Source organism: Reichenbachiella ulvae (assembly GCF_025833875.1).
Lineage (GTDB): Bacteria > Bacteroidota > Bacteroidia > Cytophagales > Cyclobacteriaceae > Reichenbachiella > Reichenbachiella ulvae.
This window is the reverse complement of the sequence record NZ_JAOYOD010000001.1, coordinates 3,229,603-3,287,273: the sequence shown is the minus strand read 5'-3', so window position 1 is coordinate 3,287,273 and position 57,671 is coordinate 3,229,603. Positions and strand designations below refer to the sequence as shown.

Sequence of the window (57,671 nt, the reverse complement as noted above, 5' to 3'; positions counted from 1 at the left end):
AGCCTTCGATCATTTACCACCAGATTTATGAAACAGTAGTAGATACTGCCCAACAAGTGAAAAGGGATCCTTAGGGATCCTTTTTTTGTTTTACTCTAGTTTGTATCAACTGACTTTTAGTGGCAAGGAAATAGTGAAGGTGCTTCCTTGACTTTCCACCGAATCCAAACTGAGTCCTCCCTGATGCTCTTCTATAATCGAAATCGTGATTGCCATCCCCAAACCGGTACCTTCTCCAGGTCCCTTGGTTGTGAAAAATGGCTCTCCAACTCTAGTCATATGCTCTTCGCTCATCCCGACACCCGTATCTGTAATCTTGATTTGGCAGCTTTCATCATTTACTGTTGTGATGATAGCAATCTTCCCATTACCTACTATGGCCTGTTGGGCATTGGCAAGAATATTCAAAAAGGCCTGATGCAATTTCCCTTCATTCCCTGTTACGATCAGTTGTTCACTACAAAAGTCCCTTTCTATTTCGATGTTGTTTTTCATCGTACCATGCAAAATGAGCAGGCAATCTTCTAAGATGCGATGAATATCGCAGGTTTCAATAGTAGAGTCGGTTTGTCTACTGAATTTGCCGAGGCCTTTTACAATGGCATTGGCACGTTTGACTCCTTCATTGATGATCTTGACAAATTTGGCCAGATTTTTATCCTTCTTCTCCAGTTCAGATACAATTGGGAGCAACCCGTCCACACCTCCTTTGATAAAATTGAGGGGATTGTTGATTTCGTGAGCCACACCAGCCGATAGCACACCAAGTGTCGCCATTTTTTCGTTTTGAATCAGTTTGGTTTGGGCTTGTTTTAACTGATCTAGTGCATCTGCTAGCTCTTCTGTTTTTTTGACCAATGTAGTATTGCTTTTTTCTAAATCGGCATTGACAGACTGCAGAATGAGGCGTTTTTGATAGATCTGGTACTGATAGTAGAATATGATTCCCATGAAAAGAATCAGAAGCGTAATAAACCAGAGTTGTTTCCAAACTGGTGGTAAAACTGTGAATTCAATCTGCGCAGGAGTAGGATCTACATTTCCTTCCTTTCGCATCGCACGTACCTTGAAGGTGTGCTTCCCATCAGTCAAACTCAAGAAAGTATGGCTGGTCTCATGACTATAAGGAGACCATTTCTGATCGTCGAGCTGATAGGAAAATAGGAGCGATTCAGTTTTGGTAGTGTTAAAGAAATCCTTTCCTGACCAAAAAATGGCAGTGTTACCAAAATGGTCCACAGACTCCGTATAACTATCGATCCAGGTTTCGGGCGATATTGTATCGCCTTCATATTTATAGGATTGAAAATTTTGAATCACTTTCTTACTTAGGGGGCTCTGGTCATATACCCTTCTTTTCCATTCACGGGGAGAAACGCTGATCCAAAGCTGGTCATCTATATTAAAAATGGCGCCTCCTTCGTAGCTTAGTGTCAATTCTTGAGGGAAGATGTCATTGATCCATAAGGTGCCATTGAAATGACTGTAGCCCTTGTCTGTTGCAATCCAAATCTTCTTGCCCTCTTCATCACTGGCAATACCGATGATATTGTTGCTCGTAAGGTCGCCATCAGAAGTGTAATTCGTCCATTGATTTTCTTTGAGGATGTAAAGACCATGATGTCTGGATCCTACGTACAAGGTGCCATTTTGATCATTGTAGACTTCATTCACATAGTCATCAAGGGCTTCTATACTATCCAATCTGTGCCAGATGTCTCCTTCCCAATAGTCCAGATAAGATCCTCCAAGCCAAATTCTACCATCCTTGCTTTGGGCGAGACCATAAGCGTTTTGTTTGGCAAGTCCGGAAGCGGTAGTGTGAGGTATATGATGTGTGAATTTTCTGTTTTCTATGTCATATGGGTTTTTGATTTGAATCACTCCTCCTAATTGTTTGCGATCATCATGGACGTCAGATGTTGCCCCTAACCATATCTCTCCTTCTTTTGATTCGTAAAATGCGCGATAATCCACTCCCCAGGACAGAGCTGGCATGATGATCATTTCCCAATTTCCGTCTTTTAGATAGCTAGCGGCTGCTGTTTGATCCTGACTACCGACCAGCCAAATGATATCATCTTTTGCAGCGTATAGGGATACAGGGTCCTCAATTTGATTAGCAGTTTTATCCAGTATGATCCACTTTCCATTTTTCTTTTTGATAATATTCCCATCTATGTCCAAAAACCATGAGGTACCATCACTAGTTTGGCATTGGAAATTGAGTCCTAAGTAGCCTACCCACTTGTCCTGAGACATATCCACTTTGTATACATTGGATTTACTCCCGAATATCCAGAGGTCATTGTAATTGCCCACATGTAGGTCGATATGGGTTTGCTTGATTCCTAAGTCCTCAGAGTTGTAGTTCACCCATTGGCCACTGGTATCCATTGTGTATATTTTTCCTACACCGGTGATCCAGATTTTCCCATCGGGTGTTTCTTCAATATTTTCTGCATAAAAGTTGGTGTTGAGTTTGCTGCCAAAATCTATGCGTTCCCAGACCCCATTGGAGTAAGCAAGAGCAGCGACTCTATTAGAATGGTTGATTACCCAAATCACACCGTTTGAAGCCTGGAAGATGGTTTGCTGGTCTCCAAGTCTGATACCATAGAAATGACTCAACATTTCCACAGAGGTGAGGGAACCGCTCAGGATGTCTTTTTCGGTGACTTGAAGAATTTCCCCTTTTTCTTCCTGTCTTCTATAATCTATCGCTACCCAAAGTACACCCGGACTTAATTCATGGGTATCTGTACTCCCGGAGTATTCGCCTTCGGTTAGGTAGATTTCAGGGATTTGGACATATTGAAATACCTCGTTGTATGCCTCATATTCCTCCCATTTTTTTTGACTCGTTAGTAGGTAGGGGCGTTCGTTTTGTTTGACTAGAATGACTCCTAGCTGAGAAGAAATGATCAGGTTGCCACTCGAAAGTTGCTTGAAGGATTTGGTAAAAAGTCGGATTTCGGAAGGCATCTGAAAAACGAATTGCCATTGTCCATCTACCAGTTTGATGAGTCCGTTCTGACCAACAGCATAAACGGTTTCATTCTTAGTGATGAGTATTTTGTCTGCAGGTTTAAAAACACCATCATTCTCTCCAAATACCTTCCAGTTGTAACCATCGTATGAGGCGATCCCTGAATCTAAACCAAACCAATATAATTCAGATTGTGGAAAAGAAGTAATGCACCTGACGCCCTGATTCTCAAGTTCTGGAAAAAGGGCAAACCGTCTGGATTCGGTCAGTGGGTCGGCCATACTTGGTGTATAAGTACGCTGTCCATAAGTCAGCAAGGGACTCAAAACCCAAAGAATCCAGAAGTAGGGTTTGAGGCATTTAGTCATATCGATCATAGCACAGATACAATATCTCTCATTCTACTTGAATTTACAATAGTTTGATGTTTGATAACTTATATTGATATTGAAATATGTTTTAAAATCAACCAGAAAGATCTTTTTCAGTAAAATGCCCATGACCAATCCAAAAGTCGATTTCTTTTTTGATAAGGAAACCCAATGGCAGGATGCTTACATAGAGCTCCGTAGAATAGTCCTTGATTGTCAACCAACAGATTCTACAGAGGACTGGCGTGAGGAGCTCAAGTGGGGACACCCTTGCTATACCTTCAAAGGCAAGAATGTAGTTCTCATTCATGGTTTCAAGGAGTATTGTGCATTGCTGTTTCACAAGGGCGTACTGCTTAATGATCCGGAAGGTATTTTGGTGCAGCAGACAGAAAATGTGCAGGCGGCGCGTCAGATACGGTTTAGCTCTCTAGATGATGTCATGGAACTGGAATCAGTGCTAAAATCCTACATAAAGAATGCCATTGAAATAGAAGATAAAGGCTTGCAGGTGGAATTGAAGAAGAAGTCTGAGTATAAAATGCCTGAGGAATTTGAACAAGTTTTAAATGAGGATGCTGAGCTCAAGGCGGCTTTTGAGGCATTGACTCCAGGTCGGCAGAGAGCTTATTTACTTCATTTTTCTCAACCTAAACAATCCAAAACAAGGGTATCCAGAATCGAAAAATGCATTCCTGCAATGATGGAAGGCAAGGGCCTGAATGATCGTTAATTCATAGAATTGATTAATGAGTATTAGTTTGCAAAATTGGGTGAACAAATCCCCTGTGCATTCGGTATAAAAACCCCTGCTGAAAATCTGCCCAAAATGGTCGTTGAGCGAAGTTTTTTTTTGCTTCCTTGTAAATTGTGGAATTTTAAAATCTATAATTTCAAATTTATGCCTCTGATTATTGCCCTGATAGGGATTGCTATTTTACTCTTACTCATCATTGCCTTTCGCCTCAATGCTTTTATTGCCTTTGTGATCGTTTCGCTCATTGTAGGTTTAGGTCAAGGCATGCCTCTGGATGAGGTCGCATCCTCCATCCAAAATGGTATTGGAAATACCCTTGGATTTTTGATTATTATTTTGGGATTTGGTGCCATGCTGGGCAAGCTGGTTGCTGACAGTGGAGCTGCTCAGCGGATCACGACCTCCCTAGTCAAGCTCTTCGGGATTCAAAAGGTGCAATGGGCACTGGTACTTACTGGATTCATCGTTGGGATCCCAATGTTTTATTCGGTAGGCTTCGTTATTCTTGTGCCATTGGTTTTTGCTGTTGCTCAGACTACCCGTTTGCCACTGTTGTATGTTGGACTGCCGATGCTGGCGTCATTGTCTGTGACGCATGGTTATCTGCCTCCGCACCCGGCTCCCTCAGCGATTGCGATTATGTTCGAAGCTGATTTGGGATTGACTTTGATTTATGGAGTGGTAGCAGCAATACCTGCAATTGTTTTGGCAGGGCCACTTTTTTCGCGTACGCTGAAGCATATCAACCCGACCCCTCCAAAAGATATTTTCGATTTGACTCCTGTGCCTGAGCACCAATTACCTAGTTTGTTGACTAGTATTGTTACGGCCTTGTTCCCCTTGATTTTAATTGGATCCTCTGCCGTAGTAGGGTTGATGACCGAGGAGGGAAGTACCCTGCACACTTTGTCAACCTATTGGGGTAATCCGCTGTTGGCCATGTTGCTCTCTGTCCTTTTGGCGATTTATACGCTGGGATTGAAAAGAGGGAAGAAGATGGACGAGGTGATGAAATCTATTGTACAGGCAGTGTCGGGTATTACTATGATATTGTTGATTATTGGTGGAGCAGGAGCGCTGAAACAAGTGTTGATTGACAGTGGTGTCAGTGAGTATATCGGAGACATGCTGAAAGGTTCTTCCTTATCGCCTTTGCTACTGGCCTGGTCGATCGCAGCGGCGATTCGAGTTTGTGTGGGTTCTGCGACAGTAGCAGGCTTGACTACCGCAGGTATTATTCTTCCAGTCTTAGGTACTGCCGGAGTGTCCGGTGAGTTGATGGTACTCGCGATAGGGTCTGGTAGCTTGATGTTCTCTCATGTGAATGATAGCGGTTTCTGGATGTTCAAAGAATATTTTAACTTAAGCCTGAAAGAAACCCTCTCTACCTGGACTGTAATGGAAACAATCGTGTCGGTGACGGGTTTGATCAGCGTATTGATTTTACAAACATTCATATAAATGAATCTAAAAGATAGAATTGAAGAATTAGGATTGGAATTGCCACCGGCTCCACCACCAGGAGGGGTTTATGTTCCGTTGGTTGTGACAGGCAATATGCTCTATGTCTCTGGCCATGGACCTGTGTTGCCCGATGCTTCCCTGATCAAAGGAAAAGTCGGTAGTGCATTGGATAAAGATGCTGCTAAGGCTGCTGCTCGACAGGTAGGGTTGACCATGCTGTCGACATTGATCAAGCACTTGGATCCCAAATACAAAATCAAGCGAACCATTAAAGTTCTGGGAATGGTCAATAGCGAAATGGATTTTTTCGATCAGCCCTATGTGATGAATGGTTTTTCAGAACTGATGGCAGAAGTGTTCGGAAAGGAAAATGGTTTGGGAGCACGAAGCGCAGTAGGCATGATCCTACCAGGAAATATTCCTGTGGAGGTAGAAGCCATTTTTGAGATAGAAGAATAGTTATGGAATGGTTTGAGGTAGCAAATATCGATTCCATTCCTTCTCCCTCACTTCTGGTCTATCCCGATCGCATCAGAGAAAACATTCGTCGGATGATTGATATCGCCGGTGGTACCGAGAGATTGAGGCCCCATGTGAAAACCCATAAGATGGCGGAGGTAGTTCAACTCCAGATGGAGCAGGGGATCAATCAGTTCAAATGTGCGACTCTTCATGAAGCAGAGATGTGTGCTCGAGCGGGTGTGAAAGATTTGCTAATCGCCTATCAATTGCTGGGGCCGAATCTGGATCGTTATTTTGACTTGATCCAAAAATTTCCTGATACTCGATTTTCCAGTATTGTAGACGCTGAACAGGCATTGGAAGATCTATCAGTAATGGCCACAAGTAGGCAAATCAAGGCTGAGGTTTATCTGGATATCAACAGTGGCATGAATCGAACAGGTGTCATGCCAGGAGAAGCTGCAGTCCATCTGTATAAGAAAATGTCAGAGTCTCCTTTTATCAAGTCTAGAGGATTTCATGTTTATGATGGACATATACATGATCGGGATTTAGAAGATCGTGTACGTCACGCAGTGGAGGAGTTTGCCGCAGTAGAGGTCATGGAGGAGCGATTGAAAAAAGAAGGTTTTGAGGTTCCTGAGATTGTGGCAGGAGGTACACCTACCTTTCCTGTTCATGCGAGATTCGAAGGGCGCATTTTGAGCCCAGGGACCCCATTGCTTTGGGATGAGGGTTATGCTTCCTCTTTCCCGGATTTAGAATTTTTGCCTGCAGCACTTTTGTTGACTCGGGTGGTAAGTAGACCGAAGCAGGGGGTGATATGTCTCGACCTTGGACACAAAGCGGTCGCCTCTGGAATGGTACATCCGCGTGCGCAATTTTTGGGCCTTCCTGCATATGAGCCTGTGATGCATAGCGAGGAGCATCTAGCGCTGAAAGAGCCCTCTTCTTCGCTAAATATTGGGGAGGAGCTTTTGGCCATCCCTACTCATATATGTCCTACAGTGGCTCTACACAGTCAAGCTTACATAATCGAAAATCACAGAATGACTACTCAATGGCAGATAGCTAGAGCAAGAAACTGAATAAGAAATATGAAAAAACAACCTTTGATATTTGATGCGCATCTGGATCTATCCATGAATGCAATGGAATGGAATCGAGACCTGAGATGTACCGTAGAGGAGATTCGTGAGAGTGAAAAGGGATTGACTGATAAACCCGATAGAGGAAATGGAACTGTTTCTTTTCCTGCCATGCGCAAGGGCAATATTGGCATCTGTGTCGCTACACAAATTGCCCGCTATGTCAAGCGTTCAAGTAATTTGCCTGGTTGGAATTCCCCTGAGCAAGCCTATGCACAGACGCAAGCTCAATTGGCATGGTACAAAGCCATGGAGGAGGACGGTCACATGCTTCAGATCAAAGATTGGGAAGGGCTGGAACGTCATTTGAAGAACTGGGAGAATTCACCTGAAGATACGCCGATTGGATATATTCTGAGTTTAGAGGGAGCTGATTCTATCGTTACTTTGGATCATCTCGAGCGAGCCTATGAGCAGGGGTTGAGAGCCATCGGGCCGGCTCACTATGGCCCGGGTACCTACGCTTTCGGAACGGAATCGAGTGGAGGCTTGGGAGAGAAAGGTCGTGCCTTATTAAAGGAAGTAGAGCGTCTGGGGATCATCTTAGATGCTACTCATCTCTGCGATGAGAGTTTTTGGGAGGCGATGGATCACTACAGTGGACCTGTTTGGGCCAGCCACAACAATTGCCGTTCGCTGGTGCCTCACCATCGTCAGTTTGATGATCGTCAGTTAAAGGAGCTGATTAGTAGAGGGGCAGTCATCGGGGCTGTGCTAGATGCCTGGATGATGGTGCCTGATTGGGTAAGAGGAGAGTCTAGTCCAGCGGCCAGAGAGGTGTCTTTGGAGACGATGGCAGACCATATTGATCACATCTGCCAGTTGGCTGGTAATGCCGAGCATGCAGCCATAGGTTCGGATCTGGATGGAGGGTTTGGAACGGAACAAGGGCCTATGGATCTGGATACAATAGCAGACTTACAGACCTTGCCAGGAATACTGTCAAGCAGAGGATATTCTGAGACGGATATTCAAAATATTCTGAGTCAGAATTGGATTCGTTTCCTTAAAAAGACCTGGAGTTGATCAAGCCTTGAGTGAAAGATCGTTGAGGATATTCATGTAGTAGTTGTAAAAATCGTAGGGCAGTATGTGCTGCTCTTCGTCCTTATTCATCTTTAGCAAATAGGCAATGTGACCGAGTCGTGCCCAATCTTGAATTAGACCTTTGTCTTTGCTTTTTCTTACTTTCTCCTCCAGCGCAAAATATTCTTTCAACGAACGATTTTGAAGGGCATTGCCATGAAAGGATTCCAGGGTCAAGCCATGGGTGCTGCCCATTACAGGGGCTTTGATGTTGTATACTGTGGTGTCTCCAGTCTCTGAGACTTGTTCTTTCAGGGATATGAGATCGGCCTTTTTGGTTGCTTTTTTTACGATACTTTCTATCCCTCCCAATCGTCTCATTTCTTCCAGTCCGAATTGCAGAAAATGCGTGTTTCGATCATTCTCAGAGAATAGACTGGCACCTTCGTCATTGTCGAGCAAGAAGACCTTTTGACTCTTGTCAGAGGTAGTGTGAAAGACTCTTTTTTGTTTGTCCTTCCAGAGGTACCATTCAATTGTCCCAGCAAATAAGGATTGAAATTGAAGGTCTAACAGTGTTTCTGTGATTTCGTTACAATACAAATTTTCTGTATTGTAGAAAGACTCTGGCTTTGTACCAAAAAGCTTTTCAAGCCTTTTGGTATGATGCTGAATTTCCTCTTTGAAATGGGTGGTGGAGTAAATGGATGATAATCCATGGTTGGCGGTCCCACCCAGCAAGGAAAGACTTCCTTGCTTGATGGCCTCCTTTAGTTTCGTTAGTATCCTGCTGGCATGTTTCTCCAGCATATCCAAAAAGGGCAATGAAAAGTAGACCGATATGGGTAGCTTATCTTTTTTGCAAAGGGCTACCAAATCGTCGAGTTCATTTTCCAGATACCCCTGGTAATCGATCATGAAATTTTCATCTGACTGATCGATGTTGAAATAGGCTTTTCCCTGACCAATGTCAAAGAGGCTAAAAGGCTCAAGGCTATGAGCAAAATCGAAGGTCAGTATGATCGAAAGTTTCTTGGTCATGCGCTTACCGTGTCAATGATACTCAAAATTTTCTGGTTTGTCTTTTCCCAGCTGAGATCATTTAGCAAGGCGTAGTTTTCACTGGCAATGTGATGAGCTACTTTTTCATTTTTTAAAAGCGAAACAATGTTTTTGGCAAATTTATCCGAATCATCAAAATGAGCTGTCAATGCACTTTTGAGTACCTCAGAGGCTCCTGAGTTTTCGGAGATCACCATTGGGATTTTTGCAGCTGCTGCCTCCATGGCTGTAAGACCAAAAGGTTCTGAAACAGAGGGCATGCAATATATGTCCGCCATGGCATAGGTTTTTAGCAAATCGGGCTCATTCAAAAATCCAGTAATGTGAAATTTGTTGGCTACAGTGGAGTGGGCTCCAGCCTCGATCAGCGATTTGTAAAGATCGCCTTCTCCAGCCATGATGAATCGGCTATCTGGATAAAGGGCATTTACTTTTTCAGCTATTTCGAGAAATTTGGTTGGGCCTTTCTGTCCTGTCAGCCTTCCGACGAAGAGTACGATCTTCTCTTTGAATGGACTTTCGTGATCTGGATATTCTTTCAGTCTGCAGCCATTGTGAACTACCGAGATTTTGGAATCATCTATTCCATAAACGGTTTGGATGATTCCTTTAGAATAGTGACTTACACAGATGATCTGATCCGCTTGTTCGAAAGCTTCTTTCTCGAGATCGAAAACCCATGAACCTGAATTGCCACAGTTGCGATCAAAGTCCAAAGAATGCACATGAAGGATCAAAGGCTTGTCCAGTTTGGACTTGATGTCAATCGCTGCTCTAAAGTTGATCCAGTCGTGAGCATAGATCACATCAAAGTTGACTTTGTCTGCTGCAGCTTCTATCTGTTTCGAAAAATCGATGAGCTGATCGTGCAAAGGATGATTCACCTGGCTTTCGGTGGTACTGTCTCCCCATCCATTGGAGTAGGGAGAAATAGCGCTTTGGACATTGATTTTGGATAGCTCTGATAATACTTTGAAATCTGAGAAATCGTCGAGGTTTACTTTTTGCTTAGAAAGCGACAAATGATTCTCTATGGCTTCCATCACTTCCATTTCATCCGGCTGAATGATGGTTAGTTCAGTTTGCTCGTTGAGAAAATTGGCGATTTCTTTAGCAGCTATTCCCAGACCGCTGTTTCTAGATACGGGCTCGCCCGGCCCAAGCATGAGGATTCTTTTCTTGGCCATAAATTAGGAGGTTGAAAGATTTGGTTTTGAGGGTAGAGCGAGTAAGCTCTACCTTTCGTTTTACTATAAAGAAATTAAGCAATTGGATTCGTTTGAGACTTGATTGTCTACATAACCATCCGCTTCCTCCTCGTTGATCCACTCATTGCCATCTACTAAATATCGAAATTCATATTTCTGGTCCTTTGGAAGCTCTAATACCAACTTGAAATCACCACTTTTTAGTTTTTTAAATGGGTGAGCGTCTAAACTCCAGTCGTTGAAACTACCTGACAAGGATACATTTTCAGCACCTTTAGCTACCTTTTTGTCTACAGTCCAGGTGACTTTACATACATCTTTTGATTTTAGAAATTGCTTTTTGATACTCATGATTAGTCGAGGGTTTAGTTAATCAATATTTCAGTGAATTTGGTTTCTGTTTTTAGTGTAAGTACATGTTCTTCTGTTTTCAGATCCTGGATTCTTTCTACTCCATCGATCATGATTGAGCCAGGTTTGTTTTCCAGTCCGTGGAACCTGAGTTGGTACTTTTTGTATTCGGTTTTGAAATCTCCTTCTATATGTTGAATGATCTTCCATTTGTTTAGCCCTGAAGGCGTAGAAGTAAATGTCTTGGTAGAGCAGTCTCCATCTAGATAATCCAAACCATCTCCCGCATCTTCGTATAGTTGCGAGATGGTCTCTACGAAGGGTTTGTAGAAATTGAGAGTAAGCTCCTGAATTTTAAACTCTCCTACATACTGCATAGTAGGCTGCATTGGGATAACCGCTCCAGCTCGTACGAAAATTGGCATCTGGTTAAGTGGAGTCGCCACTTTGATCTCTCTTTGTCCTTCTTCCAATTTGTCTGTCCAGTAGTTGTACCAATGACTTTTGGGTAAGTACATCAATCTGGAATCCTTTCCTTCTTCAGATACTGGACATACTATTATATGGTCTCCCAGCATAAACTCTTCTTCTCGGAAGAAAGTCTCAGGGTCCACATGTGCTTCCATGTGCAAAGACCGAAGCATCGGAATGCCCGTAGTGCTGTGCTGCCAAAATGTGCTATATATATAGGGGAGCAGTCGGTACCTAAGTTCGATGAACTCCTTAACTATTTCTAGATATTTTTGATCAAACACCCATGGTTCTTTGTCTCCATGATCCCCAGAGGAGTGCGTCCTGAAAAATGGGTGGAATACCGCCATCTGAATCCATCGAGTGTACAACTCTCCATTCGGTGAGCCAATGAATCCCCCTACATCAGACCCTACAAAAGAAACACCGGATGCACTGAGTCGCTGGCACTGAATGTTAGCGATTTTGAGTTGTTCCCAACTGGCTGAGTTATCTCCTGTCCATACGCTGGCATAGCGTTGCACACCGGCATATGCGGATCGCGTGATGGTAAAGGCTCTTTTGTTTCTGAGATATTTTTGCTGTCCCTCACAAGTAGACTGAGCCATCAACGATCCATAGACATTGTGTGCTTTGCGGTGACTGCATGGATGTCCATCATAGTCGAAGCGTACGTCGTTAGGGAAGGTGCCGTCTTCGAAAGTAGCAGGCTCGTTCATGTCATTCCAAACGCCATCTACTCCATCTGCAACGAGACCTTCGAAAAGCGTGCCCCACCATTTGCGGGTGCGTTTGCGAGTGAAGTCAGGGAAGTGACAAGCGCCTGGCCATACGCTGGCCTTGAGCAGTGCCCCATCCTGTCGTGTGCAGAAGTGGTTTCCCTTCCGCCCTTGGTCATAGACTTTATAACCCTTGTCTATTTTAATTCCCGGATCGATGATAACGACGGTTTTGAAGCCATCTTTTTTCATGTCAGCTATCATCTTTTCCGGTTTAGGGAATTTTTTCTTGTCCCAGGTAAAGCACCTGAACCCATCCATGTAGTCGATATCCAAATGAATCACATCACATGGGATTTTTCTGCTACGGAATTCTTCACCCAATTTGCGAACCACAGATTCAGGGTAGTAACTCCATTTACTCTGATGGTAGCCCAGTGCCCATTTTGGCGGGAGTTTGGGTGTGCCAGTCAGCATGGTATATTTTTTAGCTACATCGACCAGTTTAGGTCCATAGATGAAGTAGTAGCGCATTTCGCCTCCCTGTGCCCAAAAACTGCAGACATTGGACCTCTCTCTCCCAAAATCGAAGAAGCTACGAAATGTATTGTCCATGAATAAACCATAGCCTACATGGCTGTGCTGCCCCATGTAGAAGGGGATGTTTTTGTATACAGGATCCGTGTCATTGCCATAGCCATAGCAGTCCGTACCCCATAGTTCTCTTTTGGTGCCGATGAGGTTGAGATTGCCTGTTTTGTCACCCAGGCCATAAAATTTTTCTCCTTTCTGAAGGACTTTTGTACAGATGTTGATCGTTCCGCCGTGGAATTTATGATCCTGCCAGTGGTAGCCCTTTTCATCCTGAAATATGACCGTACCTTCATTGTTGGTGATTTTGGTAGTAAGGTTCTCCTTATTGATATAGCAGCGCAGTGTAGCCGTTTTGATTACGAAGCTTGCTTTGAGCTCTTCAAACTTATATTCGACAGGGGCAGGGGCAAATTCTGGGTCGATGGCATAGGAGAAGTCATCCTCAAAGTAGCCGTCATTTCCGAATCTGAATTTGATAATATCTGAATGAATGACGGTTGCTTCAATGGCAGCTCCCTGGCCATGGATTACAAAAGAGTTGTTGTTTTTTTCCCAGGAGACATAGCGACCTGGAAAGAATTCCTCAGCGTCTTTACCCTTGAAATTCTCTATATAATTACCGGAGAAATCCTGATTGTCGATCCCGGTTTTGATATCTTCAGTTGTACCTTCCATTATTGAATGTGTCTTAGACAAATATACTTCTTCCATGACTCAATAGGTCTTATTTTGACCTGTCATAGATCATTTATAGGTTAAATTTTCACTTCTCACAAAAAGTGATATTTCTGCTTCTGGTTTTTAGTTAATTGACCAGCATATACACCTTAAGATTAAGAAAATAATAATGGAAACCACAGGTTTGGGTACCCCAAATAGGGTGCTGCCTGTTTTATAATACCTGATTACCTGCGATTTGTTGTAAAAGCTAGAAATCTCCAGCCATAAAAAAAAATTGTTCGCTTGTATTCCTGCCTAGCCAGCCAGTCTTGTTATCTTTCGGTATCTCAAAATAAATGGCATGGCTGAGAGGAAAAAAGCAAGAAAGAAAAAGGAAGAACCAAAAATGCTGGCGGAGATCGCCTGGGAAGTTTGTAATCAGGTAGGTGGGATCTACACGGTCATTAGATCTAAAGCCCCGGTCATGGTAGACCAATGGGGAAAGGACTATGTACTGGTAGGGCCCAAAATTCATCCTAATGTTAGCTCCGATTTTGAGGAGCATATGGATGATAAAATTCCGATCGCCCAGGTAGTAAGAGAAATGAAAGAGATGGGATGGGATGTTTCGTTTGGAACCTGGCTGGTTTCTGGTCGTCCACAAACGGTTCTGTTAAATCCTGCGTCTGTCATGCCTCAATTAGGGAATATTAAATACTTCTATTGGCAGGATCATCATATTGATTTTAACAACCATGATCCGTTGGTAGATGAAGTGATGGCTTTTGGTTTCATGGTGAAGGAGTTTTTGTTCCGAATGGCCCGCGTTTGTTTAGAGCAGGATGTCGAGCTATTGGCGCACTTTCACGAATGGATGGCAGGGACAGCCATAGCTGACATCAGAAAGGAGCAAATTCCTATCAAAACGGTTTTTACCACGCATGCGACTCTGCTAGGAAGGTATTTGGCTATGAATGATCCTTATTTTTATGATCACTTGCCTTTTCTGAATTGGGAGTCGGAAGCCAATAATTTTAATGTCAATACCATCGCCAGACTCGAGCGGGCCTGTGCACATGGAGCCAATATATTGTCCACTGTCAGCGAGGTTACCGCCAAGGAGTGCATTCACTTATTAGGCAGAAGTCCAGAGGCGATAGTGCCGAATGGATTGAATATCGAGAGATTTTCGGTTCTGCACGAAGTTCAGAATCTACATCATAAATATAAGGAGCAGATCAATCACTTTGTGATGGGGCACTTTTTTCAGTCCTATACTTTCGATCTCAACAATGTCATTTACTTTTTTACATCTGGGCGTTTTGAGTTCAAAAACAAAGGCTATGATTTGACACTGGAGGCTCTTGCGAGGCTGAACTATAAAATGAAGAAACATAAGATCAATAAAACGGTCGTGATGTTCTTTATTACCAAACAGCCTTTCCACAGTATCAATCAGGAGGTGATGACCTCTAGAGCAGTGATGGAAGAGATCGATCACAACTGTGAGGAAATCATGAAGCAAGTTAAAGAGCGTTTGTTTCAGGATGCTGCGACCAATTCCGATCACAGGTTGCCAGAGCTTAATAAGCTAGTAGATGATTATTGGAAACTGCGCTATCGTAGAACTATTCAGTCCTGGAAAACCAAGAGGCTGCCATCAGTAGTCACTCATAACCTTATTAATGATGCCGATGATCAAATTTTGAATTTCCTTCGTGGAGCCAATTTGCTCAATCATGAAACTGATAAGGTTAAGATCGTTTATCATCCAGATTTTATATCGTCGACCAGTCCGCTGTTTGGGATGGAGTATGGCCAGTTCGTGAGAGGATGTCATATGGGGATTTTTCCTAGCTATTATGAACCATGGGGCTATACGCCAGTTGAGTGTTTAGCTAGAGGGGTGTCTGCTGTGACTTCTGACCTTTCAGGTTTTGGGGATTATGTCAAGACCCTGGATATTGGGGACGAGGAGCATGGTATTTATATGATTGACCGAGTCAATCAAGATTATCATTCTGCTGCCGAACAATTGAGTGAAAAAATGCTGGCCTTTGTGAAAACCACCGGGCGTGAGCGTATTGCTTCCAGAAACTTGGCTGAGGACTTGTCGGAAGAATTTGACTGGAAAAACCTGATCAAACATTATGATCATGCCTATGATCTGGCGCTCGAGAAATATCCAATAGAGAACAAATGAAAAACCATAACTAAAAAAACACAAGATTAGAATGTTTAACGAGGAGGATAAAAAGTTTATAGAGGAGAGAGGAAGTGACCTGGCTCAAGTAGAAAAACAGATTGAAAACTTTAAGAATGGCTTTCCCTTTTTGGATATACAAAAGGCGGCGAGTATTGGAGATGGCATTATCCAATTGGATGAAGGACAATTGAATGATTTGATAGCGGACTATGAATCTAAAGTAGCTACCAAAAAGGTGCTGAAATTTGTTCCGGCTTCTGGGGCAGCTACCAGGATGTTCAAAGATTTATTCGCTTTCGTAGAGGAAAAAGACTTGTCAGCTAGTGATGCTGCACAGACTTTTATCAAAGGATTAGAAGATTTTGCTTTTTATGATGAGCTGGCTTCAGAACTAGGGGATATAGATGATACCGCACCAGATCAGATTGCCAATCACCTGCTGTCTGACGAGGGAATGAGCTATGGTTCATTGCCCAAAGCCTTGCTTAGTTTTCATAACTATGAAGAGGGACCAAGAACTCCACTGGAAGAGCATTTAGTAGAAGGAGTACACTATGCCAAATCTGCAGATGGTACCGTTCACCTGCACTTCACAGTTTCCCCTCAGCACCTGGATAGATTCAAAGCTTTGGTGGCAAAAGTTGCCCCGAGTTATGAATCAACCTTTGGAGTTAAATTTGATATCACCTTTTCTCAACAGAAGAGCTCTACAGATACCATCGCTGTGGACAATGACAATGAACCATTCAGAGAACCAGATGGTACGATATTGTTTAGACCAGCGGGGCATGGTGCTTTGTTGGAAAACTTGAATGATCTGGATGCTGATATCATTTTTATCAAGAACATCGACAATGTGGTGCCTGATAGAATCAAGGCAGATACCTATACTTATAAGAAGGCGCTGGCTGGTTTGCTTATCAACTATCAGGATGAAGTATTTGAAATTTTGAAAGGTGAGATCGCTGATCCTGATGCGGTGGCAGCCCGTCTAGAATCCAAGTATTTTCTCAAAATGAGTGAAGGCTTTGCTGGTAAGTCGGATGAAGAAAAGAAAGCCGAGATCAAGGAAAAACTGAATCGCCCGATCCGTATTTGCGGAATGGTGAAAAATACAGGCGAACCAGGCGGAGGACCGTTTTGGGTCAAGGAGTCTGATGGTAGTGCCTCATTACAAATAGCAGAGACGGCCCAGATTGACCTAGATGACGCAGAAAAGGCAGCCATGCTCAAAGGATCTACCCACTTCAATCCTGTGGATCTGATCTGTGCGACTAAGGATTTCGAAGGGAAGAAATTTGATCTTCTTCAGTACCGAGACGATGACACAGGCTTTGTGAGTAGCAAGTCAAAGAATGGTAAAGATCTGAAAGCCATGGAGCTGCCTGGCCTATGGAATGGTGCAATGGCTTATTGGAATACCTTGTTTGTGGAGGTGCCTATTTCTACTTTCAACCCTGTGAAAACGGTGAACGATTTGCTCAAAGACACGCATCAGTAAGATTTAACAATTTTTAACTCGGGGCTTTAAAGTCTCCTGAAATCGGGTTTAGATTGGCTTTCAGCCATTCAGGCCCGATTTTTTTCTTTTATAAGGCAGGTGATTCGGGATTTGCCTGGCATGCCAGTCCTGATGGGGACATGCGATTATTTCAAAAATTCTTCAAGTCTTTTAGATTTGAGGAGTTTTGATCGAAAAGACATATGGAAACAAGCGCAAGTACGGAAGAAAAGAAAGAATTGCAGCACAAAGTGCAGCAGGTGTACGATGAAGTAGGTAAGGTGGTAGTAGGTCAGCAGTACATGGTCAATCGACTGATGATTGGCTTGTTTACCCAGGGGCACATCTTGCTCGAAGGGGTGCCTGGTCTCGCAAAGACACTTACGGTCAACACTCTTGCCAACGTTCTACATTTGGACTTTAAGCGTATACAGTTTACTCCAGATTTACTTCCTGCGGATCTGATCGGTACTATGATTTACAATCAAAAGGCCTCCAACTTCGAAGTGAAAAAAGGACCTATTTTTTCCAATTTGATTTTGGCAGATGAGGTGAACCGATCTCCAGCGAAAGTGCAATCTGCGTTACTTGAGGCCATGCAGGAGAAGCAAGTAACAATTGGCGAGACGACATTTAAACTGGATCGACCATTTTTGGTACTGGCCACCCAGAACCCTGTAGATCAAGAGGGAACTTACCCGCTTCCAGAGGCGCAGGTTGACCGATTCATGATGAAGGTACATGTGGACTACCCATCGAAAGAAGATGAGCTAGAAATCATGCGTCGCATGTCTAACATGTCATTTAACGATGAAGTGAAAACAGTTTTGGATAAGGACGATGTTTTTGCGATTCGTAAGTCAATCAATGAGGTTAACCTCTCGGAATCACTGGAGAAATATATTATTGAATTGATATTTGCTACCAGAGATCCTAAGTCATACGGTATGACGGATGAAGCCAGCTACATCCAGTTTGGGGCTTCACCACGTGCTTCTATCAACTTGAATCTTGCTGCGAAAGCAATTGCGTTTTTAGATGGAAGGGACTTTGTCTTGCCAGAAGATATCAAGGAAGTAGCGACGGATGTTTTGAATCACAGAATCATACTCAACTATGAAGCTGAGGCTGATGGAGTGACTACTCAGGATTTGATCCAAACGATATTGAATAAAGTAAATGTGAATAGATAAAGAGTCTTTTCATTTCAAAATAATGATGAAGGTCGTCGAGGTGTAATACTTCGACGACCTTTTTGTTTGTAGGCTTTTTCTCCTCTGTTGGCTGTTTTTGTCAAACAGCTTCACAAATCCTTAACATTGGTAAAAAATCGGTAAAGACCTACTCATCTTCTTTAACATAAGCATAACTGCTAGTGTGATCGAATTCTGAATGTGTTGAAACAGTTTTGCGAAACGAAATTGAAAACAATACAACAAGCATATTTTAAAATTTGAAATGATGAAAAAGGTATTATCTCTTGCATTTTTATTTGGAGCAGCATTCGCTCTAGTATCATGTAGTGAAGACGAAGGAACTGATTTGACTCCTGAAGAGTTGCAAGCACAAGTGATTGCTGCTTCTCAAGTAGCAGTGGACGCTAAAGTTTCTGCTGACGCTTCTGCTACTGGCGCAACTTCAACTTCCGTATTTGATGGGTGGACCTTAGCTTCTGTTAAAGGGCAAATGGGAGGAACTGATTTGACTCCAGACGCTATTACAGGAACAGCGACTGAGGTAGAGGTTACTGCGAATATCGATTCTGATACGGAGTGGACTAAAGACAATGTTTATATTTTGAAAACAAGGGTAACTGTTTTAGACGGAGTGACTTTGACAATTCAGGCAGGTACTGTGATTAAAGGTGACGCATCTTTGACAGGAGCTAATGCAGCAGTATTGATGATTGCCAGAGGTGGTAAGCTGATGGCTGAAGGTACAGCTCAGGAGCCAATTATCATGACTTCTACTGAAGATGACATAATACCAGGATACTTGGCAGGTACTGCATTGGATCAGGATGACAAAGGAAAATGGGGAGGACTCGTTGTTCTAGGTAAAGCGCCTGTAAGTGCTAAAACTGAAAACCCACAGATAGAAGGTGTAGATGCAAGTGATGCAAATGGACAGTATGGTGGGTCTGATGCAGCGGATAACTCAGGTGTGATCAAGTATGTGTCTATCAGACATGGTGGAGCTGAAATCGCTGATGGAAGTGAAATCAATGGATTGACTTTAGGTGGTGTAGGTACAGGAACTACTATTGACTACATAGAAGTATATGGAAACAAAGATGACGGTATCGAATTCTTTGGTGGAACAGTTAATGTTTCGAACGCCTTGGTTTATGCAGTTGGGGATGATGGAATAGATGTAGATCAATCTTACGCGGGAACTGTAGATAACTTTGTAGTCTATGTAGATGAGAGTTCAGACGAAGGGTTAGAAATTGACGGTAGAGAAGGATCAATGGATGATGTATTTACGATCCAAAACGGAAATATCATGTCTATCGATGGAAAATCTACGACTGGTGACTTCAAATCAAAAGCAAAAGGAACTGTGTCAAACGTAGTGTTCGAAGACGGTAAAGTTAAGCTTGCTGCTTCTTATGATGTAGAAACTGCTGACTTGGAAGAAAAAGAAGATGCGGCATGGAATACTGCTACGGGAGATTTGGTCTTCACTAAAGTAAATGCTTCAGACTTTGAAGTTTATACTAAGAGCTTTGATGAATAATAAAGAAAATTAAAGATCATTTTCTGAATTAGAAAGGCGTTCATACATCGGTATGGCGCCTTTTGTCTTTTTTAGAAAGGGGTTCATTAACCTACTGATATTACTGTGTTAACCCAGTGTTAACGGATAAGGAATTAAGCCCGAATTCGTAAATAATTGATAAAATGTAAAAATCTGATACTGCTATTGGCCAGCTTAAATTTGCGGCAGATTTAGAAAATTCAGAGAATGAAAAAGATAGTATTTGTAGCGTTTTTGGTATTGGTAGTAGGATCCGCCATGGCGCAAAAAGGATTTGTTAGAGGTAAAATTACTGACGGAGAAAACGGAGAAGGACTCTTCGGGGCTACCGTAACCAAGCAAGGTACTACTCAAGGTGCTGTTGCTGATTTTGATGGTAATTTTTCTTTAAGTCTTGAGGAGGGTACTCATACTCTTGTAGTTCAGTTTATTTCATACCAATCAAAAGTTATTGAAGGTGTTCAAGTTGTTGCTGATGAGGTAACTCAATTGGATGTCATTATTTCTGAAGATGTACAGCAACTAGAGTCAGTAGTAGTGACTGCAGAGCAGATCCGCGATAATGACGTAGCTCTTCTATCTGTTCAGAAAAAATCAGTGAACACAGTTGATGGTATTTCATCTGCTGCTTTCAAAAAAGTAGGTGACAGCAATCTTTCTTCAGCCATGAAAAGAGTAACGGGTGTCACAGTTCAGGGTGGTAAGTATGTTTACGTTCGAGGTTTGGGTGATAGATATACCAAAACATCATTGAATGGAATGGTGGTGCCAGGTTTAGATCCAGATAGAAATGATGTTCAAATTGACATCTTCCCTACTGGCGTCCTGGAGAATGTGATGGTTTACAAAACTTTTACCCCCAACTTAAATGGTGATTTTGCTGGTGGGTTGGTAGATATTCAGACCAAGGCTTTTCCAGATCAAAAATCAACATCAATATCACTAAGCATGGGGTACAATCCGGACATGCATTTTCAGTCTAATGCAGTAGGGTATGAAGGTTCAGGTACTGATTTTCTAGGCTGGGACAATGGTCAAAGAGATTTGCCTTTTGCAAAAGGAACTGAAATCCCTACGCTTTCGAATGATCAAAACGGATTTTTAGAAAACACGACTAAGAAGTTCGATCCTACTTTGGGTGTGGATAGAGGAACCAATTTTATGAATACTGGTTTGTCTTTTTCTCACAGAAACCAGATCCAAGGAGAAAAATTGACCTTTGGATACAATGCTATCTTAAGTTATAAGAACACTAATACCTACTATGAAGGATTCACTAGAAAAAGGTATGAAAAGGATAGGACAGCTAGTGAAGTAGCATTGGTGAGAGATTTTACTGGTGAAGGAGATTTGAGCACAAATAATGTTCTTTGGAGTGGATTGTTGTCTTTTGCTGTTAAGAATGATAACCATACAATAGGAACCAATTTGCTTCACACTCAAAACGGTGTTTCTACAGCATTAGAGAGAGAATTGAGATTGACCTCACTGAACAACCCAACAAATATCAATAATGATATATTGGCCTACACTCAAAGGTCTATGACCAATAATATTACTTATGGTAAACACTTTTTTGGGAAGTTGAGAGTGGATTGGTCTAATTCATTGCTTTATTCTAGAATCACAGATCCAGATTACCGTGATACAAGAATCAACGAAGATGATGGGGAGTATGGTTTCCGAAATGGTGGTGCGATGAATCGTTTCTGGAGAGATTTGACAGAAGTGAGTGAGAGCTTCAAGCTAGACTTTACCTATGATTTGAATGATAATAATAAAATCAAATTTGGTGGCTTGGTCACACATAGAGAGAGAGAATTCGATGTGTACAACTATGCATATGAAGAACTTTCTGTATTCAGAGTAGAATATAATGATCCCAACTGGTTGCTTTCTGAAGGTAATTTGTATTCTTCTTCTAATCCAGATGGATTGTATATCCAGGACAATAGCAATGCTTACAATAACTATGATGGAAAGCAAAACATCTTTGCTGGATATGTGATGAATGAGATGCAGATTACACAGAAGTTAAAGTCAATTTATGGTCTACGTGTCGAAAATGCTCAAATGTTCTACAGTGGCGTTAGGCTGAATGAGGATAACTCTCAGCAAGAAGAGAACAATACGAAAACTTTGGATGCCACTAACCTTTTACCTTCTGTGAACTTTGTATATGCGCTGCAAGAGGATATGAATTTAAGAGCATCGTTTAATAAAACTTTAGCGAGACCTTCTTTCAAAGAGAAATCTTCAGCATTTATTGAAGACCCTATTACTAGAACTCAATTTTCTGGAAACCTCGACATCAGGCAGGCTCAAATATTGAACTATGATTTGAGATGGGAATACTTCTTCTCACCTAGTGAAATGGTTTCTGTATCTGCTTTTTATAAGGATTTTACAGATCACATTGCATTGGTGTTTTTTCCTAACAATCCAGGTCAGTTGAAACCAAGAAATGTAGGTGAGGCAAGTGTGTATGGTACTGAGTTTGAATTCAGAAAGAATCTAACTTTCATTACTCCAGCATTAGAGAATTTTTCAGTAGGAACCAACGTCTCTTTGGTAGTATCTAAAGTGAACAGAAAAACTGTGACAGTTAATGAAAACGGTGATTCTGAATATGATAGTGAAGTGGCTTATCAAGGAAGTGAAGCTGGAGTCTCTAAGTATAGAGAAATGACAGGTCAATCTCCATATGTAGTAAATGGATTCTTGAGTTATGAAAATAATATGCTAGGTCTGTCTGGTAATTTGTCTTACAATGTTCAGGGCGAGACACTAACATTTATTGGTATCTCCAACATTCCTGATGTTTATACTTCACCATTCCACAGTTTGAATTTGAAAGTATCAAAAGTGATTGGAAAAGAAGGAAATTCATCTATTAGTCTAACCGCCAAGAACTTGTTGAACTCAGAGAATAAATTGGTGTATAAGTTTGGTAGTGAGGAGGAACTTTTCTCACTGTACAAGCCAGGTCGATTGTTTAATTTGAAGTACACATATAATTTCTAATTTTAAAAAGAAGTAAAACAACCTAACGTGAAAGCCGGCTCATTGAGCCGGCTTTTTTACTTTATCTGGTTAAGCTTTTCTTTCAACGCATCTAATTCGCTATTGCTTTTGGATAGTCTCTGATTCAATTTATCCAGATTCGAAGAGTTGTCGTTTTTTTGTTTGTAGAGCTCCTTGCTTAGTTTTTCAATCTCTTTTTCCTTGTCTTCGATCTTCTCTTGAAGCATTTCTGTGAAATATTGGATTTTAAAATCTACAAGTAGAAGTTTTAATTCTTTTTTGAACTGTGTGACCTGGCCCTCGTCAAGACCTTCCAAAATCGGAGCTACTTTCAATACAGCACCTTTATTGCTCGTTTTGTCTAAAACGGATATGAACTGAAGTTCTGTGTTAGAATCACCTTTGGCAGGGATGGTGAGTATGTAGTGCGATTTGGCATTGTAGAGATAAGTGATGGACTTGACGTACCTCCACCATTCTTTTTTTATTTCCGAATAAGGTTGGGTAAACTCTGTGCGATAGCCAGAATGGCTCTTACCGTCGATCTCAAATGAGGCAGCAGATATTGTGAGTGAATAACTCTGAGCTTTGCTGTCTATATAGCCAGCGAAAAGTAGAGTGGATACTAAAATGAAACGAAAAAATACATTCATAGACTTAAACTGTAACAGAAACCGTGCCTTTCGAGTAGACACGAAGATAGCGATGAATTTCAATCCAGTGAAAATGAATCGGGTTTTAGGAGGCTTAGGACTATATTGTTGATATCTAGACAGATGACTTTTATCATCGATCTGTGATCCCTTAGGATATAATTTCATTTAAGACCTGATAATTCTAATATTGAACTATTTTTGCCACTGATTAAATTCACAGGGAAACTGTCTAAGGAAGACTTAGTGTCGTGTGAAATCAAAGAAATTTTTTACAATATTTAGTACCTCTGTATAAATGAGTAGAAGCGCTTCTCTGGCGGCTAGAGCAAAATATGCCTTCGATAATTACGTTTCCAAGGGAACGACGGCAATGATTTATGGTCTGGTGGTTTTTTCCGGAATTGTTATTGTGATTTTTGGGGCCTCTCTATTGATGTTGGGGCTACATCCTGATGCGGATAGTCATTTTACCATCTTTGAATCGATTTGGGTGAATTTTACTCATATTCTGGATCCTGGAGTTTTGGGTAACCATGATGAGAATTGGCCATTTAGGCTCTTCATGATGGTGACGACTGTTTTAGGTCTGGTCATAATATCCACCTTGATCGGTTTGGTGTCCAATGGTATCCTCGTAAAAATGGAGGAGCTAAGAAAGGGGCGTTCGTTCGTGATCGAGTCTGGTCACGTCTTGATACTGGGGTGGTCTTCTAAAATATTCACAATCATTTCCGAGATTGTGATTGCCAACGAAAATCAGAAGGATGGCTGTATCGTGATCCTGGCTGACCGTGATAAGATTGAAATGGAAGATGAGATTCGTCTCAAGGTAGGAAAGACTGGCAATACGCGTGTGATCTGTCGTACGGGTGATCCTATCGATATCGATGATCTATATATTGTGAATCCGTATACTTCCAAGTCGATCATCATCCTTGATAAGGATAATGAAAATTCGGATTCTCAGATCATCAAAACGATCGTAGCTATTGTAACCAATCCAGATAGAAGAGAAGAGCCTTACCATATTACTGCAGAGATCCAGGATAGCAAGAACTTTGAGGTGGCTAAGATGGTAGGGAAGGATGAGGTGGAGCTGATATTGTCAGATGACTTTATCTCTAGAATCATGGTTCAGACGAGTCGTCAGTCTGGTCTTAGTGTAGTTTACATCGAGTTGATGGACTATGGTGGGGACGAAATTTACTTTACCGATGAGAAGACAGAACATCTGGTAGGCAAGACTTTCAGAGATGTGATTTTTGCATATGAGACTTCTGCCATTATGGGTATCCAGTTTGAAGACGGTACGGTAGCTATCAATCCGCCTATGGACACAGTGTTCAATGAAGGAGATCAGGTAATAGGTATCACTGAAGATGACGATACCTTGGTTCCGTCTGGAAAAACCGATTTTGAAATTGACTATACCCAGGTAGCGCATCCTGTAGCGCCTAGTCAGAAGAATGAGAAGATTTTGATCATCGGCTGGAACAATCGAGCAAAAAATATTATTAAAGAGCTGGATGAATATGTTCCTTTCGGTTCTTCTTTGATGGTTGTGTCTAAGTTTGATGATCCTATTCCTGTTATTGAAAAGTTGCAATCGGGTCTTAAGAATCTCTCTGTGGACTTTTTGAAGGCAGAAACGACTGAAAGAGAAACAATTGATCGTCTGCAAATACCCAACTACGACTATATCATGCTGCTATGTTATGAGCAGAGATATCCAGTCCAGGAGGCAGATGCGCAGACTTTGATTACACTTCTGCACATTCGTAGTATTGCTGAGAAAATTGACAAGCATTTGAATCTGGTCAGTGAGATGATGGATATGAAAAACCGTCAGCTGGCAGATGTTACCAGTGCAGATGACTTTATCGTAAGTGATAAGCTTCTGAGTTTGCTCATGGCTCAGGTCTCTGAAAATAAGTATTTGATGCGAGTGTTTGAGGACCTATTCGATGCGGATGGTTCAGAGATATACATCAAGCCAGCCAGAGAATACGTTTCGATAGGAAAGCCAGTTAATTTCTATACAGTGTTGGAATCAGCCGCCAAGATGAATCAGGTGGCAATTGGTTATAGAATACTAGCTCATAGCAAGAATTCCCATGAGCAATATGGCGTAGTAGTCAACCCGAATAAGGCTGAATTTGTCAAATTCGCTGAAGGAGATGAAATAATAGTACTATCTGAGGATTGATCCTCAGATAGACCTTAGTGCAGTTCTAATTTCTTTAATCGCTCTTTTCCTGTAGCTTTCCTTGCTTCCGACGTTTTGAGTGATCTTATTCAGATATTGCAAGATGTCGGCTTGCTGTTCCATGCTGAGACCCAGGATTTTCTTTGTGATTTCTGATTCAATTGCTGGAAGATTCATCATTTTAGTTGTTTTTGGTGGTGTTCAAAATAAACGATTCTGAATCGTAAATCTTGATTTCACCTGATTATCAATCTATTATAAAATCATTAATCAATATTAAGTTATTATAACTGTCCGAACATCAGGGATTTACCTATTTATCAAATTACAGATTACTACTGATTTTGGATTTAATTACTACTCGCAGTTAAGATTGCCCAACACTTCCTTTGCGTACTTGGAGATAGCATATATCTTTGGGGCTCATAAAAAATCTATGCAATTATGGCAATGTTAGTATTAATTGGCGTGCTGTTCGTATCTGCGATTGTTTGTGCATTCGTATTGCCAAACGAAAAAGTAAGCAACCACGAAAAAGACTGGGAGGTTTGATACATTCCAGTCTTTTTTATCTTTTTTAACCTTCCTGACCTTTTGCTGTTTGCACATATCTTTTAACGATACTTTTTCGTTTTAAAGATAAATATTCCCCTTATGAGCATACAGAATACCAAATCACAAATTCGCCTTCCTCTTTTGTTAGCCGTAGCTATAGCTGCTGGTATATTCATAGGTGCCAATGTCGTAGGAGACAGGAGCAACAGTATGGATGCCCGCAAAAGCGCCTTCAAGTTCAGGGAGATCCTGAATTACATCGACGACAATTATGTGGATGAGGTAGATCAGAATGAGTTGGTAGATGGAGCCATCAATTCCATGCTCAAAGAATTGGATCCGCATACCGTTTATATCCCTGCCGAGGAGAAAGAGCTGAGTCGCTCGCAGCTTCAAGGAAATTTTGATGGGATAGGAATAGAATACAATATTTTCAGAGATACCATATATGTCGTGTCCCCCTTGAGTGGCGGGCCATCGGAAGAAGCAGGTCTATTGACTGGAGATAAGATCATCGAAGTAGATGGCGAGAATGTGGCAGGTATCGGTATTCGCAACAGAGGAGTGTTGGATCGATTGAGAGGGGAAAGAGGATCGGTTGTGAGTTTGAAAATATTGAGAAAGAATGTAGATGATATTCTGAGCTTTGATATTACCAGAGATAAAATACCACAGTTCTCTGTTGATGCTGATTATATGATCGATGATCAAACGGGGTATATCAAAATCAACCGGTTTACAGCCACCACATATGACGAATTCAAAACTTCCATGGACAAACTTCTGGAAGAGGGGATGCAGCGATTGATTCTTGACTTGACAGGAAATCCTGGCGGTTATATGGATCGAGCCATACGTATGGCAGACGAATTTCTTGAGGGTAGTCCTATGATTGTGTTTACAAAGGGGAAAGAGTTTAGGTACAATCAGGAGCACCGAGGAGGCGAAGAAGGTGTATTTGAAAAACAACCCTTGATCGTTTTGATCGATGAAGGGAGTGCTTCTGCTTCTGAGATAGTTTCTGGAGCGATTCAGGACAATGATAGAGGACTAATAGTTGGTCGTAGGTCATTTGGGAAAGGTCTGGTTCAAATGCCAATTGATCTAAGTGATGGGTCTGAGCTGAGGTTGACTATATCTAGATATTACACTCCAAGTGGTCGTTCTATCCAGAAAGCCTACAATGGGGATGTCGATGATTACTATCATGACATCTACGGTAGATACGAGTCAGGTGAAATGTATAGTGCTGATAGCGTAGATGTAATAGATACCTTAGAGTTCAGAACGACAAAAGGAAGGTTAGTTTATGGAGGTGGAGGGATCATTCCTGACGTTTACGTTCCATTAGATACTGCCGGGAATTCTAAATATCTAAATCGACTTTTTACTTCCAATTCTATACGTGAATACGCGTTGCAGTATTCAGATTCCAATAAGGAAAGATTGGAGAAGATGGGGTTTGACGAGTATTTCAGAAACTTCGAGGTGAGTCAGAAGATGCTTAACGATCTTTTGGCGATTGCAAATACCAATAATATCAAGTTCAATCAAAGGGAGTATAACCATTCAAAACCCTTGATTAAAACTTATGTCAAGGCACAAATAGCCCGAGGTATTTGGAATAACAATGGCTTCTATCCAATTTGGAATCAAACGAGTGAGATATACAGAGAAGCACTCAATCTATTTGACAAAGCGGAAGAAATTCAAGCTATGTAAGGAAGATTGTTTCTTCTACGACTTGCTCTTTTTGGTCTCCAACAGGATAGGTTATTTCGTTGAATTTGATCTGCTGATCGTTTATTAAAATACCAGTCGAGCAACGTGTGCCATAGTTGATCATTTCTATAAACAGAGCAGAAAGCCCTTTTTCCATTTTGTAAGGCACACCCGTATTCGGGAGTTGGTCATCAGGAGCCTCCGTTTTGTCCGTCAGGAAGTACATTAGTTGATTTAATTCGACATCTTCTTTTTTCAATTGGGTCTCAAAAATAGCCTTCCCTTGAACCACTTTGGGCCATGGATCATCTAATAAGCCATTGCTCAGTCCATAGATCCCGGGTTCTAATTCTGTGATTTCTTTTTGAATGTTGCTGTAGTAGTAGAGGCTATTTCTGTCGCCTACTAGCAGGTTGTAGGGATTGTAACTGATTTCTGATTGGTGTAAATCGGAGAGGTATTGCCCTGGTGACATGGTGCCTTCTAGAAAATCCATAGTGACTCTACCTCGCGAAGGAGCCTTGTCATCAATCAGATCCAAATTGCGATAATTTGTCAATGCAGCAAATCTCCCATTTTTGTTAACGCCCATCCATGTGCCTCCAGCGATCAAATCTTTACCCCCAAATATGTTTGGGCTTTCTGGCCACCAGTGGGCAGGTTGCGTGGGTCGTTTATAAAACTCGTCTCGATTGGCAGCAAGAATTAAACTGTAGTCGGAATGGTTCTGCCAGGAGAAAATAATTGTACACATACAAAAGAAGATATAAAAAAAGCTGTCCATAAATATAGACAGCTTTGGTGTTTCTTGCGTGAAAGATCTTATCTGAAATCTATTACCTCTACGCCTGGATTAGCCTTGGTATTGAAAGTGAAGTCAGAGTCTTTTAAAGAGCTGTCTTTCGAGAAGGAAGTGATGGTATAGACGTAGCGACTTCCTGATTTGTCAAATACTTTGAAAGTAACCAGGTCCTTGTTGGCAGCTGTTATTTGCATTCTGATTTTGAAATAGCTTTTGTTCAAATCTTCTGGAACCAAATCCACAACATCAATTTTACCTCCGTCTCTAGACTCTAAATACAAGTATTTGAATCCAGATTCATACAAAGTAAAGATGTTAGATAGTGAAATTTCACCTTCATCTTCTTCGTAAGGAGCTACTGTTACTTCTTTGTCTTCTTTAAGGTAAGTCCAAACATTTTCTCCATCGAAAATGATCTCCTGGCCTTCCATGGCCAACTTGTATTTTTCACCTTTGACATTCACTTTTCCTTCAAACCCTTCATTGATGTCTTCTTCAGGATTTTCCATGGTATAGGTAAAATCTGCTGTGAAAGAGGGAATGCTCTTGTATTTCTGGCTCATTGCATCCAGAATGCTCTTGGCTTTAGGGTCTTTTTGAGCGAATACCTGAGTGCAAATCAGGACGCTGAGTAGCAAACTTGAAGTGAATAATTTCATTTTTATTTCGTTTGAATTTTAAGTCTAATTTTATTGTCCGTTCAGTTCATTCAATAACTGTTCCAAACTGTATTCGTCCGAAACTAATACCTCTCGGGCCTTGCTGCCTTCGAAGGGGCCTACGATACCCGCAGCTTCCAGTTGGTCAATTAACCTACCTGCTCGGTTGTATCCCAGTTTCAATTTTCTTTGTATCAAAGAGGTGCTGCCTTGCTGATGCATCACGATCAATCGTGCCGCATCGTCGAAGAGCGTATCTCGATCTTTTAGGTCTACTTCACCTACGGCAGTTGAATCTCCTTCATCGCCCACAAACTCCGGCAGCATGTAAGCAGACTCGTATCCCTGTTGATCTCCGATGAATTCGCAAATACGCTCCACCTCTGGTGTGTCAACGAATCCACATTGCAACCTGATGATATCAGAGCCCAAAGATAACAACATGTCTCCCATACCGATCAATTGTTCTGCACCACCTGCATCTAAAATGGTTCTTGAGTCGATCTTGGATGTAACTCGGAAAGAAAGACGAGCCGGGAAGTTTGCTTTGATCACACCAGTAATCACATTGACAGAGGGACGCTGAGTCGCCACCACCAAATGGATGCCAATCGCACGTGCAAGCTGTGCCAAACGGGCAATAGGAGTTTCCACTTCTTTGCCGGCAGTCATCATCAGATCCGCAAGCTCATCGATTACGAGTACGATATAGGGCAAGAATTTGTGTCCCTTATTAGGATTAAGCCTTCTTTCGACGAATTTCTTATTGTACTCTTTTAGGTTTCTACAGCCAGCATCCTTCAATAGGTCGTATCGATTGTCCATCTCAATACATAAGGAATTGAGGGTGTAGATTACCTTTTTTGTGTCTGTAATGATCGCGTCATCTGTGTCCGGAAGTTTGGCTAAGAAGTGCTTCTCTATTTTGTTGAAAAGCGTAAGCTCTACCTTCTTAGGGTCAACCAGTACAAACTTAAGTTGAGAAGGGTGTTTCTTGTAAACCAGAGAAGTCAATATGATATTCAAACCAACTGATTTACCCTGACCGGTAGCACCTGCCATCAGCAGGTGAGGCATCTTGGCAAGATCAGTAACATAAACCTCATTGGAGATGGTTTTACCTAAAACGATAGGTAGTTCTGCCTTGCTCTTCATGAATTTTTCGGTGGTCAAGACTGATTTGATGTCCACCATTTCACGGTTCTTGTTAGGCACTTCAATACCTATTGTTCCTTTGCCAGGAATAGGTGCGATGATCCTGATACCGAGGGCAGCCAAGCTCAATGCAATGTCATCTTCGAGGTTTTTGATTTTTGAGATCTTAACGCCCGCCTCTGGTATGATTTCGTAGAGTGTAACTGTAGGTCCAATCGTTGCCTTGATACTTGAGATACCGATTTTGAAATTGATCAAGGTCTCTACAATACGATCCTTATTTTGCTCTAATTCTTCTTTTGATACTCTGACATCATTGTCTGGGTATTCGATCAGCAGCTCTGGATTGGGGTATTTGTAATGGCCCAAATCCAAGGTAGGATCATAATTTTCGAGCTGATTGCTGGTTTTTTCTTTTTCTGTTCTTTGTTCTGCCTCGAAAGCGATTTTTTCTTCCTCAGGCTCTGGAGCAGGCTTAGGTTTTGGTGTTGGGGTAGGAGGTAAGTCTACATCCAGCTCGAGTTCTGGTTTCTCTTTTTTAGGTGTGTTGGCTTTTGGGGTATTTACATTCCAGCTTTCTTCAGTTTGTTTTTTTAGTAGTGCTTCTTCCTCTTCGACTTCTTCCTTAATCGAAGCTACCATGGCTGCAATGTCATCCTTTTCAGGCGACTCCTTCTTTACCAAAACCATTTCCTCATCATCAAGATCTTCTTCTTGATCAGCATCTAAATCGTTTTGATCCTCAGATAAATTCTCTATTTCATCAAGATCACTATCGATGGAGTGGTCCCGAGGTAGATCCAAAGTAGATAATCCAGACATCTGGGTGATGTTGAGGAAGTAAATTGCGAATACAACAAAGGAAAGTATCAAGAATAACAGAGTGCCCCAGCCCATCAGGCTATCCATCAGCGCGGCAATTTCATACCCCGTTCCGCCACCTAGAAACCCCCACTCGTAGATCGATTCTGAGTTGATCATAAAGTAGCCAATCAGCACGGATACCCAAAGCAAGAAAAAAGTAACGAAGTAAAAGGATTTGGAAATAGGTAGTATTTCTCTTCGGAAGACGATTTTGTATCCAATCAAAAACAAAAAAGGAGGAATCAAAAAAGAAGCAATTCCGAAGTACTGGTAAATGAAATAATGAGAGGCGTAGGCTCCAAAAAGCCCAAGCCAGTTTTCGGCTTCCTGTCCAGAGCTTTTGACTCCAGTATCGATGACATGTCCAATGATGCTTTGGTCAGCCTTGCCAGTGAATAGGTAAGAGATAAAGGCGGTCAGTAAAAACAAACTTGAAATCAGTGCCAAAAAACCGAGAGATAGATGGAGTCTTCGATCGCCTAAAAAACCAATAGAGATTTTGGGCAGCTTCAGGGATTTCTTTTCTTTAGATTGTTTTTTATATGTATTCTTCGCCATTAGTCGATTTTCAAATCGTAAAATAAACAATTTGTGAGCAAAAATTCATGCCGAAAGGCATGCATCTAGGTGCAAGTCTTAGAGTGCCTTGCTGATGTTTTTGATTAGATCAGGTCCCTCGTAAATGAAGCCACTGTAGAGTTGAATCATACTGGCTCCTGCCTCTAGCTTTTCTTTGGCTCTCTGTGCAGAATTGATGCCGCCTACTCCGATAATCGGGAAAGAACCATTAGACTTTTCGTGCAAATATCGAATGACATCTGTGGATCTCTGATGAACAGGTGCCCCGCTTAGTCCTCCGTTTCCGATGGATTCGATTTCACCTTTGTCCGTTTTCAATCCAGATCTATCGATGGTAGTATTGGTTGCGATTACTCCATGGATTTTAGTTTCGTCAATGATCTCTATGATGTCGTCTAGCTGGGCGTCTGTTAAATCAGGAGCAATTTTGAGCAAAATAGGTTTTTGGCTTGGTTTCTTTTGATTCTCTTCCATGAGACGGTTCAGTATGTCGGACAAAGGTTTTTTCTCCTGAAGTTCGCGAAGACCCGGAGTGTTAGGAGAACTTACATTCACGACAAAATAGTCCACCTCATCGAATAGTTCATTGAAGCAAATCAGATAGTCATTAACAGCTTCTTCATTTGGCGTGACTTTGTTCTTGCCAATGTTACCGCCTACGATCACCTTTGATTTTCTTTTCTTTAATCTTTCCTTCACCACCTGTACCCCGTCATTGTTGAAGCCCATCCTATTAATTAGCGCTTCATCCTCTTTCAACCTGAAAAGTCTGGGCTGTGGATTGCCTGGCTGTGGCTTGGGAGTCACCGTGCCTATTTCTACAAAGCCGAACCCCATCGCTGCAAATGCATCGATGGCTTCCGCATTTTTATCCAGACCTGCAGCCAACCCGATTGGGTTCGGAAAATTGATTCCAAAAAGTTCAGTGGACTGCTTGTTAGTTTTTGCTCCTATGGCTTTGATCAAGGATAGGCCGAACGGGATTTTCTGAAGTGTTTTAAGAGCTCCAAAAGTAAGGTGATGAGCTTTTTCTGGATTGAAACGAAAAAGAACCGGTTTGATCAAAGACTTGTACATATTAAGACTGTTATGAAACGCAAAAGTATCAATTAACCTGTTGGATTCCATGGTTTGGAATGAATAGGGAAATTTTATTTTGAAGCTTTTTATAAGTAGTAATACTAGTTTTTGTAGGTGATTCTTTTATAAAAGGATAAAAGGGATCCTTAAATATTCTTTAGGAGCTTTGTTTTTATACTATTTCTAGATGATGAGATTTTGATTGTGAGTAATATTGCATTCTGCCTTCCCTGAAAAATTTAATTGTCCAAATAAAAACCTAGAAATAACCTTGTTCAAGCTAGAAAAAAAAGTGTCTGATAGGGATTGTTATTCCCTTTTTTTGAGACTGATAATCATTTTAACTATTGTTACGAGCGCTTCTTTAGGATTCGCTCAAACAAAGGGTTTGATCATTGAACCTGCTACAGGTACAATTTTGGATCCCAATCAGGATGGATTAATTTCCCAAGATATTATTGGATTTTCCGAAGATGGGGATGATACTGATGAGTTTGAAAATGCCTCTGAATGGACGCGGTTCCCAACGGTAGGGGCAGGTGAAAAACTGTCTGATGTAAGAAGTGGCCCTGACGAAGGTTTTACTGATTTCTCTGTTGACCCAGATGGCTATGCTACCTATTTGCGAAATGACGGCACGAACTTAATATTTAGATTTCGCTTAGCTGATTTTCGTCCCAATGCAAAGGGATATACTGTCCTCATAGATACAGATGGCTTGATCGGAACAGAGGATGCAGGGTCTTATCAGGCAGGAGCTAACCCTGGTTTTGAGCTGGGGGTGGTATTAAGGTCTAAGCATGAAGTTGCGATTCTGGATTTTGACGCCTCTTCTTCAGATGGTGCTTGTGACGCAGAAGAATTTTCATACAGTCTCTCTACCAATCATCAAAAGTCTATCTCCGGAATCGAATCTGGAAGCGACTTGGATTACTTCTATGATTTTTATGTCCCATTAGCTGACCTTTACACGGCTGGAGGTATCACTAGCTCAACTGGGCTTAGGTTTGCAGCTACTACCAATACTTCTAATACCTGTACGTTTCAGGGCTCAGTTTCGGATATTGGAGGTTTTGATGATAGCAGCAATTCATGCCTATTTTGCGCACTGGAGGAGATAATAGAAAAGCAGACTCCGACCTCAGTGGATGACATTGCCGGTGGAGGTTTGCCATCTGCATGTCCTAGTCTGACGACTGAAATTCAGGCTGGAACTAGTGTGGCGGTTTCAGGTGTAGGTCCATTGGGAGCCACTATTCGAGTTTATATAAATGGTTCATTGAATCAAACGGTAACTGCTAGTAGTACAGATGGAACATACACTGCTACTTTGAGTTCGGTCGTTGCAGGTGATGTTGTTACTGCTACAGCAGAGGCTATAGATGCAGGTCTTAGCGTTTCTAATTCTGACTGTAATTCTGTTGAGGTAGTAAGTGCTTGTACTTCAGGTAGACTTAATATTTCTACTTTTGATTCAGGAGGGCAAAAAATTATTACCGGGACAACAGATGCAGGCTTGACAGCCACACCGATTATTGAAGTCTATGATTTCACATCTGGAAGCCTTGGAACTGCAATTTCGGGAACATTCTCATATACCTCTACAGATGGAAGTTACAGTTTTACCGCTTCGACGAATTTTGAAAAATGTCAATCCGCGGCTGTCAGAATTAGAAAAGATGCCAACAGTTGTTGGTCGGATTATTCTTATTTATGTGTGAGAAGTAATGGTTGTGCTAATGAAGTGGCAACAACAGGAGGAACTATAACAAGTCCTAGTATATCTGCTTCAACTATTACAGGAAACTCTCCAGCTGATTTGGATGCAAATGGAACTGTTCATTTGTATTCTTACAGTGGATTAGATGCGAACTCTTCACCCAATATTACTGGGTATTTAGGTAGCGGTACTGCGACTGCAGGCGGAGCTTGGACTGTGGATTTAGGAACAGCGATTGTTTCTGATTATACCTGCAGTGGGTTGGCAGCAGTGTTTTATCAGACGGGCAAATGTATGTCTTTGCCAGTATTAGGAAGTGTTACCGGAGGGACAGCGTCTACCGCTCCGGTAGTTGATGGAACCTATTGTAGCCCGGTAGAAACAATCTCTGGAACTTCATCCGAAGAAGAAGGAACATTGATAGATGTGTTGGTGAATGGTAGCTCTGTTGGAACTACAACAGTCAATCAATTCGGTACATGGAATCTAAGTGGTCTTAATATTTCATCAGGGACAATTACAGCTACTGCTACCAATTCAGACAATTGTGAAACGGTGAGTTCGGCATCCGCAGGTGTCACGATCAATTCTTCGCCTTCTGCATTGACTATCGGGTGGCCAGCCTCTATTACTGAAGGGACTACCTCATTTTCTGTAACTGGAACATCCGGTACGGTGGTTTTATATGTAGATGGATCACCTTTGACTGATAATTCAGGAAATGAAATTACCACATCAACAGGCACCTTTTCTGGTTTGAGTTCTTATTCGGGAGATGCTCATTATTTGTATGCTGGAGCGATTCTTTCGATTGTACAAACAGGAACCTGTAATTCACCGGTATCAAATACCAAGGAGGTAGAGTGTAGTACCCCAACTAATACCTTGACTATCAGCCCGGCTACTATCACAGTTACTTCCGGTTCGACAGTAGATGTAACCATCAGTTCTGCGGAATCATTCACGATCTATCAGCTGATGAATATTAATCTATCATCGAACTCTGGAGCAGCTGGATTAGGGACTGGAAGTGATTTGGTATTGACCTCTGCGGCTTTAACTGCAAATGCCACACTGGAAGTAAATGCATGGAGAGTCTATCCTACAACTTGTGCGTCGACTATGACGGGAAATGTAGTTGTGACCATAGGCGCCAATACCGCTCCGAATGTAACAACTGCTACAGCTGCAGATGTATTGGCAAATTCTGCCACCTTAGGTGGTGAAGTAACAGCAGACGGTGGTGCCAGTGTTACTGAGAGAGGGATCGTTTATTCGGTTAAAAGTACCAATTCTGATCCTTTGATAGGGGGGACGGGAGTAACCAAAGATCTAAATGGAACAGGGACGGGTACTTTTTCTAAGTCTATTGTATCTCTAACTCCAAATACAACTTATTCATACAAAGCATACGCGATCAACTCTGAGGGTACTTCTTATGGAGCTATTGAGGAGTTTACTACTCCTAAGTTGGATCAAACCATCACCTTTGGGGCCCTGACCTCAGTGACTTATGGAGACCCAAATTTTAATCTAGGAGCAACTGCTTCTTCTGGATTGACTGTAAGCTATGTAAGTTCAGACCCTACTATTGCTAGTATTTCTGGCAACACAGTTACCATTTTAAAGCCTGGCACAATTACGATTACTGCTAGTCAGCCAGGAAATACAACTTACAATGCGGCAAGTAATGTGGTTCAAACTTTAGTCGTAAACAAAAAAGATCTAACAGTTACAGCTCAGGATTTGACCATTACTTATGGAGATAACCCAATTGGTAGTTTGTCTGTGAGTTACACTGGTTTTATCACAGGAGAAGACAATACGGATTTAGGTGGTACGCTTGCTTTTGCAGCAATTGCTGACACAGATGCTGGTACCTACACGGATGTAATTGTTCCTTCAGGATATACGAGCTCCAACTATGCAATCACTTACGAAAGTGCAGATCTAACGATCAACAAGAAAGCCCTTACTGTAACAGCAAGTAGTTCGCAAACCAAGGTTTATGGTACTATCGACCCGACTTTGACTTACACCATTACAGGTTTTGTAAGTGGAGACGGAGAAGGTGACCTGGATTCCCCAGTATCAATCAGCAGAGCAACCGGCGAAAATGTAGGAACCTATACGATTACTCCATCAGGCGCAGCGGATGCGAACTATACAGTAAGTTTTGTTACGGCTGATTTTGAAATCACCCGAGCAGCTTTGACAGTAACGGCTAACAGTTCGCAGACGAAAGTTTATGGCGCAACTGATCCTACTTTGACATATACGATTACTGGTTATAAGAATGGAGATGATGAAGGCGATTTAGATTCTCCGGTAGCAATCAGCAGAGCAACCGGCGAAAATGTGGGTAATTATACGATTACTCCATCAGGCGCAGCGGATGCAAACTATACAGTAAGTTTTGTAACGGCTGATTTTGAAATCACCAGAGCAGCTTTGACAGTAACGGCTAACAGTTCGCAGACGAAAGTTTATGGCGCAACTGATCCTGCTTTGACTTATACAGTAACAGGATACACAAATGGAGATGACGAAAGTGACTTGGATTCCCCAGTATCAATCAGCAGAGCAACCGGCGAAAATGTAGGAACCTATACGATTACTCCATCAGGCGCAGCGGATGCGAACTATACAGTAAGTTTTGTAACGGCTGATTTTAGTATCACAACCAAGGCAATTACGATTACAGCAGATGCAAAAAGCAAGACTTACGGCGATGCAGATCCAGCTTTGACTTACAGTATTACTTCCGGTTCATTAGAAACCGGAGACTCATTCAGCGGAAGCTTGACGAGAGCAGCAGGCGAAGATGCAGGCACTTATGCCATCAGCGTCGGAAGTGTGACCGCAGGTTCGAATTACTCTGTAACTTTTGTAAGCGATGATTTGACCATCTCTGCTAAACCAATTACGATTACAGCAGATGCAAAAAGCAAGACATACGGAGACACAGACCCAGCCTTGACCTACAGCATTACCTCAGGTTCATTAGAAACCGGTGATTCTTTCAGTGGAAGCTTGACGAGAGCAGCTGGCGAAGATGCAGGCACTTATGCGATCAGTGTAGGAAGTGTAACGGCAGGTTCTAACTACGATGTAACTTTTGTAAGCGATGACCTGACGATCTCTGCTAAAGCAATAACGATCACAGCGGATGCAAAAAGTAAGACTTATGGCGATGCTGATCCAGCTTTGACTTACAGCATTACTTCAGGTTCATTAGAAAGCGGTGATTCATTCAGCGGAAGCTTGACGAGAGCAGCTGGCGAAGATGCAGGCACTTATGCCATCAGCGTCGGAAGTGTGACCGCAGGTTCGAATTACTCTGTAACTTTTGTAAGCGATGACCTGACGATTTCTGCTAAAGCAATTACGATCACAGCAGATGCAAAAAGCAAGACTTACGGAGACACAGATCCAGCCTTGACCTACAGCATTACCTCAGGTTCATTAGAAACCGGTGATTCTTTCAGTGGAAGCTTGACGAGAGCAGCTGGCGAAGATGCAGGCACTTATGCCATCAGTGTAGGAAGTGTAACGGCAGGTTCTAACTACGATGTAACTTTTGTAAGCGATGACCTGACGATTTCTGCTAAAGCAATTACGATTACAGCAGATGCAAAAAGCAAGACTTACGGCGATGCAGATCCAGCTTTGACTTACAGTATTACTTCCGGTTCATTAGAAAGCGGTGATTCATTCAGCGGAAGTTTAACGAGAGCAGCTGGCGAAGATGCAGGCACTTATGCCATCAGCGTTGGCACAGTGACCGCAGGTTCGAATTACTCTGTAACTTTTGTAAGCGATGACCTGACGATTTCTGCTAAAGCAATTACGATCACAGCAGATGCAAAAAGCAAGACTTACGGAGACACAGATCCAGCCTTGACCTACAGCATTACCTCAGGTTCATTAGAAACCGGTGATTCTTTCAGTGGAAGCTTGACGAGAGCAGCTGGCGAAGATGCAGGCACTTATGCCATCAGTGTAGGAAGTGTAACGGCAGGTTCTAACTACGATGTAACTTTTGTAAGCGATGACCTGACGATTTCTGCTAAAGCAATTACGATTACAGCAGATGCAAAAAGCAAGACTTACGGCGATGCAGATCCAGCTTTGACTTACAGTATTACTTCCGGTTCATTAGAAACCGGTGATTCTTTCAGTGGAAGCTTGACGAGAGCAGCTGGCGAAGATGCAGGCACTTATGCGATCAGTGTAGGAAGTGTAACGGCAGGTTCTAACTACGATGTAACTTTTGTAAGCGATGACCTGACGATTTCTGCTAAAGCAATTACGATTACAGCAGATGCAAAAAGCAAGACTTACGGCGATGCAGATCCAGCTTTGACTTACAGTATTACTTCCGGTTCATTAGAAACCGGTGATTCTTTCAGTGGAAGCTTGACGAGAGCAGCTGGCGAAGATGCAGGCACTTATGCGATCAGTGTAGGAAGTGTAACGGCAGGTTCTAACTACGATGTAACTTTTGTAAGCGATGACCTGACGATCTCTGCTAAAGCAATAACGATCACAGCGGATGCAAAAAGTAAGACTTATGGCGATGCTGATCCAGCTTTGACTTACAGCATTACTTCAGGTTCATTAGAAAGCGGTGATTCATTCAGCGGAAGCTTGACGAGAGCAGCTGGCGAAGATGCAGGCACTTATGCCATCAGCGTCGGAAGTGTGACCGCAGGTTCGAATTACTCTGTAACTTTTGTAAGCGATGACCTGACGATTTCTGCTAAAGCAATTACGATCACAGCAGATGCAAAAAGCAAGACTTACGGAGACACAGATCCAGCCTTGACCTACAGCATTACCTCAGGTTCATTAGAAACCGGTGATTCTTTCAGTGGAAGCTTGACGAGAGCAGCTGGCGAAGATGCTGGAACCTATGCCATCAGCGTAGGTACAGTAACTGCAGGATCAAACTACGATGTAACTTTCGCAAGCGATGATCTAACGATCTCTGCAAAGGCAATTACAATCACTGCGGATGCGAAGAGTAAGGTAGCTGGAGTCAGTGATCCTACTTTGACATATCAAGTGACTTCCGGACTGTTGGAGTCAGGAGATTCGTTTAGTGGTAGTTTGACAAGAGAGACTGGTGAAACTGTTGGTACTTACAATATTTTGATTGGAACCGTTTCTGCTGGAAGCAACTACACTGTGACCTTTGTTAGTAATATTTTCACGATTACTTCAGAACCAAATACTGCTCCAGTCGCATCAGCAGATACCTACACTTTCGATCAAGGTTCAAGCAATTCTGTGACCGCAGGAAACGGCGTTCTGACCAACGATAGCGATGCAGATGGAGATACCATGACTGCCATATTAGTCAGTGACGTGAGTAACGGTACTCTGACCTTCAATGCGGATGGTAGCTTTACTTACGTTCATGACGGTTCAGCGACTACTTCGGATAGCTTCTCATATAAGGTGAATGACGGCACTGAGGATGGAAATACGGTTACTGTTACCTTGAATATCAATTCAACAACTGTGACAAATACTGCCCCAGTGGCCACTGCAGATACCTACACTTTCGATCAAGGTTCAAGCAATTCTGTGACCGCAGGAAACGGCGTTCTGACCAACGATAGCGATGCAGATGGAGATACCATGACTGCCATATTAGTCAGTGACGTGAGTAACGGTACTCTGACCTTCAATGCGGATGGTAGCTTTACTTACGTTCATGACGGTTCAGCGACTACTTCGGATAGCTTCTCATATAAGGTGAATGACGGCACTGAGGATGGAAATACGGTTACTGTTACCTTGAATATCAATTCAACAACTGTGACAAATACTGCCCCAGTGGCCACAGCAGATACCTACACTTTCGATCAAGGTTCAAGCAATTCTGTGACCGCAGGAAACGGCGTTCTGACCAACGATAGCGATGCAGATGGAGATACCATGACAGCCGTATTGGTCAGTGATGTGAGTAACGGTACTCTGACCTTCAATGCGGATGGTAGCTTTACTTACGTTCATGACGGTTCAGCGACTACTTCGGATAGCTTCTCATATAAGGTGAATGACGGCACTGAGGATGGAAATACGGTTACTGTTACCTTGAATATCAATTCAACAACTGTGACAAATACTGCCCCAGTTGGAACTGCAGATACCTACACTTTCGATCAAGGATCAAGCAATAATGTGACCGCAGGAAATGGTGTTTTGGCTAACGATAGCGATGCAGATGGAGATACCATGACTGCCATATTAGTCAGTGATGTGAGTAACGGTACTCTGACCTTCAATGCGGATGGTAGCTTTAATTACGTTCATGACGGTTCAGTGACTACTTCGGATAGCTTCTCATATAAGGTGAATGACGGCACTGAGGATGGAAATACGGTTACTGTTACCTTGAATATCAATTCAACAACTGTGACAAATACTGCCCCAGTGGCCACTGCAGATACCTACACTTTCGATCAAGGTTCAAGCAATTCTGTGACCGCAGGAAACGGCGTTCTGACCAACGATAGCGATGCAGATGGAGATACCATGACAGCCGTATTGGTCAGTGATGTGAGTAACGGTACTCTGACCTTCAATGCGGATGGTAGCTTTACTTACGTTCATGACGGTTCAGCGACTACTTCGGATAGCTTCTCATATAAGGTGAATGACGGCACTGAGGATGGAAATACGGTTACTGTTACCTTGAATATCAATTCAACAACTGTGACAAATACTGCCCCAGTGGCCACTGCAGATACCTACACTTTCGATCAAGGTTCAAGCAATTCTGTGACCGCAGGAAACGGCGTTCTGACCAACGATAGCGATGCAGATGGAGATACCATGACTGCCATATTAGTCAGTGATGTGAGTAACGGTACTCTGACCTTCAATGCGGATGGTAGCTTTAATTACGTTCATGACGGTTCAGCGACTACTACGGATAGCTTCACATATAAGGTGAATGATGGCACTGAGGATGGAAATACGGTGACGGTTATTTTGACCATCAATTCAACTGGCACAACTAATACGCCTCCTGTGGCAGTGGAAGACAGTTATACTTTTGATGAAGGGTCATCGAACTCTATCTCTATAGCGGAGGGAGTTCTTTCTAATGATACTGATGCAGATGGAGATGCGATCACAGCTATTTTGGTTAGTGATGTAAGTAACGGAACATTGACTTTAAATTCAGATGGAAGTTTTACCTACATTCATGATGCAACTGCTGGTGCCAGAACCTTAGGTTCTAATAGCGTAGATAGCTTCACCTACAAAGTAAATGATGGTAAAGTGGATGGAAATACCGTCACGGTTACTCTCAATATTAATGCGGTTAACTCAAGCCCAGTTGCTTTGAGCACTTCCATTACGATCAGAGAAGCCTTCACAGGAGATTTGAAAGAATTGATTTCTGACCCTGATGGTGACGAACTGAATATATCCACAATTGCCATCAGCTCTCCCAACAATGGTACGCTTGTGATTCATAGCGATGGGACATATACCTATACACCAGGGGATGGATTTGAAGGTTCGGATGAATTTACCTTCGAGGTTTGTGACAATGGAACTCCTTCTATCTGCGTGACGGCAGTAGTATCGATTGTTGTAGAATCTGCAGATGCAGACGGGGATGGAATACCTGATAGCGAAGAAGGAACTGGAGATACCGATGGAGATGGTACTCCTGATTTTGAAGATGAGGACTCTGACAATGATGGTATTCCGGACAGTGAAGAAGGAAGTGTAGATAGTGATGGAGATGGTACGCCTGACTACAAAGATGAAGACAGTGATGGAGACGGTATTCTCAGATGAGGAGGAAGGAAACGAAGACATAGACAACGACGGAACTCCGGACTACAAAGATGAGGATAGCGATGGCGATGGTATCTCTGATGAAGATGAGGGTACTAAGGATAGCGACGGAGATGGAATTCCAGATAATGAAGATACCGATTCGGACAACGATGGTATTCCAGATAGTGAAGAAGGAAATGGAGATAGTGATGGAGATGGCGAACCAGACTATTTAGATGAGGATTCGGACGGGGACGGCATCAAAGATGAGGATGAAGGAGCCGAAGATTCTGATGAGGATGGTGTTCCTGATTACATCGATGAAGACAGTGACGGGGATGGCATCTCTGACGAGGACGAAGGGGACCAGGACAGTGACAATGATGGTACACCTGACTACAAAGATGAAGACTCTGATGGTGACGGTATCTCTGACGAAGAAGAAGGAGCCGGAGATTTGGATGGTGATGGTATTCCGGATTTCAAGGATGAAGACTCAGATGGAGATGGAACACCTGATAGTGTGGAAGGACCGCAGGGAGATGGAGCAGAGGTACTGAACAATGTGCTTTCACCTTCTAGTCCATATCCATATGACAGATTGCAGATTGCTAATATCGAAATGTACCCAAATAACCATGTTCAGGTATTTAGTAGATGGGGAACGAAGGTATGGGAGACCAAATCCTACGACAACAATAGCAATGCCTTTTTTGGAATTGGGAATGAGTCTGGATCTAGCAGACTACCATCAGGTACTTACTTTTTTATAGTAGATCTGGGAGATGGTAGCGAATTGATCAAGGGATTTGTGAACGTGCAGTAGAACAACTTAACCATGAAAATTAAAACCATATTCATATTTTTTGGCGTGATTTTGCTGGCGGTAACTACCGCCAGGAGCCAGCAGCAAGTGATGTTTACCCAGTATATGTTCAATCAACTCGCGTTGAATCCTGCATATGCTGGGATTCACAAAGGGATTAGTACCAGTATATTGGCTAGACATCAGTGGGCAGGATTTGAAGGCGCACCTCGTACCCAGACTTTTTCCATCCATAGCCCGATTGAGTACAGGTCGATTGCACTGGGAGCCGTTTTGATTAGAGATCAAATTGGGATAACGGATCAGTTTGGTGCTAACTTCAGCTATGCCTATCGCATCAAAGTGTCCAAGCGTTCTCAATTATCATTTGGTCTTCAGGCCAGTTTTCATCAGTACAAAACAGACTTTACTGAAAACATGAACAATGATCCGAATCTGGCTAGTCAAAATATCAATGACTTGTCTCCAAACGCTGGGGCAGGCGTAATGTGGCATTCGGATAAGTTTTATGTAGGATTCTCTGTCCCACAATTATTTAACCATTCAGTAGGTGATTTTGAAATACCTGTGGACCCGAATAATCCAGAAAATATCGACCCGGATTCTGAATTGATTCGTCATTATTTTATCGCTGCGGGCTATGTTTTCGAGCTGAATCGTCATTTGAAATTCAAACCAAATTTGCTGTTCAAAGGTGTGCAGGGGTCGCCCGTTCAGGTGGATATTAATACTAATTTTCTCATCAATGATTTGGTTTGGCTAGGTCTTTCTTATCGTTCGATGGACAGTTTTGATGCACTGTTTCAATTGCAGTTGTCACCGCAGTTTCAGTTGGGTTATTCCTATGACTTTTATACTACTACGGATTTGAGTAGGGTCAACAATGGATCGCATGAAATCATGTTGAACTATGTGTTCAATATCAAGTCAAACAAAATCGTAACGCCAAGGTATTTCTAAATGGGTAAAGTACAACTCAGATTAAAGATGAAAGCAAATTCAATATTTCTATTGATTTTTCTGATCGCAATGGGATTGGCTCAGCAGGCAGATGCCCAATTCGATTCGCTTGGGACAATTAAAAAGGATAAATACCTCAATGCAAAATTGCGTGCTGAAAAGGCCTATGCAGATCTTAATTTTAGCAAGGGTATCAAGGAGTATAAAAAGGCATTGCGTGTATTGTCTGATGATACCGCCAGATTAGAAATTGCCTACGGCTATTTCAAGATGAACCAGCTAGACAGTGCTTTTGACTATTATCATTCAGTTTTGTTCTATGGATTGGCTGGAGTGGACGATGTGCATATTTTGAATTACGCAGAGATTCTGGCAAAAAAGGGAGCCTATGAAAGTTCGGAGGAGTTTTTTGCCAAGTATAAAGAAAACCACCCCAACGATCAGCGCAGTGCTGAAAGACTGGACGGGCTTCGTAACCGCATGAATTTTTATCGTGATTCCACGAGATACCAAGTAGAGCATTGCTCCTTTAACTCGACAGGGTATGATTTTGCGCCTGCATATGATGGGGACAAATTGCTGTTTATTTCTTCGCGAGAGACTTTAGGCCCGGTGCAATTCATCAAACCAAAATACAAATGGGACAAGAGTTACTTTCTAGATGTGTATGAGTTAGATGCGAATGGGGAAGTTCATAGTTACAATGGGCAGTTGAAGACTTCTTACCATGAGGGCCCACTATCGATTTACGATGAGGGGAGAAAGGTGATCTTTACAAGAAATAATTTTGAAAAAGCCGAAATAGGGATCAAGGATAAGAAATTGGTTGTGCACGGCGCTAAGATTAATGAGAGCGACGATGGTGTCAACAAATTGAAATTATATTACGCAGAGAGAAGTGGCAAAGGAGAATGGGGACATGCAGTTGAATTGAAATTCAACGATGACCAATTCTCCAACGGCCATCCCACAGTGAGCCGCGATGGTAAAAGACTTTATTTTAGCTCCGACCGACCTGGAGGTGAGGGGGGTACAGACTTGTTTGTTTCTGTTTGGCAAGAAGGGCAATGGCAAGAGCCGATCAATTTAGGAGATCGTATCAATTCTGAAGGGGAGGAGATGTTTCCTTTTATCGATCAAAATGAGATGCTCTATTTTGCATCCAATGGACATCCAGGCTTGGGAGGTTTAGATATTTTCAAAGTTGATCTGAAAGATAGTACTGCTTTGCCAGTCAATGTAGGTTATCCGCTGAATTCGGCAGCCGATGATTTTGGGATGGTTTTTAAACATGAACAGCACAGGATCTCGGGGTATTTCTCTTCCAATCGTAAAGGAGGTGTTGGACTGGATGACGTTTATGCCTTTAGTTTCGAAAATATAGCAGAGGTTCCTTTGCAGGTGATCGATATTCATACCGGATTGCCATTGGCTGGTGCTGAGGTGGGTATTTCAGATTTATCCTTCGATGATCACCTGATGGAGGTGAGCACTACTGGTGAGAGCGCAGTGTTCATTTACCCATACAACTTGGACGATCAATATTACCTGGCTGCCACCAAAGAAAGTTACAATCGAGATTCCATTCAGGTGAAACCATCGGATTGGGTAGGTGATACCATCAAGCTACACTTGATGAAAAACTTGTTGATCTCAGGGACTATTACGGATAAGGTGAAAGGCTTTCCGCTAGACTCTGTAAGAGTCATCGTGACCGACGAAAGTATAAATGAGACTTTTGGTTTGGTCACTGGAGAAGATGGACACTATTCATTCAACGCTCATGCGGATCGCATCTATTCATTCAAAATGAAAAGACATAAGTACTTCACCACGTATTCCCAAGTGGATACACATATCGCGAAGACAGGTGTGGTTATTCATGACGATGAAATGGAGGAACTCTTTGTTGGTAAACCAATCGTATTGAATGATATCCATTTCGATCGTGGCAAGTGGAACATCCGCTCGGATGCCGCCAAAGAGTTGGATAAATTTCAAATGATGCTCAAGGAAACTCCTGGTATCGTAGTTGAGCTCAGTACCCACACAGATAGTAGAGGTAGCGACCAGTTCAATTTCGAATTGTCAGATAAAAGGGCCAAATCTGCTGCTCAATATCTGGTAGATCATGGGATAGATCAAGCTAGAATAGTTGGAAAAGGCTATGGTGAGACTAAGCTGGTCAATGAATGTCAAAATGGGGTAGAGTGTAGCGAGGAGAAGCATCAGGCCAATCGACGAGCAGAGTTTATGGTGACTGGGTTTTTGCCAACCGAGCAGGAAGAAGAAGAGAAGAATATGGTCTGGATTCAGCCTGAGTTCATTGCTTCTTCATTAGCCAAAGAAGAAGGAGTGGTTTTGGTCAGTTACGAGTCTGAAGGGAGTATTCCAGTTAATGGAGTAGTAGAATCGGATAATGGGGGAGTGATCTCAGGAGCTTTACTCACATTGTTTGATACGGAAAGCCGGGAAGCCGTTCATATCAAATCGGAATCTGATGGATCATTTACCTTGCGCATCCAAAAAAACAGGAAGTATTTACTTTCAGCAGAAAAGAACGGTTATACCTCAGAAGGCGAGCAAATCATCGTGAAGGATGATAAGGTGGTGCGCTCAATACGATTGACTTTAAATTCTATGCTTTAAGCGTCGGGTTTTCAACTTCTCGGGTGATGATCTAAAATTACTTGCTTGAGATAGTCGCGATCCAAATGGGTATAGATTTCAGTGGTAGTGATGGATTCGTGACCGAGCATCTCCTGTACCGCACGTAGATCTGCCCCTCCTTCAATCAGATGGGTGGCAAAGGAATGACGAAAGGTGTGAGGGCTGATTTTTTTGGTCATTCCGATAGATAGTGCCAGGTTTTTGATGATGGTGAAGATCATGACTCGGGTCAATTGAGCGCCTCTTCGATTCAGGAAAAGAAAACCTTCATGCCCCGGTTTAATATCCATGTGACACCTGATAGTATCACGATACAGATATATGTGCTTAAGCGCCTCTCTACCAATTGGGACCAATCTTTCCTTGTTGCCTTTTCCTACTATTCTCAGGAATCCATGATCCTCAAGGATGGAATTCATTTTCAGACCAATTAGTTCTGAAACGCGTAAACCAGAACTATAGAGGGTTTCGAGCATGGCGCGATTGCGTTGACCTTCGGGCTTGGACATGTCGATCGCTCCCAGCAACTGTTCAATCTCATGAAAGCTGAGGGTGTCCGGCAACTTTCTGCCCAATTTGGGCGCCTCGATCAATTCAGATGGGTCTTTATCGATATCCCCTTCAAATAGCAAATATTTGAAAAAGGCTTTGATGCCCGAAACGATCCTAGCCTGGGAGTAGGCCGACATCTCCATTTCATGTATAAATTCTAATAAATCCCGAATGTCATGGTCGGCTACTTCAGTCGGTTGGATATCCCTCTTTTTAAGATCCAAAAACTGAGACAATCGTCTTACATCCTGCACGTAGGCTTCCACAGAATTCGGAGAGAGGGACCGCTCTAACTGCAGATAAGATTTGAACTGCTGAATGTAAAAGTTCCAGGACATTTGAAATTACAATTAATCTCCACAAATTAATACGCTATATTCTATTCGCTCAACTAATTTTGGTGAATCTAAAAAGAAATGGGAATGAAGATACTGGTATTGAATGGTCCGAATCTTAATCTGCTTGGCAAACGGCAGCCTGAGATATATGGGAAGCAGAGTTTTGATGAATATTTTGAGCAGCTCCAGGAGAATTTTTCAGAGCATGAGCTAGAATATTTTCAAAGTAATCATGAAGGAGCTTTGATCGATAAGATACATGAAGTTGGATTTGAATATGATGGTATTGTCTTCAATGCCGGAGGTTATACCCATACCTCAGTGGCTCTGGCAGACGCGATTGCGGGCGTCACTACTCCGGTCGTGGAGGTGCATATTTCCAACATTATGGAGAGGGAGTCCTTCCGTCATCATAGTTATCTAACCCCGGTTTGTGTAGCCCATTTTATTGGCTTAGGGCTACCAGGGTACCAGATGGCCATTGAGCACCTCATCAAACAAGAATGATAATTTACCTTCACGACATAACACATTGACCCATGCTAAGTTTTAAAGAAATTATATCCGTTTCCCTGATTCTGTTTTCCATTATCGATATTTTGGGCAGTGTGCCGATTGTGCTGGATCTGAGGAAAAAATCTGGGCATATCCAGAGTGGTAAAGCGACCATCGTGGCTGGTGTCATTATGATTGTCTTTTTGTTCTTGGGAGATAAAATCCTGGGATTATTTGGCATAGATGTAGGTTCTTTTGCGATTACGGGGGCTCTGATTATGTTTTTTATTGGGATGGAAATGACTTTAGGGATTCAATTTTTTAAGCCCGATACAGACGAAACTAACACCAGCAGTATAGTTCCTTTGGCCTTTCCCTTAATCGCAGGGCCGGGTACCATGACAGCTTTGATTTCATTGCGTGCAGAGTTCGAACTTTGGAATATTCTCGTTGGAATCATTCTCAACCTTCTTTTCGTGTTTGCAGTATTGAAATCATCCAGTTGGCTCGAGAGAAAGATCGGAAAAGCTGGCTTCAATATTCTCAGAAAGGTGTTTGGTATCATTTTGCTCACCATATCCATAAAGCTTTTCAAAAACGCTTTGGCCATCTGGTAGTAAAAAGTGAAAAGTATAAAGTTGAAAGTAGAAGGAATGCATAAAAACATTTTACTTTGAACTTTCAACTTTGAACACATTTCATGATTACTATATATACAGATGGTGCTTCGCGTGGCAATCCAGGGCCAGGTGGTTATGGCACTGTGCTTTTGGCCAAAGGACACAGAAAGGAGCTATCGGAGGGCTTTCGTAAAACGACAAACAACCGTATGGAACTTCTGGCGGTTATCAAAGGGCTGGAAGCACTGAAAGTAATTAATGCCGACGTGCTGATTTACTCAGATTCTAAATATGTAGTGGATGCAGTGGAAAAAGGTTGGCTATGGGGCTGGGTAAAAAAGAATTTCAAGGATAAAAAGAATCGAGATCTTTGGGAAAGATTCATTCCTGCCTACAAGCGACAGAAGGTGAAATTCAAGTGGGTCAAGGGACATGCCGGAATCCCAGAAAACGAACGCTGTGATGAGTTGGCTGTAGAGGCAGCACTGTCTCCCAATTTGCCAGCAGATCAGGGCTTTGAATCAGGTCTCTATTCCTAGACATGCCAAATCACTACTTTGACTTCAAACAATTTAGGGTAGAGCAGGAGCACTGTGCCATGAAGGTCAGCACGGAAGCTTGCATCTTTGGTGCTTGGATGGAACCGACTGTACATCCGGATAGAGTGCTGGATATTGGTACAGGTACAGGTTTACTTTCTTTGATGCTGGCTCAGCGATTGGATGTGAACATTGATGCGGTAGAGATAGATGCTGATTCCGCCCGTCAGGCAAGTAGCAATTTTGCGTCATCTCCATGGTCTTCTCGACTGAATGTTATCGATCAGGATGTTTTTACCTTGGCTCAAAGTCATAAGAATAAGTATGATTTGATCATTTCTAACCCGCCCTTTTTTACAGCAAGTCAAAAATCTGTGGATGAAGGGAAGAACCGATCCAAACATGATACAGGGTTATTTACCAAAGAGAAGTTTGCTGCTGCCTTGGTAGATCTGTTGAGCGAAAAGGGGGAAGCCTTCATTCTATACCCAAAGCCAGAGGCAGATGAATTTTCTAGTTGGGTGAGAGAAAATAGCTTGTTTGTAGAAGAGGTTTTGACGATATACAATCAGCCTAAGGGACCTATTTTTAGAACTATTCTGAAAGTGACCCGAATGTCTTTTCAGCCAAATCATCAGGAATTTTACATCCGAAACGGAAGAGAGTTTACGCAAGAATTTAACGAGCTGTTAAAGCCCTATTACCTCTATCTTTAGAATTTGATAGGTCGTCCGAATTTGTCCATTTCTGTTTGGCAATTGCCACAGGTATAGCCACCCCAAAATAATTGGTAGAGGTTTTTTGGAAGACGGATGGTGGGTTGTAAAACGCCACATCTTGGGCAGTTTGTTCCTTTTAGGTTTAAGGCGATGGTTTTTACTCTGCTCATGCTTGTAAGATAACTAATTATGTGGTTCGTTTTACAGCAGGGATTGAATAATATCAATAAAAAAAGGGTGGTAACATCTGCTACCACCCTTTTTTGTCTTATTGTTTCAATTCGTTCAACGAAAGACTCGTTTCATTAAGAGTTTCTGAATTGATACTCGCTGTTTCTTTTTTCTTGCAGCAGGCTTTTTTGCAATCTGGACTACATGTTTTCTTTTCGCCTTCTTGCTTCATCGCATGACATTTTTCAGTGCAGGCTTCACCGGGGTGATTGCACATCATCATGATTTCTTGTCCATGATCGGCATGAGCCCCAGTACCTGAAATCTCACCCAAGATAGGAGCGATCACCAGACCTACCAGACAAGTCAGCTTGATCAGGATGTTCATAGATGGCCCAGAGGTGTCTTTGAACGGATCACCTACTGTGTCTCCGGTAACTGCCGCTTTGTGGGCCTCAGAGCCTTTATAGGTCATCTCACCATTGATCATTACACCCGCTTCAAAAGATTTTTTGGCATTGTCCCATGCACCACCTGCATTGTTTTGGAATATCGCCCAAAGCACCCCTGATACAGCTACACCTGCCATATAAGAACCTAGCGCTTCAGGTCCCATTACGAAACCAATGATGATTGGAGTCACGATGGTCATCGCACCTGGAAGCATCATTTCTCTCAGAGCGGCTTTGGTTGAAATCTCAACGCAACGACCGTAGTCTGGAGTACCGGTGCCTTCCATGATGCCTGGTATTTCTTTGAACTGTCGTCTTACTTCCATTACCATGTCCATGGCGGCCTTACCAACCGATTTCATCGCAAGAGCAGAGAAAACTACTGGTATCATTCCTCCGATAAAAAGAGCGGCTAATACATCAGCTTTGAAGATGTTGATGCCATCAATACCAGTGAAAGTCACATAAGCAGCAAAGAGAGCCAATGCAGTCAACGCGGCAGAAGCAATCGCAAAACCTTTACCCACTGCAGCTGTTGTGTTTCCTACTGAGTCCAGGATGTCGGTTCTTTCTCTTACTTCGTCTGGTAATTCACTCATTTCTGCTACACCGCCTGCATTGTCTGCAATCGGCCCAAATGCATCAATCGCCAACTGCATAGCAGTAGTGGCCATCATAGACGAAGCAGCAATTGCTACTCCATAGAATCCTGCCAATTCGTAAGAACCCCAAATAGCCACAGCGAAAAGAATCACTGACGAAAAGGTAGAAATCATACCAGTAGCTAAACCGGCAATGATGTTAGTAGCAGCCCCCGTAGAAGAGTTGGTTACGATGTCCATGACAGGTTTTTTGCCCAACGCTGTATAATATTCTGTGAAGTAGGAAATCAAATAGCCTACACCGAGTCCAACCAAAGTTGCATAGAATACATGTCTACTAGGAATGTCTTTGGTTCCTTCACCGAAAAATTCCATTCCTACGATGGTTTCAGGTAGCATCCAATCAATCAAGAACCACCCTGCTACAGCAGTTAAAAGGATCGAGGTGATATTTCCAAAGTTCAGCGCTCTTTGTACTTGAGCCTCCTTGGCGTCATTGTCTTTGATTTTGATCAGGAAGGTACCAATGATAGATGATACGATTCCCACACCTGCAATCATGATTGGCAATAGAATAGGACCCATACCTCCAAAAGCATCGTTCACTACTCCGGCATCCGCCATGTCTTTGATGATATAGTTACCCAGGACCATGGAGGCCAAAACGGTCGCTACATACGATCCGAAAAGGTCAGCTCCCATACCTGCTACGTCCCCCACGTTGTCTCCCACATTATCTGCAATAGTCGCTGGGTTTCTTGGGTCATCTTCTGGGATACCTGCTTCTACTTTTCCAACCAGGTCAGCTCCTACATCTGCAGCTTTGGTGTATATACCTCCACCTACACGAGCGAAAAGAGCAATTGATTCAGCACCTAAAGAGAAGCCTGCGAGCGCTTCCAGTACCATGGTCATGTTAGAGTAAAATGAACCGGCCTGCCCCATAAACATTTGAATGAAAATGAGGAAAAACAAACTCAGACCTAATACGGCTAATCCAGCTACGCCCAGTCCCATTACGGTTCCACCGCTGAAGGACACTTGTAAAGCCTTGGGTAGGCTGGTACGGGCTGCTTCTGTAGTTCGGGCGTTGGCCTCAGTGGCAATTCTCATACCGATATTTCCTGCTACAGCAGAAAAGATGGCACCAACTACAAAGGCTGGAACAATCATCCAGCTGGTAGTCTCTACCATGGTGGAAATCCCAAATAATGCGATCGAAGCGATCACTACAAAAATGGCTAATAGCCTATATTCTGCATTGAGAAATGCCAAAGCACCAGCTTTGATGTTTCGGGATATCTCCTGCATTTTTTCATTTCCGGCACCTTGTTTTTTTACCCAGGCCATTTTGACCATCATAAAAACAAGACCCAGCAAAGCCAATCCAATTGGCACGTAAATCAAGTTACTCATCTTATCTCCTAGAATTGTTAAAAATTGATTGAACTCATGAAAAACAACAACCTGCTCTTTTTCAGAGGGTCACAAATATATACGATCAGTCTATAAATAAAAACATGATCTTTACTGCCAAAAGTAGTCACGGAAACTGATCATGTCCATCGAGTAGAAATATGGTTTTGAAGCTTTGGAGCTTAATTTTTTGTGTAATTTTAAGTTCTAAAAATAGATTGTAAGCTTGTTTCACATCTATCCACTTTACAAATGAAAATGAACGCTTTTTTTTCAGGAATAATTTTCATCGCCTTATCCTTTGGGGCGCTTTATCTGTATGATGTAACGCACAAGTCTGAATTGACTATCGAACAAGCGATGGAGCCTGTCAAGCATTTGACTAATGCCAGACAAGCTATTAAAAAGAAGCAGTTTGAAAGAAGTATTCGAGAGTTGGATGAAGCGATATTGGATATTCGAAGAATTGAAGCCAGTGCTGATTCCTCAGCAACTCAATATATCGAGCAGGCAATTGCTGATCTGGCTTTGGTAGAGGCTGAAATCAGGAATGATACAATTATTATTGATGATCTGGACCATGCTTTTTTTAATGCGCTCAATTCAATAGCATATGCTAACCTAACCATCTCAGAAAAAAATCTGGATAGAGGAGAGGTCTATAAAGCCATTCGCTTTATGAACGCCACCTTCAAAGAAATGGTGTCCTCTCTTAAATTTGCTCACAATGAAAGAGATAAAGCCAGAGAAGAAGAAGTGATTAAGGACATCAAAGCTATCTTGACCAATCTTCAGAGATCAGGTTATGAGTATAGATTTAGCTATGACAGCCTCAATAGAGAGGTAGAAGAATTGATAGAAAACTAGTCAGGAGCTTTCCTGATGATGGGCTATTTCTATATTTGCAGCTTAATTAGACAATAGTGAAGCAGCTCATCAGTTTTTTTCTTAAGAAAGTCCCTCGCAAGTACTTACAGTTATTCAGTCATTTTGCTTTGAAGATCGTTGCGGTGTTTTATCGTGGCAATAAAGTAGAGTGTCCGGTTTGTGAACATCACTTTTCTAAGTTTGTGCCCTATGGACGTGTTGCAAGAGCCAATGCCTTGTGTCCGAATTGTCTTGCGCTCGAGAGACACCGACTCATGTGGTTGTATCTAAAAGAAAAGACAGATTTCTTTCAGTCAGACAAAGATATCCTGCACATCGCTCCAGAGATTTGTTTTATCAAGCGATTTGAAGCCATACATGGAGATAGATATATCACAGCTGATTTGGAGTCTCCATTAGCCAAGGTGAAGATGGATATCCATCATATGCCTTTTGAGGATGCTTCGTTTGATGTGACTTTTTGTAACCACGTGATGGAACATGTAGCTGATGATATTCAATCCATGAAGGAGATTCATCGGGTGCTTAGACCTGGAGGTTGGGCGATCATTCAGATTCCGTTTTTTCCTCCTGTAGCGGAGACTACCTATGAGGACGACAGCATTACCAATCCTAAGGAAAGAGAAAAAATCTTTGGGCAGGATGATCATGTTCGATTATATGGCAAGGATTACCCAGAGCGCTTGAGAACTGCAGGCTTTGAGGTGGTAGAAGATGATTTTGTACAGACCCTTAGTCCAGAACAGCAGAACCGTTATGCTCTGCCTAAAGATGAAGTGATTTATTTGTGTAGGAAGAATAACTAATCTTCTCGTACTTCATTTTTAGGAGATAAACCGAAGTTGCTGGAAATTCGTTATTATTATATAATGAATGATGTATTGCTAAAATATAATGAATTACCACCCAGTGTTCAGGAAGAAGTAAAAGATTTTCTAGACGCATTGTTGTCCAAACATAAGGGAAGGAGCGCTTTCGATATGAAGGGCTGGAAGAATAAAATTAAGAGTGTTTCTACATGGACTCAGGAGGATATCGATCAATTGGAAGAGGGAGGAAAGACAATTAACCAATTGAAGGTAGAAGAATGGTAGTTGATACTGGCGTGTTTATCGAGTTCCTCAGGGCAAGCAATAAATTAAAAACATCTTTAATCAACCTGCCAGATAACTCAGAAATCTATATCAGCTCGATAAGTCTTTATGAATTGTACATGGGAGCTATTTCTCCTGAGAAATGGCGAGATATCCAAACTTTGACTGAAGATATTCCAGTTTTGTCTTTTACTAAAATTGTTTCGGAAAAAGCGGGTAGTATATACCATGAACTAAGGAAGCAAAATCAATTGATTGAGTTTAGGGATATATTTATAGCCGCTACAGCTTTGGTTCATGATATGCCGGTTTTGCACGAAATAAAAAGCACTTCACTAGAATTCGAGATATTGAATTGGTAGAATTATAGTTGTTTTATTTTGAGCCAAATTATTCCCCTTCAATCCCCAACTTCTCACTTACCAAATAATCATCTTTTTTGGGTGATACCTGGATCATCATTTCTCCGATAAAGCCTGTGAGGAAAAGCTGTACCCCTATGACGATCGCGACCAGTGCCATGAAAAACAAGGGCTGTGCCACGATGTCTCTGGCTGGTAAGTCCATTTGGATTTCGTAGATTTTACGAGCTACGACCCATATTGTGATAATACTACCTACCAGAAACGAAAGTGTTCCCAATGTCCCGAAAAAGTGCATAGGGCGCTTTCTGAATTTGCTAACGAATGAGATCGAAAGCAGGTCCAGGAACCCAAAAATGAATCTTTCTAAACCGAATTTGGTGGTGCCATATTTTCTGGCCTGATGCTGAACTACCTTTTCACCAATATTATTGAATCCATTTCCCTTAGCGATAAATGGAATGTAGCGATGCATCTCTCCATACACATCTATGGATTTGACCACCTTGTTTTTATAGGCCTTGAGCCCACAATTAAAATCGTGGAGCTTAACTCCTGAAAACCCTCTTGCCACCCTGTTAAAGAGTTTGGAAGGGATGGTTTTCATGATAGGGTCATAGCGCTTTTTTTTCCATCCCGATACCAGGTCATAGTCTTCGCCTTTTACCATGGCGTAGAGTTCCGGTATTTCGTCGGGACTGTCTTGCAGGTCGGCATCCATCGTGATCACTACTTCGCCAATCACCTGTTTGAAGCCTATGTCTAGCGCAGCAGATTTTCCATAGTTTCGGTTGAACTGTATGGCTTTGATGTTGCTGTTCTTTTCTTTCAATTGGCAGATGACCTCCCAGGACTGATCAGTACTACCATCGTCTATGAAGAGCAGTTCATAACTAAAACTGTTCTCGGTCATCACCCTATCGATCCACGCGCTTAGTTCAGGAAGGGATTCTTCCTCGTTGAGCAAAGGGACTATGACGGAAATTTGGAGGGCTTGACTCATGAATTTTCTTCTTCTACTTCTTCGAAAAGCGGTGGGTTTTTGCGTAGGAATAGGGCGGCGATTAGTCCAACGAACATGGCTTGCATCAAAAATTGCCAGCTGTGTGCTAGTAGGGCCATGGGTTTGAAAGTGTTCTTCAGCTCTCGTTCGATTTCCAATACAGTCTCATCGATTTTACTTTGGTCAGATTCGAACATCATGAAAACCTGCTCCGTAGATTCTACACTTTGCTCAATAAATACATCTTGAAGCCCGGGATCGAATACATTGAATACCATGATGTAAAAGATCTCATTGAGATAAATCATGATGAAAAGGGCGATAGAACAATACCAATAGGCGGCACCATATTCCAGATAGCCATTGTGGTTTTCTCTTCTTTCTTTTCGTCCTAGAAAAATCAAAAGCACAAATGATACAATCATCACAGTGACACTTCTCCAGCTGAAGTATGCATCATTGCTAATCAAATAAGCCATCAACGAAATGGTAATGCCAACCAATCCAATCAATGCACCATGTAACAGGCCTTTTTTGTTTAATTCGTAATTCACTATTTATTAGTGTTTAATGAGTCTCCTAGCTGAAGACAGGTTTAACTCTTAGGCTTCAATTCTTTTCGCTTCAATACTACGGCTACCACACTAGTTATCAAAAATCCAATTATGATTTTTTTGGCAAAACTATCAATCACGATGTCTCGCAAGGTGGTGCCTTTGACTTTTTCGTAAGATTCGATGTAGGAATCAGCTCCCATTTCTTCTACGATCTTGTCTCTAGTCTCTTCCAGGTTACCCAATAGAATTTCAATATGTTCTGGTAATAATGAGGTATCGATCCATCCTACGAATAGGTACAAGAATAGAGCAGTTATTCCGGCGATGAGTAGGGCGATGATCGTACCGGTAGTCATTCCTTCCCAGTATTTAAGCAATTCACCATTGTATCGATCTCTGAATTCTTTTACACCGAAGAAAACGAAAATTGGGATGATGAATAAATCGAACATCTGAAGTTCTTGAAGTGGGTTTTCATCTGAAAAGTAGAAAACCAAAAACATAATGATGATCAATGCGCTACCAATCAATCCATATCTAGCTGATATTTTTAGCAAGTCTCTCATTCTGACAGGTGTTCTTTGGTGCCATTGATCGTGGCAGTGATTTTACCCGTGAGTTCCTGACCAAACCACGGACTATTGACCGATTGGCTCAGGTTACTATCCTTGTCATATACCCAGCTGGTCTGTGGATTCATCAGTGTCAGGTTGGTTGTACTGTTTTCTTCGAGGATCACTTTTGGCAATTTTAGAATCTCGCGAGGTGCAGAGGTGAGTTTGCTCACCCATTCTGCTGGCTCCAATTCTTCTGATAAGGAAAGCAGA

Annotated in this window: 43 protein-coding genes (2 of these 43 only partly in view); 25 read left to right on the top strand and 18 right to left on the bottom strand. The window is 42.2% G+C overall.

The window, feature by feature from the left end:
* Window positions 1-39 carry the end of a LamG-like jellyroll fold domain-containing protein gene (locus N7U62_RS13045; RefSeq protein WP_264138421.1) on the top strand. The gene continues 6,255 nt to the left of window position 1, outside the view, so the window shows 39 of its 6,294 coding nt (coding positions 6,256-6,294); its start codon lies off the left edge, out of view; its stop codon occupies window positions 37-39.
* Window positions 40-105: 66 nt separating this feature from the next.
* On the opposite strand, the gene N7U62_RS13040 is transcribed toward N7U62_RS13045, so the two are convergent.
* Window positions 106-3,357, bottom strand: a complete 3,252-nt coding sequence (locus tag N7U62_RS13040; protein ID WP_264138420.1) for a sensor histidine kinase — start codon at window positions 3,355-3,357, stop codon at window positions 106-108.
* Window positions 3,358-3,487: 130 nt separating this feature from the next.
* Here N7U62_RS13040 and N7U62_RS13035 point away from each other — a divergent pair, with 130 nt between their 5' ends.
* The 5 genes from N7U62_RS13035 (at window position 3,488) to N7U62_RS13015 (ending at window position 8,217) form a co-directional block, all read left to right on the top strand.
* On the top strand, window positions 3,488-4,093 hold the full coding sequence (locus tag N7U62_RS13035) for a YdeI/OmpD-associated family protein (protein WP_264138419.1): 606 nt from the start codon (window positions 3,488-3,490) through the stop codon (window positions 4,091-4,093).
* Window positions 4,094-4,261: 168 nt separating this feature from the next.
* Window positions 4,262-5,578, top strand: a complete 1,317-nt coding sequence (locus tag N7U62_RS13030; RefSeq protein WP_264138418.1) for a gluconate:H+ symporter — start codon at window positions 4,262-4,264, stop codon at window positions 5,576-5,578.
* Window positions 5,579-6,040: a RidA family protein gene (locus N7U62_RS13025; protein ID WP_264138417.1), complete on the top strand. Its 462-nt coding sequence runs from the start codon at window positions 5,579-5,581 to the stop codon at window positions 6,038-6,040.
* 2 nt (window positions 6,041-6,042) lie between these two features.
* Window positions 6,043-7,131: a D-TA family PLP-dependent enzyme gene (locus N7U62_RS13020; RefSeq protein WP_264138416.1), complete on the top strand. Its 1,089-nt coding sequence runs from the start codon at window positions 6,043-6,045 to the stop codon at window positions 7,129-7,131.
* A gap of 9 nt (window positions 7,132-7,140) precedes the next feature.
* Window positions 7,141-8,217 (top strand): dipeptidase, encoded by a 1,077-nt coding sequence (locus N7U62_RS13015; RefSeq protein ID WP_264138415.1) that lies wholly within the window; start codon window positions 7,141-7,143, stop codon window positions 8,215-8,217.
* Here the strand turns inward: N7U62_RS13015 and N7U62_RS13010 are convergent, their stop codons facing one another.
* From N7U62_RS13010 to N7U62_RS12995, 4 genes are all read right to left on the bottom strand, one after another.
* Window positions 8,218-9,258 carry a polysaccharide deacetylase family protein gene (locus N7U62_RS13010; protein ID WP_264138414.1) on the bottom strand — a complete coding sequence of 347 codons (1,041 nt, stop codon included), beginning with the start codon at window positions 9,256-9,258 and terminating at the stop codon, window positions 8,218-8,220.
* On the bottom strand, window positions 9,255-10,466 hold the full coding sequence (locus N7U62_RS13005; RefSeq protein WP_264138413.1) for a glycosyltransferase family 4 protein: 1,212 nt from the start codon (window positions 10,464-10,466) through the stop codon (window positions 9,255-9,257). The genes N7U62_RS13010 and N7U62_RS13005 overlap by 4 nt, the downstream gene beginning before the upstream one ends.
* 63 nt (window positions 10,467-10,529) lie before the next feature.
* A complete protein-coding gene (locus N7U62_RS13000; RefSeq protein ID WP_264138412.1) occupies window positions 10,530-10,838 on the bottom strand; it encodes an isoamylase early set domain-containing protein in 309 nt (102 codons plus the stop codon).
* A 14-nt stretch (window positions 10,839-10,852) separates the two neighbouring features.
* Window positions 10,853-13,333 carry a glycoside hydrolase family 31 protein gene (locus N7U62_RS12995; RefSeq protein WP_264138411.1) on the bottom strand — a complete coding sequence of 827 codons (2,481 nt, stop codon included), beginning with the start codon at window positions 13,331-13,333 and terminating at the stop codon, window positions 10,853-10,855.
* A 310-nt stretch (window positions 13,334-13,643) separates the two neighbouring features.
* Between N7U62_RS12995 and N7U62_RS12990 the strand changes: the two genes are divergently transcribed.
* The 5 genes from N7U62_RS12990 to N7U62_RS12970 all read left to right on the top strand — a co-directional run bounded on the left by N7U62_RS12990 (window position 13,644) and on the right by N7U62_RS12970 (window position 22,773).
* Window positions 13,644-15,485, top strand: coding sequence for a glycosyltransferase (locus N7U62_RS12990; RefSeq protein WP_264138410.1), 1,842 nt, complete (start codon window positions 13,644-13,646; stop codon window positions 15,483-15,485).
* A 31-nt stretch (window positions 15,486-15,516) separates the two neighbouring features.
* On the top strand, window positions 15,517-16,989 hold the full coding sequence (locus N7U62_RS12985) for a DUF4301 family protein (protein WP_264138409.1): 1,473 nt from the start codon (window positions 15,517-15,519) through the stop codon (window positions 16,987-16,989).
* Between the two features lie 203 nt (window positions 16,990-17,192).
* A complete protein-coding gene (locus N7U62_RS12980) occupies window positions 17,193-18,182 on the top strand; it encodes an AAA family ATPase (protein ID WP_264138408.1) in 990 nt (329 codons plus the stop codon).
* 268 nt (window positions 18,183-18,450) lie between these two features.
* Window positions 18,451-19,728 (top strand): beta-helix domain-containing protein, encoded by a 1,278-nt coding sequence (locus N7U62_RS12975; protein ID WP_264138407.1) that lies wholly within the window; start codon window positions 18,451-18,453, stop codon window positions 19,726-19,728.
* A 228-nt stretch (window positions 19,729-19,956) separates the two neighbouring features.
* Window positions 19,957-22,773 (top strand): TonB-dependent receptor, encoded by a 2,817-nt coding sequence (locus tag N7U62_RS12970; protein WP_264138406.1) that lies wholly within the window; start codon window positions 19,957-19,959, stop codon window positions 22,771-22,773.
* A 56-nt stretch (window positions 22,774-22,829) separates the two neighbouring features.
* On the opposite strand, the gene N7U62_RS12965 is transcribed toward N7U62_RS12970, so the two are convergent.
* The gene (locus N7U62_RS12965; RefSeq protein WP_264138405.1) at window positions 22,830-23,594 is read right to left on the bottom strand and encodes a hypothetical protein; all 765 of its coding nucleotides are present in this window, start codon (window positions 23,592-23,594) and stop codon (window positions 22,830-22,832) included.
* Window positions 23,595-23,724: 130 nt separating this feature from the next.
* Between N7U62_RS12965 and N7U62_RS12960 the strand changes: the two genes are divergently transcribed.
* Entirely contained in the window at window positions 23,725-25,635 is a 1,911-nt protein-coding gene (locus N7U62_RS12960) for a CASTOR/POLLUX-related putative ion channel (protein WP_264138404.1), read from the top strand.
* Window positions 25,636-25,638: 3 nt separating this feature from the next.
* Here N7U62_RS12960 and N7U62_RS12955 read toward each other — a convergent pair whose 3' ends face one another.
* Window positions 25,639-25,815 (bottom strand): hypothetical protein, encoded by a 177-nt coding sequence (locus N7U62_RS12955; protein ID WP_264138403.1) that lies wholly within the window; start codon window positions 25,813-25,815, stop codon window positions 25,639-25,641.
* Between the two features lie 474 nt (window positions 25,816-26,289).
* Between N7U62_RS12955 and N7U62_RS12950 the strand changes: the two genes are divergently transcribed.
* Window positions 26,290-27,912 (top strand): S41 family peptidase, encoded by a 1,623-nt coding sequence (locus N7U62_RS12950; protein WP_264138402.1) that lies wholly within the window; start codon window positions 26,290-26,292, stop codon window positions 27,910-27,912.
* Here the strand turns inward: N7U62_RS12950 and N7U62_RS12945 are convergent.
* The 4 genes from N7U62_RS12945 to N7U62_RS12930 form a co-directional block, all read right to left on the bottom strand.
* Entirely contained in the window at window positions 27,905-28,666 is a 762-nt protein-coding gene (locus tag N7U62_RS12945) for an NRDE family protein (protein ID WP_264138401.1), read from the bottom strand. The genes N7U62_RS12950 and N7U62_RS12945 overlap by 8 nt on opposite strands.
* 68 nt (window positions 28,667-28,734) lie before the next feature.
* On the bottom strand, window positions 28,735-29,373 hold the full coding sequence (gene lolA1 / locus N7U62_RS12940) for an outer membrane lipoprotein periplasmic chaperone LolA1 (RefSeq protein WP_264138400.1): 639 nt from the start codon (window positions 29,371-29,373) through the stop codon (window positions 28,735-28,737).
* A 30-nt stretch (window positions 29,374-29,403) separates the two neighbouring features.
* Window positions 29,404-31,950, bottom strand: a complete 2,547-nt coding sequence (locus N7U62_RS12935; RefSeq protein ID WP_264138399.1) for a DNA translocase FtsK — start codon at window positions 31,948-31,950, stop codon at window positions 29,404-29,406.
* Between the two features lie 78 nt (window positions 31,951-32,028).
* Window positions 32,029-33,048 carry a quinone-dependent dihydroorotate dehydrogenase gene (locus N7U62_RS12930; protein ID WP_264138398.1) on the bottom strand — a complete coding sequence of 340 codons (1,020 nt, stop codon included), beginning with the start codon at window positions 33,046-33,048 and terminating at the stop codon, window positions 32,029-32,031.
* A 391-nt stretch (window positions 33,049-33,439) separates the two neighbouring features.
* Between N7U62_RS12930 and N7U62_RS12925 the strand changes: the two genes are divergently transcribed.
* Genes N7U62_RS12925 through N7U62_RS12910 form a run of 4 tightly spaced genes read left to right on the top strand, consistent with a single transcriptional unit; the run spans window position 33,440 to window position 47,015 of the window.
* Window positions 33,440-42,598, top strand: a complete 9,159-nt coding sequence (locus N7U62_RS12925) for an MBG domain-containing protein (RefSeq protein WP_264138397.1) — start codon at window positions 33,440-33,442, stop codon at window positions 42,596-42,598.
* On the top strand, window positions 42,564-43,406 hold the full coding sequence (locus N7U62_RS12920) for a T9SS type B sorting domain-containing protein (RefSeq protein WP_264138396.1): 843 nt from the start codon (window positions 42,564-42,566) through the stop codon (window positions 43,404-43,406). Before N7U62_RS12925 ends, N7U62_RS12920 begins: the two co-directional genes overlap by 35 nt.
* Before the next feature lie 12 nt (window positions 43,407-43,418).
* On the top strand, window positions 43,419-44,366 hold the full coding sequence (locus N7U62_RS12915; protein WP_264138395.1) for a PorP/SprF family type IX secretion system membrane protein: 948 nt from the start codon (window positions 43,419-43,421) through the stop codon (window positions 44,364-44,366).
* Window positions 44,367-44,393: 27 nt separating this feature from the next.
* Window positions 44,394-47,015, top strand: coding sequence for a carboxypeptidase regulatory-like domain-containing protein (locus tag N7U62_RS12910; RefSeq protein WP_264138394.1), 2,622 nt, complete (start codon window positions 44,394-44,396; stop codon window positions 47,013-47,015).
* Between the two features lie 11 nt (window positions 47,016-47,026).
* Here the strand turns inward: N7U62_RS12910 and xerD are convergent, their stop codons facing one another.
* Window positions 47,027-47,926, bottom strand: a complete 900-nt coding sequence (xerD, locus tag N7U62_RS12905; protein ID WP_264138393.1) for a site-specific tyrosine recombinase XerD — start codon at window positions 47,924-47,926, stop codon at window positions 47,027-47,029.
* Between the two features lie 84 nt (window positions 47,927-48,010).
* Here xerD and aroQ point away from each other — a divergent pair, with 84 nt between their 5' ends.
* The 4 genes from aroQ to N7U62_RS12885 all read left to right on the top strand — a co-directional run bounded on the left by aroQ (window position 48,011) and on the right by N7U62_RS12885 (window position 50,296).
* Window positions 48,011-48,433: a type II 3-dehydroquinate dehydratase gene (aroQ, locus tag N7U62_RS12900; RefSeq protein WP_264138392.1), complete on the top strand. Its 423-nt coding sequence runs from the start codon at window positions 48,011-48,013 to the stop codon at window positions 48,431-48,433.
* 32 nt (window positions 48,434-48,465) lie between these two features.
* Complete coding sequence (locus tag N7U62_RS12895; protein WP_264138391.1) at window positions 48,466-49,038, top strand: MarC family protein; 573 nt, start codon at window positions 48,466-48,468, stop codon at window positions 49,036-49,038.
* An 83-nt stretch (window positions 49,039-49,121) separates the two neighbouring features.
* The gene (gene rnhA, locus N7U62_RS12890; RefSeq protein ID WP_264138390.1) at window positions 49,122-49,580 is read left to right on the top strand and encodes a ribonuclease HI; all 459 of its coding nucleotides are present in this window, start codon (window positions 49,122-49,124) and stop codon (window positions 49,578-49,580) included.
* A gap of 2 nt (window positions 49,581-49,582) precedes the next feature.
* A complete protein-coding gene (locus tag N7U62_RS12885) occupies window positions 49,583-50,296 on the top strand; it encodes a tRNA1(Val) (adenine(37)-N6)-methyltransferase (RefSeq protein ID WP_264138389.1) in 714 nt (237 codons plus the stop codon).
* On the opposite strand, the gene N7U62_RS12880 is transcribed toward N7U62_RS12885, so the two are convergent.
* Window positions 50,293-50,469, bottom strand: coding sequence for a hypothetical protein (locus N7U62_RS12880; protein WP_264138388.1), 177 nt, complete (start codon window positions 50,467-50,469; stop codon window positions 50,293-50,295). The two genes, N7U62_RS12885 and N7U62_RS12880, sit on opposite strands and share 4 nt — an antisense overlap.
* A 98-nt stretch (window positions 50,470-50,567) precedes the next feature.
* Complete coding sequence (locus N7U62_RS12875) at window positions 50,568-52,940, bottom strand: sodium-translocating pyrophosphatase (protein ID WP_264138387.1); 2,373 nt, start codon at window positions 52,938-52,940, stop codon at window positions 50,568-50,570.
* 258 nt (window positions 52,941-53,198) lie between these two features.
* Here N7U62_RS12875 and N7U62_RS12870 point away from each other — a divergent pair, with 258 nt between their 5' ends.
* The 4 genes from N7U62_RS12870 to N7U62_RS12855 all read left to right on the top strand — a co-directional run bounded on the left by N7U62_RS12870 (window position 53,199) and on the right by N7U62_RS12855 (window position 55,284).
* On the top strand, window positions 53,199-53,807 hold the full coding sequence (locus tag N7U62_RS12870; RefSeq protein WP_264138386.1) for a hypothetical protein: 609 nt from the start codon (window positions 53,199-53,201) through the stop codon (window positions 53,805-53,807).
* A gap of 56 nt (window positions 53,808-53,863) precedes the next feature.
* Complete coding sequence (locus tag N7U62_RS12865; RefSeq protein ID WP_264138385.1) at window positions 53,864-54,634, top strand: class I SAM-dependent methyltransferase; 771 nt, start codon at window positions 53,864-53,866, stop codon at window positions 54,632-54,634.
* A gap of 63 nt (window positions 54,635-54,697) precedes the next feature.
* Window positions 54,698-54,922 carry a DUF2281 domain-containing protein gene (locus N7U62_RS12860; RefSeq protein ID WP_264138384.1) on the top strand — a complete coding sequence of 75 codons (225 nt, stop codon included), beginning with the start codon at window positions 54,698-54,700 and terminating at the stop codon, window positions 54,920-54,922.
* Complete coding sequence (locus N7U62_RS12855; protein ID WP_264138383.1) at window positions 54,916-55,284, top strand: type II toxin-antitoxin system VapC family toxin; 369 nt, start codon at window positions 54,916-54,918, stop codon at window positions 55,282-55,284. The genes N7U62_RS12860 and N7U62_RS12855 overlap by 7 nt, the downstream gene beginning before the upstream one ends.
* Window positions 55,285-55,312: 28 nt before the next feature.
* Here N7U62_RS12855 and N7U62_RS12850 read toward each other — a convergent pair whose 3' ends face one another.
* The 4 genes in view from N7U62_RS12850 to N7U62_RS12835 are tightly spaced (at most 41 nt apart) and all read right to left on the bottom strand, a layout consistent with a single transcriptional unit that may run on beyond the window.
* The gene (locus tag N7U62_RS12850) at window positions 55,313-56,287 is read right to left on the bottom strand and encodes a glycosyltransferase family 2 protein (RefSeq protein WP_264138382.1); all 975 of its coding nucleotides are present in this window, start codon (window positions 56,285-56,287) and stop codon (window positions 55,313-55,315) included.
* The gene (locus N7U62_RS12845) at window positions 56,284-56,841 is read right to left on the bottom strand and encodes a DUF4199 domain-containing protein (protein WP_264138381.1); all 558 of its coding nucleotides are present in this window, start codon (window positions 56,839-56,841) and stop codon (window positions 56,284-56,286) included. Before N7U62_RS12845 ends, N7U62_RS12850 begins: the two co-directional genes overlap by 4 nt.
* Window positions 56,842-56,882: 41 nt before the next feature.
* Complete coding sequence (locus tag N7U62_RS12840) at window positions 56,883-57,410, bottom strand: DUF4199 domain-containing protein (RefSeq protein WP_264138380.1); 528 nt, start codon at window positions 57,408-57,410, stop codon at window positions 56,883-56,885.
* Window positions 57,407-57,671: the final stretch of a dihydroorotase gene (locus N7U62_RS12835; protein ID WP_264138379.1), read on the bottom strand. 998 nt of this gene lie beyond the right edge of the window; the window shows 265 of its 1,263 coding nt (coding positions 999-1,263); the start codon falls outside the window, past its right edge; the stop codon is at window positions 57,407-57,409. Before N7U62_RS12835 ends, N7U62_RS12840 begins: the two co-directional genes overlap by 4 nt.

What these genes read in the sequence shown, in the direction of transcription:
- N7U62_RS13005 (WP_264138413.1), bottom strand. Translation starts at nt 10,466, where the DNA reads ATGGCCAAGAAAAGAATCCTCATGCTTGGGCCGGGCGAGCCCGTATCT.
- N7U62_RS12895 (WP_264138391.1), top strand. Translation starts at nt 48,466, where the DNA reads ATGCTAAGTTTTAAAGAAATTATATCCGTTTCCCTGATTCTGTTTTCC.
- N7U62_RS13025 (WP_264138417.1), top strand. Translation starts at nt 5,579, where the DNA reads ATGAATCTAAAAGATAGAATTGAAGAATTAGGATTGGAATTGCCACCG.
- N7U62_RS12990 (WP_264138410.1), top strand. Translation starts at nt 13,644, where the DNA reads ATGGCTGAGAGGAAAAAAGCAAGAAAGAAAAAGGAAGAACCAAAAATG.
- N7U62_RS12855 (WP_264138383.1), top strand. Translation starts at nt 54,916, where the DNA reads ATGGTAGTTGATACTGGCGTGTTTATCGAGTTCCTCAGGGCAAGCAAT.
- N7U62_RS12970 (WP_264138406.1), top strand. Translation starts at nt 19,957, where the DNA reads ATGAAAAAGATAGTATTTGTAGCGTTTTTGGTATTGGTAGTAGGATCC.
- N7U62_RS12880 (WP_264138388.1), bottom strand. Translation starts at nt 50,469, where the DNA reads ATGAGCAGAGTAAAAACCATCGCCTTAAACCTAAAAGGAACAAACTGC.
- N7U62_RS13020 (WP_264138416.1), top strand. Translation starts at nt 6,043, where the DNA reads ATGGAATGGTTTGAGGTAGCAAATATCGATTCCATTCCTTCTCCCTCA.
- N7U62_RS12995 (WP_264138411.1), bottom strand. Translation starts at nt 13,333, where the DNA reads ATGGAAGAAGTATATTTGTCTAAGACACATTCAATAATGGAAGGTACA.
- N7U62_RS12875 (WP_264138387.1), bottom strand. Translation starts at nt 52,940, where the DNA reads ATGAGTAACTTGATTTACGTGCCAATTGGATTGGCTTTGCTGGGTCTT.
- N7U62_RS12840 (WP_264138380.1), bottom strand. Translation starts at nt 57,410, where the DNA reads ATGAGAGACTTGCTAAAAATATCAGCTAGATATGGATTGATTGGTAGC.
- N7U62_RS12950 (WP_264138402.1), top strand. Translation starts at nt 26,290, where the DNA reads ATGAGCATACAGAATACCAAATCACAAATTCGCCTTCCTCTTTTGTTA.
- N7U62_RS12935 (WP_264138399.1), bottom strand. Translation starts at nt 31,950, where the DNA reads ATGGCGAAGAATACATATAAAAAACAATCTAAAGAAAAGAAATCCCTG.
- N7U62_RS13030 (WP_264138418.1), top strand. Translation starts at nt 4,262, where the DNA reads ATGCCTCTGATTATTGCCCTGATAGGGATTGCTATTTTACTCTTACTC.
- N7U62_RS12985 (WP_264138409.1), top strand. Translation starts at nt 15,517, where the DNA reads ATGTTTAACGAGGAGGATAAAAAGTTTATAGAGGAGAGAGGAAGTGAC.
- N7U62_RS12980 (WP_264138408.1), top strand. Translation starts at nt 17,193, where the DNA reads ATGGAAACAAGCGCAAGTACGGAAGAAAAGAAAGAATTGCAGCACAAA.
- N7U62_RS13040 (WP_264138420.1), bottom strand. Translation starts at nt 3,357, where the DNA reads ATGACTAAATGCCTCAAACCCTACTTCTGGATTCTTTGGGTTTTGAGT.
- N7U62_RS13015 (WP_264138415.1), top strand. Translation starts at nt 7,141, where the DNA reads ATGAAAAAACAACCTTTGATATTTGATGCGCATCTGGATCTATCCATG.
- N7U62_RS12930 (WP_264138398.1), bottom strand. Translation starts at nt 33,048, where the DNA reads ATGTACAAGTCTTTGATCAAACCGGTTCTTTTTCGTTTCAATCCAGAA.
- N7U62_RS13035 (WP_264138419.1), top strand. Translation starts at nt 3,488, where the DNA reads ATGACCAATCCAAAAGTCGATTTCTTTTTTGATAAGGAAACCCAATGG.
- xerD (WP_264138393.1), bottom strand. Translation starts at nt 47,926, where the DNA reads ATGTCCTGGAACTTTTACATTCAGCAGTTCAAATCTTATCTGCAGTTA.
- N7U62_RS12915 (WP_264138395.1), top strand. Translation starts at nt 43,419, where the DNA reads ATGAAAATTAAAACCATATTCATATTTTTTGGCGTGATTTTGCTGGCG.
- N7U62_RS12960 (WP_264138404.1), top strand. Translation starts at nt 23,725, where the DNA reads ATGAGTAGAAGCGCTTCTCTGGCGGCTAGAGCAAAATATGCCTTCGAT.
- N7U62_RS12885 (WP_264138389.1), top strand. Translation starts at nt 49,583, where the DNA reads ATGCCAAATCACTACTTTGACTTCAAACAATTTAGGGTAGAGCAGGAG.
- N7U62_RS12955 (WP_264138403.1), bottom strand. Translation starts at nt 25,815, where the DNA reads ATGATGAATCTTCCAGCAATTGAATCAGAAATCACAAAGAAAATCCTG.
- N7U62_RS12870 (WP_264138386.1), top strand. Translation starts at nt 53,199, where the DNA reads ATGAACGCTTTTTTTTCAGGAATAATTTTCATCGCCTTATCCTTTGGG.
- lolA1 (WP_264138400.1), bottom strand. Translation starts at nt 29,373, where the DNA reads ATGAAATTATTCACTTCAAGTTTGCTACTCAGCGTCCTGATTTGCACT.
- N7U62_RS12910 (WP_264138394.1), top strand. Translation starts at nt 44,394, where the DNA reads ATGAAAGCAAATTCAATATTTCTATTGATTTTTCTGATCGCAATGGGA.
- N7U62_RS12860 (WP_264138384.1), top strand. Translation starts at nt 54,698, where the DNA reads ATGAATGATGTATTGCTAAAATATAATGAATTACCACCCAGTGTTCAG.
- N7U62_RS13000 (WP_264138412.1), bottom strand. Translation starts at nt 10,838, where the DNA reads ATGAGTATCAAAAAGCAATTTCTAAAATCAAAAGATGTATGTAAAGTC.
- N7U62_RS12945 (WP_264138401.1), bottom strand. Translation starts at nt 28,666, where the DNA reads ATGTGTACAATTATTTTCTCCTGGCAGAACCATTCCGACTACAGTTTA.
- aroQ (WP_264138392.1), top strand. Translation starts at nt 48,011, where the DNA reads ATGAAGATACTGGTATTGAATGGTCCGAATCTTAATCTGCTTGGCAAA.
- N7U62_RS12850 (WP_264138382.1), bottom strand. Translation starts at nt 56,287, where the DNA reads ATGAGTCAAGCCCTCCAAATTTCCGTCATAGTCCCTTTGCTCAACGAG.
- N7U62_RS12975 (WP_264138407.1), top strand. Translation starts at nt 18,451, where the DNA reads ATGAAAAAGGTATTATCTCTTGCATTTTTATTTGGAGCAGCATTCGCT.
- N7U62_RS13010 (WP_264138414.1), bottom strand. Translation starts at nt 9,258, where the DNA reads ATGACCAAGAAACTTTCGATCATACTGACCTTCGATTTTGCTCATAGC.
- N7U62_RS12965 (WP_264138405.1), bottom strand. Translation starts at nt 23,594, where the DNA reads ATGAAATTATATCCTAAGGGATCACAGATCGATGATAAAAGTCATCTG.
- N7U62_RS12920 (WP_264138396.1), top strand. Translation starts at nt 42,564, where the DNA reads ATGAAGACAGTGATGGAGACGGTATTCTCAGATGAGGAGGAAGGAAAC.
- rnhA (WP_264138390.1), top strand. Translation starts at nt 49,122, where the DNA reads ATGATTACTATATATACAGATGGTGCTTCGCGTGGCAATCCAGGGCCA.